This window comes from Bradyrhizobium sp. YR681 (assembly GCF_000282615.1).
Lineage (GTDB): Bacteria > Pseudomonadota > Alphaproteobacteria > Rhizobiales > Xanthobacteraceae > Bradyrhizobium.
Window position 1 is genome coordinate 1 of the sequence record NZ_AKIY01000177.1, and the last position, 40,455, is coordinate 40,455.

Consider the following 40,455-nt stretch of genomic DNA (forward strand, 5'->3'; position numbering starts at 1 on the left):
GGACCAGCCGCTGTCGCTCGCGATGACGCGGCGTCATCGACGATGTCTGAGGTAAAATCCAGCATGGCAAGAGTCCTTGAGGCTCACACAGATGGTGGCCTGGGCCCTGCGGCGCAAGTAGCCTGCCTGAAGGGCAGAGCTGGACTGCCGGATCTTGACTGCCCAGATGGCTAGGGCGCCCGCCGTAGCGTGCCGGCTCTCGCCTTGACCGGATCGAGCAGCGACCAGTCGCCATCCGGCAGCACATAGCCCTTGGGGAACGGCGCACGCAGATCGAGCCCGAGCGAGCGAAGCACGCGGTCGTCGCGGTAGTAGCATTGCAGCACGACCCGAACGAGCGTCGCCCCCGCCGCGCCGCCGTTCTTTCGAAACTCCTGCGCCACCGCATCGCGCTGGGCGGCATCGAGCTCGGCGAGCGGCTTTCCCGCCAGCTTTGCCAGATGATCGAGCGCCGCCGCCATTAACTTGGTGTCGCGACCGAGCGTCGCCAGCATGTCGGCCTGAATCGCAGGATCGTCGGCACCCGGCACCTTGTACGCGTCGCTGGCGGGCACGATCATCGCGGCGACAGTGCGGAGGTCGTCGCGCTGCGTGCGTGTCAATTGATTGTCTGCGGACATGGCGGCCTCAGTCGAACAAATTGGCGAGGCGCTGCTTCATCTGGTCGGCGATGTACAGCGCGAGGGCCTGGATGGTGGAGGTCGGGTTCACGCCGCCCGAGGTGACGAAGATGCTGCCATCGACGATGAAGAGGTTTTTCACGTCGTGTGTACGGCCCCATTCGTTGACGACGGAGCGCGAGGGATCGGTGCCCATCCGCGCGGTGCCGAGCAGATGCCAGCCACCCCACGGGATCGGCGAGTTCACGCAGATGTCGGTCGCACCGGCCGTTTCCAGAACCTCGCGGCCACGGGCGAGCGCGTGCTCCATCATCTTCCGGCTGTTCTCGCTGATCGTGTAATCGATCCTCGGCGCCGGAATGCCGTTGCTGTCCTTCAGGACGGGATCGAGCGTGACGCGATTGTGCTCCTCCGGCAGGTCTTCGCAGATCGCGGAGAATCCCAGCCGGTGGCCGTTGAGCTTGCGGAACACACGGTGATGATCCTCGCCCCAGGGCAGTATGCCCTTCTGCTCACTGACGACGGCCTCGAACACCGGCCCGGCCCCGCGCACGAACTGCACGCCATAGCCGCGCACGAAGCCACGCGACAGATCGGTGTCGTACCACTCCTTGCTCCACAGGCAGGTCGGCGGCGCACGGTTGCTGTCGGTCGGCTCCTTCACATAGCCGTAGATCTGCGCATAGGGATGGAACATCAAATTCTTGCCGACGAGGCCGGACGAATTGGCCAGACCGTTCGGAAAGCGCTCGGATTTCGAGTTGAGCAGCAGCCGCGGCGTGCCCACACCGTTGCAGGCGATGATGACCACATGGGCCGGCTGGAACTGCTCGACGCCGTCCTTGTCGTAATAGACCACGCCCGAGGCCATGCCGTTCTCGTCGGTGGTGATCTCGCGCACCCGGCAATGGGTGCGCAGCTCGACGCCGGCGCGGACCGCCTGCGGCCAATAGGTGATGTCGGTCGAGGATTTTGCGCCCTGCGCGCAGGCCGGCGTGCAATGGCCAAGATTGATGCAACGTGCGCGGCCCTCATAGTCGGTGGTCGCGACCGTCGTGTCCGATGGCCACCAGTGCCAGCCGAGCTTGTTCATAGCCTTGCCGATGATGGCGCCGGACAATCCCATCGGCTGCTGCGGCATCGGCGGATGCGTCAGCGGCGACAGCGGATCGCCCGAGAGCCCCGACGTGCCCATGATCCGGTCGTTCTCCTCGAAGAACGGCGTCAGCGCGTCGTAGTCGATCGGCCAATCGTCTGCGACGCCGTCGAGCGTCTTCACCTTGAAATCGGAGGGATGCAGCCGCGGCCAGTGCGCGGTGTACATCACCGTGGAGCCGCCGACCGCGTTGTAGTTGACGACCTTGATCGGCGAATTGTCGTCGTTGATCGGGTAGTCCTCAGGGCGGCCGCGGACGTTGGGGCTCGACGACCACTCGCCGTAGAACTTCGCCTCCCAGTCCCGGCCTGTGCTCGGATATTCCGCCGGATTCATCCAGCCGCCCTGCTCCAGGCAGAGGATGTGCATCTTGGTCTCGGCCAGCGACCACGCCACCGCGGCGCCTGAAGCGCCGGCGCCGATGATCAGGACGTCCACAGGGTCTTTCAAAGCATCGTCCTCCCGCCCTCGCCGCTTCCCGGGCGATCCGGCCACGCAATCTTTGTCTACAGCGCCGGACGATATGGGCAGAGTGCCCGGCGAGTAAAGGCTCGCGGGCGAATGTCGCACCTCGCAGGGCGCAGACCATTGGTATCGTCCTCTCCGGATGCTAGGAACGAAGCGTCAGAGCCATCGATAGCGAGATCGCATGTCCTTCAGGAATTCATTTGCTGCCGCCCGCGCTTTCGCGCTTGTTTTGTGTCTCGCTCTGTCCGGCTTTCTGGGGACCTCCGGCCCGGCCACCGCGCTGACGGCCGCTGCGACCGTCCGGGATGCCAATTCCATCCAGCTTGGCGACGTCACCTATCGCCTCGATGGCGTCGACGCACCGGAGCTGGACCAGGTCTGCATCGACGATCACGCCGATCCCTGGACCTGCGGCATCGACGCCCGCGACCAGTTGGCCAAGCTGATCAACAAACGCTCCGTGCGCTGTGACGATGTCGGGCCGGAAAAGAGCTTTGGCAAGCGGCACCGCGCGATCTGCACGGCCGAAGGCGACAAGGCCAGCCTGAACGAGCAGCTGGTCAAGCTCGGCTATGCCATCGCCCGCGAGCCGATCAAGGCGAACGTCAAGCCGGCGGCGGCTGAAGCCAAGACGGCCTCGGTCGGCATCTGGAAGGGCTGCTTTGTTGCACCGCAAGAATTCCGCACCGGCAAGAAGGATGGCACCCTGCTCGGCGCCGCCTGCCGCTCGGATCGCGACAAGGAAATCCGCGCCGTGCTGTTCCCCGAGGATCTGACCATGCCGCCGAGCTGTGCCATCAAGGGCAAGCTCGCGGTGCGCGCGCGCGTCACCGGCAATATCGGCATCTATCATCTGCGGGGCTGCCCGAGCTACCCCGCGACCACCAAGCCGGACCGCTGGTTCTGCTCGGAGGACGACGCCCAGGCCGCGGGCTTCCGCAAGGCCTACAATTGCCGCCGGCCAAAGTGAACAGGTGGTTCACGCAGCCGTGAGTGGTGGCCGGAGACAGTATTGATCCGGAATTGAACTTCGCCGGAAGTTGCTTCATTTATGAGCCTACGCAAGCGCCTTGCGCGAGCGTTTCCTTGGCAGCAATCCGGTTTCGGATTGCCTTGCTCGGGCGTTTCCTCCCTAGACTTGGGCCGCTTGTCACAACAAGCGGCTCTTCTTTTTTGTCGGGCCGCAAGCCGGCATGATCGGCCTTCAGTCGCCGCCCGCCCGTGCTATCCTGGTAAAAAAGCCGGGAGAAAACGTCATGCGACTGAACGACAAGATCGCCATCGTGGTCGGCGCCGGCCAGAGTCCCGGCGAAGGCATGGGCAATGGCCGCGCCACCGCGCTCACCTTTGCGCGCGAAGGAGCAAAGGTCTTATGCGTCGACCATCATCTGGAATCGGCGCAGGAAACCGTCGATCTGATCGCAGCGAAACATGGCACCGCCGCGGCTTTCAAGGCCGACGTCACCAACGCTGCCGATATCAGGGCTATGGTGCGGGACGCGCAGACGCGCTGGGGCCGGATCGACGTGTTGCATAACAATGTCGGCGTCAGCCTGTCCGGCGGCGATGCCGAGCTGCTGGAGATCACCGAGGAGGCGTTCGACCGCGTCGTCGCCATCAATCTGAAGAGCTGCATCCTGGCAGCCAAGGAAGTCATCCCGATCATGCGCGCGCAGAAGAGCGGCGCCATCATCAACATCTCCTCGATGGCCGCGATCACGACTTATCCTTATGTTGCTTACAAGGCGACGAAGTCGGCGATGATCGCCTTCACCGAGCAACTCGCCTACCAGAATGCCCAATACGGCATCCGCGCCAACGTGATTTTGCCGGGCCTGATGAATACGCCGATGGCCGTCGACACGCGTGCCCGCGAATGGTCCAAGACCCGCGCCGAAGTCGAAGCCGAGCGCGACAGCAAGGTGCCGCTGCGCAAGAAGATGGGAACGGGATGGGACGTCGCGAATGCCGCGCTGTTCCTGGCGTCGGACGAGGCGAACTTCATCACCGGCGTGACGCTGCCGGTGGATGGCGGGGCCAGTGTGAGGCGGGGATAGAAGCGAGCGTTGTGCCGCACCCTCGCCTCTGGCGAGTGTGCACCTTCACCGCGGCGCGCTGGTCACCCGCCAGATCGTGCCATTGCCATCTTCCGACAGCAGCAGCGATCCATCAATCGCGACCGCAACGCCCACCGGCCTTCCCCACACATCCGTGTCGTTCACCACGAACCCCGTGACGAAATCCTCGTACTCTCCGGTCGGCTTGCCGTCCTTCATCTTGATGCGGATCACCTTGTAGCCGGTGCGCTTCGAGCGGTTCCAGGAGCCGTGCTCGGCGGCAAAGGCATCGCCCTGATACTCCGGTGGAAACTGCGCGCCCTGGTAGAACGTCATGCCGAGCGAGGCCGAGTGCGGCTGGATCAGCACGTCGGGCACCGTCACCTTGTCCTTGATATCCGGCCGCGCACCGGCATGGCGCGGGTCCTCGTTGCCGCCGATGTAGAACCACGGCCAGCCGTAGAAACCGCCCTCTTTCACGGAGGTCACATAATCGGGCACGAGATCGTCGCCGAGACCGTCGCGCTCATTGGTCGAGCACCAGGGCAAACCTGTCTGCGGCTGGATCGCGAGGCCAACGCAATTGCGGATGCCGGTGGCGTAGATCTTCCGGTCCTTGCCATCGGGACCGAAAGCCAGCACAGCGGCGCGCTCGGTCTCGCTCGCCCACGCGGCGCCAAGCGGCTGCGTTTTCGCCCACGCCTCCAGTCCACCCGGCGGCGTGCCCATGCCCTCGGCGACATTGCTGAGCGACCCGACCGAGACCAGCATGCGCTTGTCGTCAGTCGTGACGACGATGTCGCGGGTGGAATGGCCGCCGTCATGCGGCAGGCTCGCCACGATCGTCTCCGCCTTGCCGCGCGCCTTGAGATCACCCGCCTGATAGGGAAAGCGGACCACGCTGTCGGTGTTGGCGACATAGACCCATTGCGGATTGTCGCCGGTCGGAAAGAAGGCGATGCCGAATGGCTGCCGCAGGCCGCTGGCAAACACCTCATTGGTCGCGACCTTGCCGGCCTCGCCAGTACGCAGCACGCGGACGATACCGGCCCGCGTCTCCGCAACAAAGACATCGCCGTTCGGCGCCACGCGTATGATGCGCGGCGCGCGCAGCCCTTCGGCGAACAACTCGATCTTGAAGCCCTGGGGCACCTGAAGCGCGGCCTCCGGCGGACGCGGCACCACCCGCGAGGAGCTCGCGACCGACCGCGTGGCGCCGGGCCTGACCAGATCCTGCGGCCGGATCAGCCTGACCATGCCGGGCTTGTCGGCCTGCCAATCCCCGTAAGCGTCCCTGCCTTGCAACACCGGCTCGGCCTGCGCAGATGTCGCGGCCGCAACCAGCAATCCCGCAGCCATTGCCACGGACCATATCCGGCTTTTCACGTCGTTGTCCTCCCCGGCCTGCACGTTTCGCGCGTCGACGCCAATCGAGCCGTAAACGGTCTGCGACAGGCAAAGCGGCTGCCGCATCCCACATCAGCTCATGCCCGCACGATGTGCATCAGCCGCGATCCATCATACTGGAAAATGCCGCCAATCGATGCGACACATTGTAAGGGCGAGGCCGCCGGTTGCGGTCATCAAAGCTGCGGCATCGCAATTGATGGGGTGATCATGTGGGGATCCATCATATCGGAATGGGCGAGCCTGCTGCTGCGCTGGCTGCACGTGGTGGCGGCGATCGCCTGGATCGGCAGTTCCTTCTATTTCATCGCCCTCGACCTCAGCCTCAAGCCCAAGGGTGATTTGCCTGATGGCGTGCAGGGCGAGGCCTGGCAGGTCCATGGCGGCGGCTTCTACAGGATCATGAAATATCTGGTCGCGCCCGCGCAGATGCCGGACGAGCTCACCTGGTTCAAGTGGGAGGCCTACACCACCTGGCTGTCCGGCTTCGCGCTGATGGTGGTGGTCTACTATCTCGAGGCCGACCTGTTCCTGGTCGACAAGTCGATCCTCGACCTCACGCCCTTCCAGGCCGGCTTGTTCAGCTTCTTTAGCCTCGCACTGGCGTGGTTGCTCTATGAAGCCGCCTGCCGCACTGGCCTTGCCCAGCGCGAGCTGCCCTTCGCCATCGGCGGCTATGTCTTTCTGGTCGCGCTGACCTATGCCTTCACCCATGTGCTGAGCGGCCGCGGCGCCTTCAACCAGATCGGCGCGCTCATCGGCACCATCATGGTCGCCAACGTCTTCGCGGTGATCATCCCGAACCAGAAGAAGATCGTGGCTGCGCTGATCGCGGGACAGGCGCCCGACCCAAAGCTCGGCAAGACCAGCAAGGAGCGCTCGGTCCACAACAACTATTTGACGCTGCCCGTGGTCGTGCTGATGATCAGCAACCACTACCCCCTGCTCTACGCCACCCGCTTCAACTGGATCATCGTCGCGATCATCCTGGCGCTCGGCCCGGTGATCCGCCACTTCTTCAACGAGGGCCATGCCGGGCGCAAATCGCCGTGGTGGGTGTGGGGCGTCGCAGCAGCTGGCGTGATCGCAATTCTCTTCCTCTCCGCGGCCGGACCGCGCGAGGTCAAGACGGGTGCGCTGTCGGCGCCCGTTACGGTCGCCAATGTCGAGGAGATCGTGATGTCCCGCTGCAGCATGTGCCACGCGGCCGAGCCGGTGTGGGCCGGGATCGTCACCGCGCCGAAAGGCATTCTTCTCGATGCGCCCGAACACATCCAGCGCAACATCCGCCTGATCGGCCGCGTCGCCGCCTGGTCCACCGCAATGCCGCCGGGCAACATCACCGAGATGACCAGTGAGGAGCGCGCCGTCCTCGCCGCCTATATCGAGCAGGCTCGCTGACGCCATCGCGCGCCGATGCTGCATTTCGCGGAATGAAATTCCGGCTTCTCCCCCGATTTGAAAATGACTTGACCGCCCATCCGGCGTAGACAGGATGAGCGGCCGCCGGTGCGGTCCAGGTTCAGCGCAAGTCCAGTTTGCATTCGGGGATAAGAACAGTGGCCCTCAAGAACGTCATCGGTATCGACCACGCCGTGGTCATGGTTCAGGACCTCGACAAGGCCGCCGAGAACTACCGGCAACTCGGCTTCACCATCTCGCCGCGCGGCACCCATAGCGCGCATATGGGCACCGGCAACTACACCATCATGTTCGACCCCGACTACATGGAGCTGCTCGGCGTGCTCGTGGCGACCGAGCACAACGCGCCGGCTCGCACCTTCGTCGAGAGGCACGGTGAGGGCATCGAGCGCATCGCCTTCACGGCGATCGACAGCGCCGCAGGCGCAGAGGAGATCCGCGCGCGGGGCCTGGAGCCGATCGGTCCGACCGATTTCGAACGGCCGGTGACGTTGCCAGACGGAACCGTTTCGGCGGCGAAGTTCCGCACCTTCATGTGGCCGACCGCGGAAGCGCCCGGCGGCGTGCGCATCTTCGCCTGCCAGCACAAGACCCGCGAGACGGTGTGGATTCCCGAGCTCATGAAGCACGCCAATGCAGCCAAGCGGATCAAGCAGACGCTGATCGCGACGCCGGAGCCCGCGACGGAAGCCGCGCATCTCGGCCGCCTGATCGACCGCGAACCGAAGGCTGAGGCCGACGGTGCGGTCGCTGTGCCCTCCGGCGGCGATCGCGCCGACTTCGTCTATCTGACGCTGGACCAACTCGGCAAACGCTATCCCGGCGTTCCGCTCGCGGGTCTCTCCGCGCGCGGCGGCGCCGCCCTGGTGCTCGTCAGCGGCGATCTCGCGGCAACCGAGAAGGCACTGGGTTCGGCCGCCGTCCGCAGCGGCCCTGCGATCGTCGTGCCGCCGGCCAAGGCCAACGGCACCCTGCTCGCCTTCGTTGCGGGCTGATTTTAACTAATTCTTTAACGTGTGTTTACCCGGCGGCTCTAGGATTCCCGGCAATCCAAGCCGTCCGGGGTCAAGCGCATGTTCAAAGAGGGATCGCCGATCGCCTATGACGCGCCGGCCGAACTGAAGAAGTGGCCGTCACTGAAGGGCGAGCGACAGAAGCACCGGGGCCCGCCCTATCTCGTCTACAACGGCACGCTCGCAGATTGCGTCCGCGTGCTCATGGACAAGCCGATCAAGGGCATCTCGCTTTACGACATCATGACGAAGCCGCAGCCGGCTTTCGAGCAGACGGTGCTGTCGCCCGGCGACGCCGCCGAGATCGCGATGCGCAAGGATTTTCCCAAGGCGTGACGCGCCTGCTGCGTCGTCGCTTGCAGCATCACCAACCTTCCATCTCGCAGCGGTTCCCGTAGTGCCGCGGGGCTGACTCGCATCTTCGGCTTGCGGGAACACCGTACTAACACCGGCCCTGCCGCGGAATCGCAGCTTCGCCGCAATTACGGTTAATGAAGTCCTCGTCACCGGCGCACACGCTGGTCGTTCCCCCACAGTTCGAGGACTTTGACCGAGATGCGATTTCTCGTCGCGGCTTGCGCTGCGTTCCTGATTCTGATGTGCGACGTCGGCACGCCGCCGTCCTGGCAAGTCTCACATCTCGACCGCGCCACGCCCAAGGCCGATCGCGTGCCCTCACTGGTTCCTGTCGTCGAACTCTTCCTCGCAAGCGTGCAGGCCATCGAGCTTGCCAATGCGCGTGCGTCATATGAAGAGACCATCGAGCCGACGCGCGCGGTCGAAACCACCACGCCGGTCCCGGTTTCGCCGACCGAGAAATTCTGCCATGCGCTCAGGGAGGCGGCTGAGGCCAGCGGCATTCCCGTGCCGTTCTTCGCCCGCCTGCTCTGGCAGGAGAGCCGCTTCCGCTCCGACGAAGTCAGCCCGGCCGGCGCGCAAGGCGTCGCGCAATTCATGCCGGAGACGGCGGCCGAGGTCGGGCTCGATGATCCCTTCGATGCCATGAAGGCGTTGCCCGCATCGGCAAAATTCCTGCGCAAGCTCCGCGACGACTTCGGCAATCTCGGCCTTGCCGCAGCCGCCTACAACGCTGGCCCCGGCCGTATCCAGAAGTGGCTCGCCCGCGAGAGCGAGCTGCCGCGCGAGACGCGCGACTATGTCCGCATCATCACCGGCACCAAGGCCGAGGACTGGACCGAGCGCGCGGAAGCCCTCGCGATCCGTATCGACCTGCCGCGCGAAGCGCCCTGCGAAGGCATCGGCAGCCTGTCCAAGACCAGGGACGTCGCCTGGGTTCCGGTGAATCTGACGCCGTCAGTGGCCACCATCATCCGCAAGGCCGAGCAGTTGGCGGCGCGGCTCTCGACAAACCGCGCCCGCAAGCGGTTCGTATCCTTGCTGCGCAAGAACGTCTCGGCCCAGGGCAAGGCGCGCGGCATGATCGCGGCCCGTGCAGCAAAGGGCGCGAAGGTGCGTGCCATCCGCTTTGCCGCGCGCGAACGTTCCTCAGGCTAGCTCACACCGGCTTATCGTCGTCCGTCACCGGCGAGGTCACCACCAGGAACACGAGATCGGTCAGGCCCGAATTCGAGATCGCATGCTCGACGCCGGGCGGCAGGAAGATCACATCGTGCTTGCGCACGACATGGTTCTTGCCCGCGATCTCCATCAGCCCTTCGCCCTCGAGCACGTGATAGACCTGCTCCTGCACCTTGTGATGATGCCGCGCGACATAGGCCATCGGCTGGTACATCGAGATGCGATAGTCGATCCGGTGCGAGCCCGCTGTCTCCGGCATCACCAGCGGTTTTGACAGCGCGCCGCCAAAATGGTTGGGGAATTCGCGCCAGGGCACCTCGGCGATGTTGCGGATGAAGGCGCCGCCAGTTTCCTCGGCCATATCCGTGCTCCCTAGTTCACCAATGCGCCGCCGTCGATATAGACGATCGATCCCGTGGCAAAACCATTGGTCATGAAGCTCGCGATTTGCTGCGCGATATCGTCGGCCATGCCGACGCGGCCGACCGGCAGCGAAGCCGCCGTCTTCGCCAGCATCTCCTTGCGCGCGGCTTCCGGCATCGCGGCCCGGATCGGCGTGTCGATTACGCCCGGCGACACCGCATTGACACGCACCGGCGCAAGCTCGAGCGCGAGCGCACGGGCGAGCGATTCCAGCGCGCCATTGGCCGCACTGATGATCGCCGAATTCGGTCGTGGCCGGACGCTGAGAAAGCCGGTAACCAGCGTCAGCGAGCCGCCCGGCCTGATCTCGGCCGCGCGCGCGACCCGCCAGGCGCCCCAGAACTTGCCTTCCATCGTGGCACGCACATCCTCCATCGGAACCGTCTTGAACGGCCCGGTGCGAAGCTGCGCCGCGGTCAGCACGACGTGATCGACGGGGCCGGTGCGTCGGAACAGCTCGGCAACGCTCTGGTCGCTGGTGACATCGGCGGAAATGGCCGTCACCTTCAGTCGCTCGGCCACGGGATCGAGCTTCGCGGCGCTACGGGAGGCGATGACGACGTCAGCGCCCTGCCCCTTGGCAAGCTCCGCCGTGGCAAGCCCTATGCCTGAGGAGCCGCCGATCACGACGACCTTCTTGCCTGCGAGCGTCATTCCCATCTCCCCGCTACTTTCTTGATTGATTTGCCGACCGCGATCACCCCGGCTGGAAGCGCGTGCCGATGCCGGCCTTGCTCTGGCCAAGACCCGGCAATTCCCACACGCCCGCGCCGGACGGATTGACGTCGGCAGCGATGTCGACGTCGATCAGATAGGGCCTGTTGGCGGCGATGCCCTTGCGGATCGCCTCGCCGAGGTCTCCGGCGCGATCAACCCGCACGCCCTCGACGCCGCAGGAGCGGGCCATCGCAGCGAAATCCGGATTGTAGCGCTCGCCGGTCTCCGGATGCTTGAAATCGGTCGCAAGCTCACGGCCGCCGAGATAGCCGCGCTGAAGGCCGCGGATCGAAGCGTAGGCGTAATTGTTCCAGACCACCCAGACCACGGGCAGATTGTATTCGACCGCCGTCCCCAGCACGTTCGCATGCATGAAGAAGGCGCCATCGCCGCAGACGGACACGCAGGGCCGATCGGGCGCGGCGAATTTTGCGCCCATCACGCCGGCGACGCCAAAACCCATCGGGCCAAAGCCCATCGAGCCGATCAGCGAATCCGGCCGCTTCGGCTTGCAGAAGCCGAGCAGCCAATTGTGGTGCACGCCGATGTCGGAGACGAGGATCGCGTCCTCCGGCAGCGCCTTGTCGATCTCGGCGGCCGCGCGCTGCGGATTGATCGGCGTGGTGTCGTCGGAAAAGCCGGGCGCGACGAACTTGTCCCATTCCTTGCGATAGCCGTCGATCTGCGCCAGCCATTTCTTGCGGGCATCGGACTTCTTGAAGAGATTGTCACGGCGATCGAGCTCGGCATGCACCTGCCGCAGGAAGGTGCGAACGTCGGCCATCAGCCCGAGCGCGACGGGATAATTGCGGCCGATTTCTTCAGGGTCGATATCGACGTGGATCAGTCGCGTCGGCGGGATCGTGAAGGAATAGCCGGGAAGCCACGAGCTCGACGTGCGATCGTCGAAGCGGACGCCGAGCGCGAGCAGCACGTCAGCCTGACGTGCGGCGTGATTGGCCTGATAATGGCCGGCACGTGCGACAAGGCCGAGCGCCAGCGGATGATTGACGTCGAGCGCGCCGAGACCGCTGGCGGACGCCGCCACCGGGATCTGAAGCCGCTCAGCCAGCTTGCGCAGCTCATCGGCGGCACCGCCATAGCGCACGCCCTGCCCGACCAGCATGACCGGCCGCTCCGCCGAGAGCAGCATGTCGACCGCCTTCTCGACGCCGTCAGGATCGGCACCGCAGCGGCTGGAGATGTTGGCGCTCCAGTCGGCCGCCTTCGGCGCCTCTTCGGCCGCCGCCTCCATGAAGACGTCAAAGGGTACGTCGACCACCACGGGGCCGGGCCGTCCCGTGACCATGGTCTTCCAGGCCTGCCGCACCGCGAGCGGCACCATCTCGCCGCGTGTCGGCTGGAACACTTTCTTGCACATGGTGCGCACGGTCGAGGGGAAGTCGGCCTGATAGTGCCGGTACATCTCCTGGAAGGCGCCGCGGTTGAACTGGCTGGTCGGCACGTTGCCGGTGATCGCCATGAACGGCACGGAATCGAGGAAGGCATTAGCAAGCGAGATCGGCAGGTTTGCCGAACCCGGCCCGCAGGAGGTGAAGGTCGCGGTCGGCCTGCCCGAGACGCGGTAATAGACGTCGGCCATGAAGCCGGCGACGCTCTCGTGGTGCACGGAGATGGTCTTGATCTCGGAGGAGCGCTCGTACAGCGCGTCGATGAACTGGATGTTGCCGTGTCCGCAGAGGCCGAACACCTGCGGCACCTTCTCCTGGATCAGATAATCGACAATGACCTGGGCGCCATTGAGCATGTTCTTCGACATCAACCCGTCTCCTGCCGGCCCTCGACTTCTTATGGACCGATGCAGAGAACACGGCGCGGTCGTCGCTGGGCCGCCGGCACCCTATTTCTCATAATGCTGTACGTCAATTTATATTGTGATAGTCTGCTTTTCCGAGGAAACGCGGGCTGAGCTCCGACGGCCGCCGGGTTGCGTGCTACTGTCGATGCATCGAGTCACGACGGATTTGCCGGAGGGGGCCTTGTCCTTGAAATCGCGTACCAAGCCCACGACCGGCGAGAAGCCTGCAAGCCCGCGCAAGGCCGAGATCGCCAAGCTGGTCCCCGCTCCCAACGCCAATGGCGACGACGAGGCCGATGACAAGCAGCGCGGTGGCGGCGTCCAGTCGCTCGGCCGCGCCTTCTCGATCCTCGAGCAGGTCGCGCGCCATCGCGAGGGAATCGGGCTTGCGGAACTGAGCAAGCTCGTGGCCTTGCACAACTCGACCACCTTTCATCTGGCAAAGACGATGGTCTCGCTCGGCTACCTCCGCCAGGAAAAGGACAACAAGCGCTATCGCATCGGCCGCCCCTTGTTCGCACTCGCGGCAAGCGCGCTCGACGAGATCGAGATGGTCAATGTCGCAACGCCCGTGCTGGAGGAGCTGTCGCGGCAAACGGGCGAAAGCAGCCATTTTGCCGTGCGGATGGGCGATGCCGTGATCGTCATCGCGCGCACCAGCGGCCCCGGCGCGTTCCAGCTCACCGACCGCGTCGGCGTGGTGCGCCCGGCCCACTGCACCGCGCTCGGCAAGATCATTCTGGCCTCGCTCCGCCCCGAGCAGTTCAAGCGCTTCCTCGATCGTGCCGAGCTGAAACCATCGACGCCAAAGTCCATCACGGATGCCGCCGTGCTGATGCGCGAGATCGCGGAGGTGCAGCGCACCGGCGTTGCCTTCGACGACGGCGAGTTCAATCCGGAAGTGCGCTGCGTGGCCGTGCCGGTCACCGATTTCACCGGGCGGGTGATCGGCGCGCTCGGCATTTCCGGGCCGATCTGGCGCCTCTCCAACCAGGCGCTGCACGCCGGCGCCCAAATCGTGCAGGCCGCCGCCGACCAGCTGTCGGTCGAATTCGGCGCCAAGGACCGGGCGCACAAGGCGTTCACGCAGAAAGCCTGACACCAGCTCGCAGGCGACCATTTTGCCGGTTGACACCGGCAATGGCGTTCGGGATTATCCTCCAGCATTAAAAGAACGTCTCTCACAATACCGGATATCCGGTTTGAAGGGAGGCACGCGATGCACCCGGGAGGAGACAGACATGATCCGCTACCCGCGACGGACGTTATTACGGGCGGGCGCCGCCTTCGTCGGCGCATCCGCACTTGGGTTTCCCGCCATCGTGAGGGCGCAAGCCGAGAAGATCCGGATCGGACATCTCACACCGCTGACCGGTTTTCTCGGCGTGATCGGCAGCTATGCGCAATTGGGCGTGAAGCTCGCCGCCGAAGAGATCAACGCATCCGGCGGCATCCTGGGCAGGCCGATCGACCTGCTCTCGGAGGACTCGATCAACCCGGCGACCGCCGCGACCAAGGCGCAGCGCATGCTGGAGCAGGACGGCGCGGTGGTGCTGCTCGGCGAAATCTCGTCGGCCTCCTCGCTCACCATCATGCAGGTGGCCGAGCGCAACAAGAAGGTGTTCTTTTCCACCGGCGCGCGCTCGGACGCGCTGCGCGGCAAGAATTGCAACAAGTACTCGTTCCACTGCGACATCCCGAACACCGTGATGGTCAACGCGGTCGGCACCGCGCTCTCCCAAAAGGGCATGGTGAAGGGCAAGAAGTTCTTCACGCTCACGGCCGACTACATTTTCGGTCATGACCTCCTGAAGGCAGCCAAGACCTTCTTCGGTGCGCATGAGGCGAATCTGATCGGCGACGAGCTGATCGCCACCGACGTCACCGACTTCAGCCCGTATCTGCTGAAAGTGCGGCAGGCAAAACCCGACGTGGTCTGCTGCAACCTCGCCGGCAATCAGGTGACCAATCTCGTCAAGCAATATGCCGAGTTCGGCTTTCCCTATCCGCTGGTCGGCTTCAACCTCAACACCGGCGATGCCTGGGCCGCAGGCGCCGGCAATCTCAGCGGCACCTGGCCGACGGTCTGGTATCACACGCTGAACAATCCGACGTCGCAGGCCTTCGTCGCGGCCTTCACCAAAAAGTACGGCAAGCCGCCGGAGAACCACGCCTGGATCGACTATGTCACGCTGAAGCTGCTGGCAGAAGCGATCAACACCACGAAGTCGACCGACAGCGGCGAGCTGATCGCCTATTTCGAGAAGCAGGTGCAGTTCGACATCGGCAAGGCGCGCAAGGCGTATTTCCGTGCCTGGGATCATCAGCTGGTGCAGGAGGCCTATCCGTTCACGGTGAAGCCAAAGGACCAGATGAAGGACCAGTGGGACATGCTGGTGCTCGGCGAGGCGGTCCCGGCGGCGAACGATCCGCTCGAGACGATCTATCCGACCAAAGAGCAGAATCCCTGCGAGATGAAGGCCTGACGCCGCAGCAAGGCGGACGCAACATGCAGTTCGAGTTCTTGCTGGAACAGGTGGTGAATGGCCTCGTGCTCGGAGGCTATTATCTGCTCATCGCGCTCGGGCTGTCGCTGATCTTCTCGGTCGGCGGCATCGTCAATCTCGCCCATGGCGCCTTCTATGCGCTCGGAGCTTATGTCTGCGTCGAGCTCACGAAGCGCCTCGGCTTCGGCCCGTCCGTGGTGATCTCGCCGTTCGTGGTGGCCCTGCTCGGCATCCTGTTCGAGCGCTTCATCCTGCGCCGCTTCTACAGCGCCGACCCGATCCTCAGCCTGCTCGTGACCTTCGGCCTTGCGATGGTCGCAGAGCAGGCGATCCGCATGATGTGGGGCGCCGCGCCGGTGTCGACCGAGATCCCGCAAAGCTTCCGCGGTTCAGTCATCGTCGGCGATTTCCTGTTCTCGCGCTACCGCCTGCTGATCCTGGCCGTGGTCGCGGCGATCCTGCTCGGGATCTGGCTGCTGCTGCAAAAGACCTCGTTCGGACGCGTGGTGCGCGCCGGCATCCAGCGGCCGGACATGGTCGCAGCGCTCGGTATCCGCCTGCAGCCCTATATGACTGCGATCGTGATGCTCGGCGTCGGCCTCGCCGCGCTTGGCGGCGCCTTCTTCGCGCCGATCACGACGGTGCACCCGGCGATGGGCGCCGAGATCATGACGGTCGCCTTCGTCGTCGTCGTGATAGGCGGCCTCGGGAGCTTCTGGGGTGTCGTCATCGCCGCCCTGCTGGTCGGCGTGGTGCGCGGCATTGCGATTCACTTCGAGCCCGCGGCCGGCGAAGCCTCGATCTACATCCTGATGTTCCTGGTGCTGCTGGTGCGCCCGCGCGGCCTGCTCGGCGAGCGCATCGAGAAGTTCGAATGAGGCGCGCATCGACCATCGACAAGCTGAAGCCGCTGCTGATCGCGGCTCTCGCGGTCATCGCGCTGCCCTTCCTGCTCCGGGCATTCGGCCTGTCGCTCAACACCGGTACCTGGATCGTCGGGCTCGCCATCGCCACGATGGGGCTGAATCTCTGCATCGGCTATACCGGCCTCGTCTCGTTCGGCCACAGCGCCTGGTTCGGCATCGGCGCCTATGCCGCCGGCCTGATCCAGCTTCGCGTCTTCCCCGGCGAGATCTGGCTGCCGCTGCTGGGGTCGATGGTCGTCGTCGCGATCGCCTCAAGCGTGATCGGCATGCTGATCCTGCGCCGGCGCGGCGTCTATTTCTCGCTGCTGACGCTGGCGCTGGCCGCGCTGGTCTACACCACCGCGTTTCGCTGGACGAGCGTCACCGGCGGCGAGGACGGGCTTGGCGGCTTGAAGCGCGGCGGCATCGGCCCCGTCAGCTTCGACGGCGCGCTCAACTACTACATCGTGGTCGCGGCGATCGGGCTCTTCGTGCTCTATGTGCTGATGCGCCTGGTGCGCTCGCCATTCGGGCATGTGCTCGTCGCGATCCGCGAGAACCAGCTGCGCGCGAGTTTTCAGGGCTATCCGGTCGAGCGCTACAAGCTGGCGGTGTTCGTGATCTCCGCCGTCGTCACGGGCCTTGCCGGTGCGCTGATCGCGTTCCTGAACTATCTGGTCTCGGCCGAAGCCGTCTCGGTGCCGTTCGCCGGTGAACTCTTGGCGATGGTCGTGATCGGCGGCATGCGCAGCCTCTTGGGCCCCGCGCTCGGTGCGCTGTTCTTCATCCTGTTCCGGGAGCTGTTCTCGATCTGGACGTCGGACTGGCTGTGCTGGTTCGGCCTTACCTTCGTGGCCTTCGTGATGTATTCGCCCGGTGGCCTCGTCGGCATCGGCGCGCTGGTCATGCGGCACCTCCGTCCGCCCGCTGAAGAATCCGCCGCGATGAGCCGGCGCAAGATCTATGACGGCCTGCCGCTGCCCGACTTCCTGCGGCCGGAATCACTTGAGGGCACCGTGCTGGAGGTCAGCGGCGTGTCGCGAAAATTCGGCGGCATCCGCGCGGTCGAGAACGCGAGCATCAAGGTCGCCGCCGGCCAGATCCATGCGCTGATCGGACCGAACGGTGCCGGCAAGACCACGCTGTTCAACCTGGTCTCCGGCCTCTATGCACCCGACCAGGGCACGATCCGCCTCAACGGCCGCGACATCGCCGGCGTGCCGGCAAGCCTGATCTGCCACCAGGGCCTGGCGCGCTCGTTCCAGATCACCAATCTGTTTCGCGGACTCCCCATCTACGAGAACCTGCGCCTGTCGCTGCAGGCGCGGCGCGGCATGCGCTTCAACATCTGGAACGACATCGACGCATACAAGGACATTCACGCCGAGACCGCAGCCCTGACGAAGTTCCTCGGGCTCGAGGGCATCGAGGAGATCGAGGGCGGCGAGCTCTCCTATGGCGGGCAGCGGCTGGTCGACCTCGGCATCGCGCTCGGCTCCAGGCCGCAGGTGCTGCTGCTCGACGAGCCGCTTGCGGGCCTGGCTGCGGCCGAGCGCGAGCGCGTCTCCAACCTCGTCAGGAACATCGCCGCCAACATTCCCGTGCTGATCGTCGAGCACGACATCGACCGCGTGCTCGGATTCTCGCAAGTCGTCACCGTGATGAACCAGGGCGAGGTGCTGATGTCCGACTGCCCCAAAGCGGTGCGGGCCGATCTGCGGGTGCAGGAGATCTATACCGGCAAGGGCATTCCCGCCGTCGCGCAACGGCGACCTCCCGAAGAGACCGCTGAGCGCGCGACCGTGTTGCGCCTCGATGGCGTCAATACCTTCTACGGCAAGAGCCACATTCTCAACGACGCCGCGCTCGACGTCCGCGACGGCGAGATCGTCGCGCTGCTCGGTCGCAATGGCGCCGGAAAGTCGACGCTGCTCAAATCCATCGCGGGCCTCGTGCCGGCGGCATCGGGCCGCATCGATTATCACGGTAGCGACATCGCGCGCCTTCCCGCGCCCGACATCGCGCGCCGCGGCGTCGGCTATGTGCCGCAGGGCCGCGGCCTGTTCGCCGGCATGACCGTGCGCGAGAACCTCGCGCTCGGACGCCTCGCCCGCAAGACCGACGGCAGCGACGGCGTGGTCTGGGACGAGGAGCGGATCCTGCACACCTTCCCGCGGCTGAAGGAGCGCATGAACGTCGCCGCCGACTATCTCTCCGGCGGCGAGCAGCAGATGGTGGCTGTCGCCCGCGCCATGTCGGGCAATGTCCGCCTGCTGCTGCTCGACGAACCCTTCGAGGGGCTGGCGCCGGCCGTGACGCTGGAGCTGTTCACGGTGTTCGACCAGCTCCGGCGACACATGTCGATCGTCATCGTCGAACATAATCTCGACCTCGTGCTGGCGCTGGCCGACCGCGTCTTCGCGCTGGAGCGCGGCGCCGTGTTCCATCAGGGCCCGGCGGCGCCGCTGCTGAACGACCTCGGTTATCGCAAGCAGATTTTGTGGCTTTAGCGCACCCTACTCCGCCTTGATGTTCGCGGCCGCCACGACCTCGGCAAGCTCCTTCGTCTCCTTTGCGATCTTGGCGGCGTAGTCGGCCGGGCCGAGCACGCTGACCACGCCCTGCGAGCCGAGCTTCTCCTCGACCGCCGGATCCTTCGCGGCCGCGACGATCTCCCGGTGCAGCGTCTCCAGGATCGGCGCGGGGGTTGCCTTCGGCATGAAGAAGCCGACCCAGAACGAAAGATCGAAGCCGGGGTAACCTGCCTCCGCGACGGTCGGCACGTCGGGCAGCGACGGCAGCCGCTCGGCCGATGACACCGCGAGCGCGCGCAGCTTGCCGGCCTTCACCAGCGGCACCGCGGACAAGGGATCGAACACCGCCAGCACCTCCTGCGCGAGGATGCCGACCTCGGAGGCCGCGCCGCCGCGATAGGGCACGTGGATCAGCTTGATGCCGGCCTTCTGGCTGAGCAGCTCCATGGCGAGATGGGCAAGGTTGCCGTTGCCGCCGGAGCCGTAAGCAAGCTCGCCCGGCTTCGCTTTCGCGGCCGCCACCAGATCGGCCACCGTGTTGATGTTCGCCGTCTTGGGATTCTCGGGATTGACCACCAGCACCAGCGGCGCGGAGACCACGGTGGTCAGCGGCGCGAAGTCGGCTTGCGGGTCGTAGCGGATGTCCTTGAACAGGGTCTTGTTGAGCGTGATCGTGGACGAGTTGCAGGCCAGGACCGTGTAGCCGTCGGCGTCCGCACGCGCCACGCCTTCGGCGGCGATCATGCCGTTGGCGCCGGCGCGGTTCTCGACCACGAAGGGCTGCCCGAGCTTGTTGCTCAAGCGATCGCCGATGATGCGCGCGACGACATCGACCGGTCCGCCCGCGCTGAAGCCCACCATGATCTTGACCGGCCGCGTCGGATATTTTTGCGCGGCGGCTTCCCTCGACAGCGCGCAGGCGCACAATCCGGCGATGACTGCCAGCAGGCGAGCCGTTCGTTGCATTCGTTCTCTCCCCAGACCTCGACGCGCCGCTTGTGACTGTTTCTTGGTGCGGCGCATGCGGGCCGCATGATGTGCGGCCGCGCTGGATTTCGCAATCGCGTTTGCGCGCTTGCTGCGCCCGGCATTCCGCCGCGCGGCAAGTGAACACTGCTTCCCAACAAGAAAATGCGAAAACAACCCCATGCACAGTAGGGCGCTGGAACGAAATCAAGCACTTACGGATTTTACGAAATCTGCTTGACCCGTCGGGCAAAACAGGAGCATGATGGCATCATCGCAACAATCGCAAGCGTGACCGCCGTCCTGACCGGGGCCGACCGACGTTGTTGCGTGTAAACCCTTCATCGACATTCCGAAATTCGCATCCGCGCGCAACGGCGAACGGTCGCGCGCGCCTGCGCCAGTCAAAGGACACAGCACATGACGACAGCCCCGAGCCTCCGCGTCACATCAAACCTTGCGACAAACGATCGCAGCGCTCCCGCCGCGCCCCCGCGGGTCAGGCTCTACAAGCGCCGCATTGCGATCAACTATCCCGACCCGCAAGCCGGCGAGCAGTTGCTGGCCGAAGCGCTCGGCGCCGTCGACCGCGATGCGCTACACGGCTTGCTGCGACAATTGGCCAAGGCGAGCGCGATCGGACAGAGGCCCGACGAAGAAAATCTCGCCTTCATGATCTCGATGATCAGGAGCATCGCGCCGAGGGATTCCATCGAGGCCATGCTGCTGTCGCAGATGGCCTCCGTTCACGTCGCGGCCATGCGCTGCGCCTGCCGCCTCGCCTGCACCGACAACCTTCCGCAGCAGGAGGGCGTCACGCGCGCATTGACCCGGCTCACCCGCACCTTCGCCGCCCAGGTCGAGGCCCTGAGCCGCCACCGCAACAGCGACGAGCGCGCGATCACGGTGCAGAATTTGTCCGTGCAGGACGGAGGACGGGCGATCGTGGGGAATGTGACGCAGCATGCAGGCGTGCTTGTCGCGGAGGCGGGCCCGAGCGACGCGAGGCACGGGGCGGGCCTATGAGCGGCCGGCACGCCCGCAACACGGCGCCGATGGCGGCGAGCCCGCGGTGCGGCGCAAGAACCCGCGATGGCGACGCGTGTCGAGCGCCGGCGTTGAGGGGCAAAACCCGCTGCCGCATGCACGGTGGGGCACGGCGATCGGGGGCGCCAAGAGGGAACCGGAATGCGCGGACACATGGGCTGTTCACGGCGGACGCGATGATCGAGCAAGATCAGGTTCAGGTCCTGCTGGATGACGCGCACAGAACATTACAAGAGTTGAGATGCTCGCCCGAAGATCTTGGTCCGTCATGATCGGAAATCATCGCCTGCGCCGCTTCCACCTCACCGACAAAGATGGCCCAGAGATTTCAACAGCCAAACTACAAAGTTGATCTTTACAGTTTACCTTCACATCTGCTATCCACTCCGCATGAGCACTTCATCCGGTACCGCGGCGGGGCGCGCATCCGCGCTTGCCGAAGACCTTCGCCTGCTGATGGGAACCCTGAAGCGGCGGCTGCGCGCGCAGGGTCAGCGCGAGGATCTTCCCCCTTCGCAGGTCGCCGTTCTGCTTCGTCTTGAAAAGGACGGGCCTGCGACCGTATCGGGCCTCGCCCGATCAGAGGGGATGCGTCCGCAGTCGATGAGCGCGGCGGTCGCGGCGCTGGAGGCTGTGGGCCTCGTCCGCGGCGCACCAGACCCCGACGACGGCCGGCAGACCATCATGTCCCTCACCGACATGTGCCGCGAGCGGCTGCGCACCGGGCGCGCCGCGCGGCAGGATTGGCTGTCGCGCACCATCGCAACGAAGCTGTCTGCGCGCGAGCAGCAGGACCTTGCCGCTTCGGTCAGGCTGTTGAAGCGGCTCGTCGAAGATTGACGCCGGCCGCTCCGCAGAGGTCACGGCCATTACCACTGAAAGGACGATCATGGCCCTTACGATGCTCGATCCGGTCACGGCCCTCATCATCGTCGATCTGCAAAGCGGGCTCGTCGGCTCAAGCTTCATCCATCCGATCGATGATGTCGTGACGCACGCCTGCGGCCTCATCGCCGCGTTTCGGCGACACGGACTTCCGGTCGTGCTGGTCAATGTCGACGGCGTCGCACCGGGGCGAACCGAGCGGCCACGCCACACCGGGCCGCTTCCTGACGGCTGGACCAGTTTTCTTCCGGAGCTCGGCCGGCAGCCCGGTGACATCGTGGTGACGAAGCGGACATGGGGCGCGTTCGCGAGCACCGATCTCGAACACCAGCTCAGGAGCCGCGGCGTCACGCAGGTCGTCATCGCCGGCGTTGCGACCGGCACCGGGGTCGAGTCGACCGCGCGGCAGGCCTATGAGGCGGGCTTCCACGTCACGCTCGCCATCGACGCCATGACGGACGCGCGACCAGACGCGCATGACTACAGCATCGCCAACGTGTTCCCGCGGCTCGGCGAAACCGGATCGGCGCACGCCATCATCGATCTGCTCGAAAGGACCCACGCCCATGAACTGGCTTGACCTTGCCGCCTACTTTTTCGGCGGCGCTTTTCTCACCAATGCCATCCCCCATGTCGTCGCCGGCGCGATGGGAGAGCCATTCCAGTCCCCCTTCGCGAAGCCGAGGGGCGAGGGCCTGTCGACGTCGACCGTCAATATCCTCTGGGGCTTCGTCAATCTCCTCATTGGATATCTCCTGATCGGCCGCGTCGGAGATTTCGGCCTCAGGAACACCGGCGATGTCGCTGCAGCCGGTCTCGGAGGGCTTCTGATCGGCCTGTTTCTGGCGCGGCATTTCGGACGCTTCCACGGCGGGAATGAACCGCCGCGATCATGAGGCGTACATTTCGATCGTTGCGCAACTTCAACTACCGGGTCTGGGCCGCGGGCGCGCTGGTGTCCAATGTCGGAACCTGGATGCAGCGGGCCGCGCAGGACTGGCTCGTCCTCACAGAGCTGACCGATCACAGCGCCTCCGCCGTCGGCATCGTGATGGCGCTGCAGTTCGGACCGCAGCTGCTGCTGATGCCCTGGTCCGGATTTGCCGCCGACCATTTGAACCAGCGTCGGCTGCTGATGGCAACCCAGGCCGCGATGGGCGCGCTGGCGCTGATCCTCGGACTTCTCACCGTCACCGGCCTCGTGCAGCTCTGGCACGTCTATCTGTTCGCCTTCCTGTTCGGCTGCAGCGCGGCGCTCGATGCGCCGGTGCGGCAGACCTTCGTGGCCGAACTGGTGGGCGATGCCGATCTGTCGAACGCGATCGCGCTGAACTCAACCACGTTCAACGCTGCGCGCATGATCGGGCCCGCGGTCGCTGGCCTCGTCATCGCGTCCGTCGGCACCGGCTGGGCCTTCCTCTGCAACGGCGCCTCGTTCATGGCCGTGCTGGCCTCGCTGTCGCTGCTGCGGACATCGGAGCTTCGGCCCAATGCCCGCGCTCACCCCGCCAAGGGCAGTGTCCTGCAGGGATTTCACTATGTCTGGTCCCGCCCCGACCTCCGGACGACCCTGATCATGCTGTTCCTGATCGGCACGTTCGGGCTCAACTTTCCGATCTTCATCTCGACGATGGCCGTCGGTGTCTTCCACACCGATGCACGCGGCTTCGGCCTGTTGTCCTCGATGATGGCAATCGGAACGATGTCGGGCGCGCTATTGGCCGCGAGCCGCGAGCGGCCGCGCTTCAACGCGCTGCTGCCCGGTGCCGCGATCTTCGGCCTCGGCTGCACGCTCGCTGCCCTGGCGCCGGGCTACTGGCTGTTCGCCGCCGCGCTGGTCGTCATCGGCGTCGCGGCGCTGACTGTCACGAATACGTCGAACGCATTGATGCAGTTGTCGACCGAGCCGGCGATGCGCGGGCGGGTGATGGCGCTTCGGCTCGGCGTCGCGCTGGGCGGCACGCCCATCGGCGCCCCGATCGTCGGATGGGTTGCCGATCATTACGGCCCACGGTGGGCACTCGGCATCGGCGCGGCTGCGGGCTTCGCGGCTGCGATCGTCGCTCTCTCTGCGCTGTTTCGACATGCGCCGGAGAACGAGCTCGATCTGCCGCAACAGCGGTGACCTCTCGGCACCAGCGCACATTCATGTGAGCGGAACCCATCGCTCCATGCCGGGAACGGATTCAACCCCTCGCGCTTGACAAATGACAGCAACAGCGAGGTGCCCCATGGGCCAGTCGAAGCCCCTCCGCCCGACGGCGATCGTCGTCGAGGACGACGACATCCAGCGCGAAATGCTCGCGCTGCTGCTCGAACAACGAAATTTCGACGTGCTGCAATGCGAGGACGCGGAGACCGCGACCCTGGCGCTGAAAATGAAACACCCGTCCCTGATCATCACCGACATCAACCTGGTCGGGAAGATGGACGGTGTTGATCTCGCTCATTATGCGCAGCAGCATGATTCCGATGTCCGGATCATCGTGATCTCAGGCAACCCTCTTCCGCGGCCTCTGCCCGCAGGCGCGAAGTTCTTCACCAAGCCGGTTTACCCGTCGATGCTCCTTGCGGAGGCGGCGCGGTAGCCAAGGACGTGACGGAGCCCGCGGTTCATCCTTCGAGACGCCCGCCTGCGGCGGGCCCTCAGGATGAGGGCACGCTTTGCGGCGATATCTCTCAGCGATAGTGCGCGAGGTAGTACGCAAGCTCCCCGATCTGATCCTTGCCGACGGTCTGCATGACGTCCGCCATGGTGGCATCATAGCCGTGGCGACTGTTGTCCTTGTATTCGGCGAGCGTCTTGGCGAGATAGTCCTCGCGCTGGTTGGCGATGCGCGGGACGTTCTCCTTTCCGGAGTAGTCGGTGTTGTGGCAGGTGTTGCAGCGGTTCTGCTTTGCCAGTGTTTCGCCGCGGGCCATGCGTGCGCTGTCTGCGGCGTCGGCGGGCGGTGCCGGCTTCGGCAGCGCGGCGATGAAGTCGGAGAAGGTGCGCAGATCGTCGTCTGTCAGCGATTTCGCCATCTCGTTCATCGGCTCGAACACGCGCAGCTTCTCGCGGAACATGAAGAGCTGGATCAGCGCGTAGGGCGCCTGCTGGCCGCCGAGCGAGGGCGTGTTCTCGGTCGCGGAGGTGCCGCGCTCGCCGTGGCAGGCCAGGCACGGAGCGACGCGGTCCGAGATGGATTCAGCGGATGCGGGGAAGACAAGTGAGACGAACGCCAGAGCGGCGATGAGTGTTTTGTTCATTACCGCTTCCCGCATACTCCGTCATTGCGAGCGAAGCGAAGCAATCCAGAAATGCATCCGCGGAGGCAGTCTGGATTGCTTCGTCGCTTCGCTCCTCGCAATGACGATCGTGGTTACCAGCTTACTTCGCCGCGACCTTCTGCTTGCCGTAGGTGATGCGGTAGACCGCGCCGTTCCAGTCGTCGGAGACCAGCAGCGAGCCGTCCTTCAGCTGCATCACGTCGACGGGGCGGCCGACATATTTGTTGTCCTCGAGGAAGCCGGTGAGGAACGGCTCCATCGACTTCACGGTGCCGTCCTTGTTCAGCTTGACGAGGACGACGTCGCCGCCCTGTTTCTGCGACTTGTTCCAGGAGCCGTGGCGCGCGACGAAGATCGCGTTCTTGTATGGCTTCGGGAACATGCTGCCGGTGTAGAAGCGCATGCCGAGCGCGGCGGTGTGCGGGCCCATCAGGCCGACCGGGGCGGTGTAGTTCTTGCAGTCCTTGCCCCAGCCGAGCTCCTGGTCGATGATGTTGCCCTGGTAGCAGAACGGCGCGCCGAAATCCTCGCCCGCCTTGGTGACGCGGTTGAGCTCGTCTTCCGGCACCGTTTCCGACAGCCAGTCGCGGCCGTTGTCGGTGAAATAGAGCTGCTTGGTCTCCGGATTCCAGTCGAAGCCGACCGTGTTGCGCACGCCGACCGCGTAGACCTCGGCGCCGGAGCCGTCGAGATTGATGCGGCGGATCTGGCCGTGATCGGCATCGTGCAGCACATTGTTGCCGGGCTGGCCGACCGGGACATAAAGCTTGTTGTCGGGGCCGATGGCGATGAACTTCCAGCCATGCGCCTCGTCCTTGGGCAGCTTGTCGTAGATCAGCGTCGGCTTCGGCGGGTTGTCGAGGACGTCGTCGATCTTCTCGATCTTGGAGATCTTCGACAGCTCGGCGATGTAGAGCGTGCCGTCCTTGAAGGCGACGCCGTTCGGACGATAAAGGCCGGACGCGATCACCTTGACCGACTTCTTGCCGTCCTTGTCGGCGATGGCATAGACCTTGTCGACGAGCCGGCTGCCGACGAACACGGTGCCCTTGTCGCTCTGCGCGAGCGAGCGCGCGTTCGCCATGCCGGAGGCATAGACCTCGATGTTGAAGCCGGCGGGCACCTTCAGTTTGGCGAGCGGCAGCTTGTCTGCGGCTGCCGGAATCGGCGGCGGCGCGACGGGTGCGAGTTTTGCGGCGGCCTCGTTGTCCGGGCGCCCGATCATGGGGGAACCCGGCGGAAGCGGTTGGGCGGCGGGTGCGGCCGGCGGACTGGCCGGCTGCTGCGCCACGGCAGACAGTGTGAACGCACCGAAGACAGCGCCGGCCAGCAGCAGGCGGCGCGACGCGAATGAAATAGCCGGCATGGTGTTTCTCCCAGAAGCGGAAGCCGTCTTCAGACGCTGGCGCGTCCGCGGCTTTTCCGTACCCATAGTCTGAGAATTTGCGCCGGCAAATGCAATCGGAAACATTTTTGGACGACGGATGCGCCGCCGGCTTTCGCGCCTGTTCACGGCGGGCAGCGGCGCCGCCGGAACACATTTCCATGCTTTTTCGAAAGACGGCCTGTGTTCGCGGCGAGCGATGCGCCGCCAGCGCCGACGTCAATCAGTCACTGCGCTGCAAGAACCCTGGACTTCTTCGGGGCGATCTTCTCGACCACGCCCGGATCGTCGTCGCCGGCAACGTCGTCGTCCTGGTGATCCTGTCCTGCGTGTTGCGTCGGACTGAACCATTGCGAGACGCGATCGAGATAAAGATACACCACGGGCGTCGTGAACAGCGTCAGGACCTGACTGACCAGCAAGCCGCCGACCATGGCGTAGCCGAGCGGCTGACGGAGCTCCGAGCCGGTGCCGTGGCCCAGCATCAGCGGCACGCCGCCCAGCACGGCTGCCATCGTCGTCATCAGGATCGGGCGGAAGCGCAGCAGGCAGGCCCGCCTGATAGCCTCGACCGGCGACAGGCCATGGTCCCGCTCCGCCACGATCGCGAAGTCGACCAGCATGATGCCGTTTTTCTTGACGATACCGATCAGCAGGACGAGGCCGATCAGCCCGATCAGGCTGAAGTCGAAATGGAACAGGAGAAGCGTCGCCAGCGCGCCGACGCCGGCCGACGGCAGGGTCGACAGGATCGTCAGCGGGTGAATGTAGCTCTCATAGAGCACGCCGAGAATGAGATAGACCACGATCAGCGCCGCCACGATCAGCAAGGGCACGGAGGAGAGCGACTCCTGGAACGCTTTCGCCGTTCCCTGGAACGTGGAGGTGATGGCGGCCGGCACGTTCATCTGCCGTTCCATCGCGTCGATCGCCTGCGTCGCCTGTCCGAGCGCGACGTTGGGCGCGAGGTTGAAGGAGATCGTCACCGCCGGGAACTGGCCCTGGTGATTGATGGCCAGCGGCCGAACCGGGGCCGTGGTCCACTTCGTGAACGCAGAGAGCGGCACCTCGCCGCCGGTCGTCGGGGAATGCAGATAGATCTGCTCCAACGTGGACGGATTTTTCTGGAGCGAAGGCAGCACCTCGAGCACGACATAGTAGGTGGACAATTGGGTGAAATAGGTCGCGATCTCGCGCTGCCCGAATGCGTCATACAAGGTCGCGTCGATCACGTCGGGGGTGATCCCGAAGCGCGCGGCCTGATTGCGGTCGATCGACAGCGTCAGCGTGGTGCCCGACGTCTGCTGGTCGGAGGCGACGTCGCGCAGCTCGGGCATGTCCTTCATCCTGGCGAGCAGTTTTGGCGCCCAGGTGTTGAGCTGGTCCATGTCGGTCGACTGCAGGGTGAACTGAAACTGCGTCCGCGACGCCCGGCCGCCCACCCGCACGTCCTGCGCCGACTGGAGGTAGAGACGCGCGCCCTGCACCTTCGCCGTCTGGACCTGGAGGCGGCGGATCACCTGGTCGGCCGAGGCGGTGCGCTCGTCGCGCGGCTTGAGCGTGATGTACATGGTGCCGTCGTTGAGCGTATTGCCGCTGCCGCCCATCCGCATCGCCATGTGATCGATCGCCGGATCCTTCAGCACGATGGCGCCGATCGCCTGCATGTGCCTGGCCATGTCGGCGATCGACACGTCCTGCGAGGTCTCGACGATGCCGGTGATCAGGCCGGTGTCCTGCTGCGGGAAGAACCCTTTCGGGATGATCACGAACAGATAGACCGTCAGCGCGATGGTCGCGAAGAACACCATCAAAGTGGCGAAGCGGAAGCGTAGCACGAGGTCGAGGCCGCGCGCGTAGCCGTCCACGAGGCCCTGGAACATCCGCTCGCTGAGCATATAGAGCCGGCCATGGTGCTCTTCGTCGTGGGATTTGAGGAAGCGCGAGGCCATCATCGGCGTCAGCGTCAGCGACACGAAGGCGGAGACGGCGATCGTCATCGCCAGCGTCACCGAGAATTCGCGGAACAGGCGGCCGATGATGCCGCCCATCAGCAGCAGCGGGATCAGCACGGCGATCAGCGAAACCGAGATCGAGAGGATCGTGAAGCCGATCTCGCCGGCGCCCTTGATCGCGGCGGACATCGGGCTCTCGCCCTCCTCGATATAGCGGGTGATGTTCTCCAGCATCACGATGGCGTCGTCGACCACGAAGCCGACAGCGATGGTGAGGGCCATCAGCGACAGATTGTCCAGGCTGTAGCCGGCCATCCACATCAGCGCGCAGGCGCCCAGCAGGGCCAGCGGCACCGTGATCGACGGGATGATGGTGGCCCAGACGCTGCGCAGGAACACGAAGATCACCATCACGACGAGGCCGATCGTCAGCGCAAGCGTGAACTGCACGTCCTTCACCGCCGCGCGGATCGTCTGCGTGCGGTCCGACAGCACCGAGACCTTGATCGCGGGCGAGATGCCCGCCTGCAGATGCGGCAGCTGCTTCATGACGCTGTCGACGGTGTCGATGACGTTGGCGCCGGGCTGCTTGAAGATGACCAGGAAGACGCCGGGCTTGCCGTCGACCCAGCCGTACTGGGTATTGTCCAGCGGCCCGCTGACGGCATGGCCGATGTCGCCGACCTTGACGGGACTGCCGTTGCGATAGGCGATGACGATGTCGTTCCAGGCCTCGGCCCTGGTGAACTGGTCGTTGGCATAGACCGTGTAGGTGCGGGTGTCGCCGTTGAGCGTTCCTTTGGGATTGTTGACCGTGATCACCGACAGCGGGGTGCGCACGTCCTCCAGCGACAGGCCCTTGGCGACAAGCTTGGCGGGATCGATCTGGACGCGGATCGACGGCGCCTGCTGCCCGCCGACGCTGACCTGGCCGACGCCGCTGATATGGCTGATCGCCTGCGCGAGCTTGGTGTAGGTCTCGTCGGACACCTGCGTCAACGGCAGCGTGGTCGACGTCGCGCCGAGCGTGAGAATGGGCGAGTCGGCCGGATTGACCTTTCTGTAGGTCGGCGGGGTCGGCATGTTCTTGGGCAGTTGCCCGCTCGCGGCGTTGATGGCGGCGAGCACGTCGGACCCGGCGCCGTCGATGTTGCGCGACAGATCGAACTGGAGAACGATCTGGGTCGAAGAGGTCTGGCTCTGCGACGTCATCTCGGAGACGCCGGGAATCAGCGCGAATTGCGATTCGAGCGGCTGCGCCACCGAGGACGCCATCGTTTCAGGGTCCGCACCCGGCAGATTGGCGGAGACCTGGATGGTGGGGAAGTCCACCTCCGGCAGCGGCGCCACCGGCAATTGCGGATAGGCGATGATCCCGACGAAGACGATGCCGACCATCAGCAGCGACGTCGCGATGGGGAGGCGAATGAAGGGAGCCGAGATACCGCCAGCCATGTCAGTCAGCCGATCCGGTCTTGAGTTCGGCTTTGCCTTGAGCAGCGCCTTCGCTCGCATCCGCCGTCGGCGTGCCCTGCGGCTTGTCGTCGACCAGTGCGCCATCGAACAGGCGCGACTGCCCGGCCACCACGATCCTGTCGCCGACGTTCAGGCCTTCGGAGACCACGGCATTGGCGTCGCCGCTCTGACCGACCTTGATCGGCCGGGCGCTGACCTTGCCATTGTCGCCGATCACATAGGCGAACAGACCCGCCGGCCCGTGCTGCACGCCATCCTGCGGCACGACGACGACGTCCCTGCGCGTGTCGACCAGCATCCGCGTGGTGACTGAAAGCCCCGGCCACAGCGCGTTGTCCTTGTTGTCGAACCGCGCTTTCAGGCTGATGGTCCCGGTGGCCTGGTTCACCGAATTGTCGATGATCACGAGCCTGCCTTGCGACAGCGTCCGCGTTCCGTCCGAGGTCAGTGCTTCCACCGGCACCTCGCCGGAATCATGGGCCCTGTCGATGGCCTGCAACTGCTCTTCGGGCTCGGTGAACTGCACCGCGATCGGCTGCAGCTGGGCGATGGTGACGATCCCGGTCGTGTCGGCGGCATGCACGATGTTGCCGGGGTCGACCAGCCGGAAACCCGTTCGTCCGCTGATCGGCGCCTTGATCGAGGTGTAACCGAGATTGGTCTGCGCATTGTCGATGGCGGCCTGGTCGCCCTTCACCTGCGCGGTCATCTGATCGACCAGCGCCTGCTGGGTATCGAGATTCTGCTGGGTCTCGAATTGCTGTTTCGCAAGCTTCTGAAACCGCTCCAGGTTCAACTGGTCGTTCTTCAGGCTGGCCTCGTCCTGCGCCTTCTTCGCCACCGCCTGCTCCAGAGCCGCGGTAAAGGGGCGTTGATCGATCTCCAGCAGCGGATCGCCCTCCTTCACCATCTGCCCCTGCCTGAAGAACACCTTGGTGATCTGACCGTCGACACGGCTCCTGACCGTGACCGTCTTGAACGGCGAGACGACGCCGAGGCCGTAGGTGTGCACGGGAAAGTCGGTCTTCTTCACGGTGAACGAGGTGACGGGAATTTTTGCCGCGACCTGACCGGTAGCGCTTTGCGCGGCCGCGGCGACCGGCTTGAGGCCGCCGACGAACTCATACCACAGGCCGCCGGCGATCGCGGCCGTTGCGAGGATTCCAAACAGCGCAACGCTGAGCTTCGGTCGCCTTGTCATGTCCATCGCCATCTGGTTGCTTGCGCCTGCCGTCAGGTGACTCTGCTGCTTGCATGTCACCGCACCGGTCGGAGTTGAAGTATCGCGGACAGGTTCGCGACGTCAAAATAACGATTGCGTGCAACTTTCTGTACAATTCGTCATGTTCGCGCGCCGCGAAACGCAATCGCGCAGACAGATCGAAGGCGATCAACGCGAACAGAAACGACATGGACAGGCGTTAAGGATCACCGCGGCATCACGCCGAATTGCGCCGGCGATCAGGAATTTGACGAACGCTCATCACGAGCCGGGTCTTATCATCGGACTTCAGCAGCGCTGCTTGATGGGACGAGGCGCGAGATGAAGGCCGATCAACCGAGCCCCCGGCGAAACGTCGTACCGTTTCGAACGCGATCAGGAGACGACAGAGATCCGGTTGACGACGTGCGCTCCGGCGACATCCTGCGCCTGCTTGACCTCTCGAAGTTCGAACAGCATCGCCGCGTCGCCGGCACCGGCGCCAGCATGCGCGCGAACATCGCGGCGATGGTTCTGCTCGGGCTGCTCGTCTTCGTCGCAACCGAGGACTTTTCCAAGCTCGAGCAATCGAACCTGTGCCTGCAAAATTCGGAGTGCAGGAATTAGGTAGCGCGCGTTATCGACCGGCGTCGCGATGACGCATCGCGATTGCGGCGACACCGATGCGGGGCCGGCACGAAGCTCCTGACAGCGCGGCCATCGCGCACCGGATCCGCCCTCCCGCCATTGGCATCCTCCCCCCAATCGTGTAACCCGGCCAAAACCCTTGCCGGGACGAAACGCTGATGACCACTGCCGCCGCGGACGACGCGGGCGATGCCACCCCCGCACTGATCCTCGCGCTGGTCGCATTGGCCTGCGGGCACATGCTCTCGACCTTGCTGCGCACGATCCCGGCGATCAGCCTCGACCTGATGGCGGCGGATTTCCGCATCGAGCCGCAGGCGCTGGCGAGCCTCACCTCGGTCTATCATTTCTCTTTTGCCGCCTCGCAGATTCCGGTGGGCGCGGCGATGGACCGGTTTGGCGTGCGGCCGGTGTCCCTGAGCCTGCTCGTGGGAACCGTGGTCGGCGCGCTGGCGTCCGGCTTTGCGACGGGACCCGAGAGTTTTGCGTTCGGGCAGTTCATGCTCGGCGTCGCCACCTCGGGCATGCTGATGTGCCCGATGACGCTGGCGGCCAAGCAATTGTCGGCGGCGCGCTTCGGGCTGTGGTCGGGCGCGATCCTCTCGATCGGCAATATCGGCATGCTGCTGTCGTCGAGCCCGCTCGCCTTCGTGGTCGACACTTACGGCTGGCGCGCCGGGTTCTGGATCGCCGCGCTCGGCGGCATCGCGGTGGCGCTCGCGGTGTTCGCGCTGGTGCCGAGCCAGCCGGCCGAACACAAGGACGAATCCTCTCCCGTGTCGCAGATGATCGAGGTGCTCAGGCTCGGCCTGTCGCGCCCCCTGCGCGGCCTCATCGCGCTGGCGCTGGTGTCGCTGGCAAGCTCGCTGGTGCTGCGCGGCCTGTGGGGCGGGCCGTGGCTGATGCAGGTCAAGGGTCTGACGCGGGTCGAGGCCGGCAACCAGCTCGGCGCGTTCACGCTGGCGATGATCGCAGGTCCCCTGCTGGTCGGCATGATCGATCGCAGGCTCGGCCGCCGCCGCGCGCTGGTGGCGAGCACGCACGCCTTCGCGGCGCTGCTGATCACGCTGATGGCGCTCGGCGCGCCGCACCTGCCCGTCGCATGGCTGTTCGGCGTGACGATCATGCCGCCGAACTATGATCTGGCATTGTTCGTGCTGATCGGGCTCTTAACCTCGGCGCAGCCGCTGCTGTTCGGCATGTCCAGGCAGCTGGTCGACGCGCAGGTCGCGGGCAAGGCGCTCGCGGCGGTGAACCTCGCGTTCTTCCTCGGCACCGCGCTGATGCAATCCGTCACGGGCGCGGTGGCGGCTTTTGCGGGGCTGCCGGCGGTGCTGCTGTTCATGGCGGCGGCGCTCGCCGTCGGCGTATTGATCTTTTTGACTTATACGACACCGAGTTCACAGGATGGGTAGAGCGAAGCGAAATCCATCCTACGCCTGCGGACTGAACGCATCAGTTGCGCCTGAATCAGGACAGAACAACGCTCCCTGACGACGATGGGTTCCTGCGACCAAGCCGTACCGCCGATGACACCGCGTCAGCCAGGCACCGCCTATGAATGCGTCGAGTTGTGGGGCTTTCTGAGCTCGCGATCAATCCGGTCTTCAACCCTGCGGGCAGCCAGGCCCATGAGACTCGTTTGAGTTTTGCCGGTCGAGACCGTCGCACCGATCTGGAATCGCCATTGCCAAACGCGCGGCTCGATCTGCACGAGCGTGAATTCGACGCCCCGGCGGTTCATCGCTTGGGTCGCGATCGCAACAATTTCGCCTCCTCCGCCAGCAGTTTCAAAATTACCCCCCGCTCCTGATCGTTGTGCGGCTCCGCAAGCTTCTTCCGGAAAAGTGCAATGTTTTCCTGGTGAGCGTAATCATCCACTGAACCCTCCATCAGGAACGGCCACTGCGCTTTCCCACACCGATCGATCATCGTGGCCTCCGAACGGCACCGGTGTCCGTACGGAGCCCCGCATTGAAGGGACGGTAGCAAGACCGATCCGACCAATTCATCCAACGGCGCCCAATCCGGTTTTGCTCTCCAACGCCAAACGAAGCATTCGGGCCAGGTCTGCCCGCCGATAGGGCTTGGAGAGCAGCAACACGCCCGGATCAATCCGGCCCTGATGGCTCAACGCGTTTTGCGGATAGCCCGATGTGAACAGCACCTTGACCTTCGGCCGGCGCCCGGCGACCTCCAGAGCCAATTGGGTTCCGTTCATTGGTCCGGGCATGATCACGTCCGTGAACAAGAGCTCGAAGGCCGCGCCCCCGTCCACGATCGCCAGGGCCTCCGCCGCATTGGCAGCGACCAGGGTGTCGTAACCGAGCAGTTGAAGTTGGGAGATCACCGACGTGCGGACGGCGACATTGTCCTCCACGACGAGAATCGTTTCGGTGCCGCCCTCGAATGACTCATGCATCCGCTCCGACGTTCGATCCGCCGCCCGGTTTGCCTTCGGCAGAAAAATCTTGAATGTAGTGCCGGAGCCTTCTTCGCTATAGATCCGGATTTGACCACCGGATTGCTTCACGAAGCCGTAAACCATGCTCAATCCCAAGCCCGTTCCCGCTCCGGCTTCCTTCGTCGTGAAAAACGGCTCGAACACCCTGTTCAGGAGCGCCGCCGGAATACCGTTGCCCGTGTCGCTCACGGCGATCAGCACGTAACTGCCCGGCGGCACGTCGTCGTCCGATTTGACGTCGCCAGGGTCAAATTCGATGCAGCTGGTCTGGATCTCAAGCTTGCCCCCTTGCGGCATGGCATCGCGGCCATTGATGGCAAGATTCACGATGGCTGCACTGAGCTGGCTTGGATCGACCAGCGCCGCGCACGCCTCCACCGTCGATGTCACGCTGATGTCGATATCCTCGCCCAAAGTCGGGTGCAAAAGCCTCGCAACTTCCGCCACCAGCTCGTTGACGTCCACCGCACGCGGTTGCAAGGGCTGCCGACGGGAAAAAGCCAGCAGCCGCGAGGTCAGCTCTGACCCGCGGTCCGCGGCATCGCTAATCAGTTGCGCGATCCCCGCAAGCTCGGGACGATCTGCGACCCCCGTGGCCAATATTTCGATGGTCCCGGTGATGATCGTCAGCATATTGTTGAAGTCGTGGGCGATACCGCCGGTCAACTGGCCGACCGAATCCATCTTCTGGGCCTGTGTGAGTTGCGCCTGCGCGGCGCGGCTTTCGGTGATATCTCTCAAGAACCCATTGATGATGTAGTCCTGATCACGACGAAGCGCGGTCAACGAAAACTCCGTCAGGATTTCGGTGCCGTCACGCCGCAACGATTGAGCCTCGTAGCGCCAGCCAGGCAGCCCCTTTTCGAAATCCTGAAGAAACGTCGTCAATCCTTGCAGGCTCGCAGCTCGCCGTTGCTCCGGGATGATCAGATCGCGCAGAGTGCGACCGACCGCTTCGTCCCGAGACCAGCCCAACATGGCCTCGGCGTTCGGACTCCAGCGCAGGATCGTACCGGTCTGGTCGAACTGGACGAACGCATCGAGTGATGATTCGATGATGGCTTGCGCCAACTGCTCACTCTCAAGCAGGGCCTTGTGCTCGCGCAATTTCGCCGTGTTGTCGCGGGCGACCTTGGCGGCTCCGATGATGGCGCCTGAACGGGATTTCACGGCCGAAACGCTGAGAGAGACGCCGATCCGTCGCCCGTCCTTTGTTAGCCGGACCGTATCGTGATGACTGACTTTATCGCCGTTCCTGATCTTTGCCAGTATGGCTCGAACTTCGGGGCGCAACTCTTCCGGCACGATGATGTCGATGCTCTGGCCAATGGCTTCCAGCGGAGCAAACCCGAACAAGATCTGTGCAGCATGATTCCATCCGGTGATGATCCCATCAAGACTCTTGGTGATGATCGCATCATCTGAAGACTCGACCGCTGCGACGAAAAGCTGATCGCGACTTTCTTCCGATGGACCACGCTCCGAGGCAAAACTCGGGCGGGTGCGAACAACTTCATCAATCGCATGCGTCAATTCGTTCGGACGGAACGGTTTCGCCAGAAATTTTACATCGTTCAGTTCGGGATGCATGTCGCACTCCAGCGCCGTCACTCCCGATATCGCGATGATTGAAATGATCGGCGCGCATTCGCGCAACGCGCGTATTGCAGTGATGCCGGTCATGACGCCATGAAAGAACATGTCGACAATCGCCAGATCGAAGTTCGAACTGTTAAGTTCGCGAAGACCCGCAGCCAGACTTTCAACTGCAACCGCCTCAAATCCCTTGAAGCGCAGAGCCATCGAAATGGTGGCACGAACAGCCAACTCGTCGTCAATAACGAGAATGCGCATGAATTCCTTCGGACTGCATTTGAGTCCTTTCGTTCCTGACGATGCGAGCGGGGCAACAGCCGGCTCCGGCGATCAGAGCAATGATGCTCCCGACATATCCGTTCTGGCGCGCATGACGGGCTTTGCGCATCTCAGATTGCCGGAGCCAAGAGTTCAGGCACGATGTTCGTCTTCAGGCACTCGCCGACAATGTACAGCAGCGCGCTGGTGGTAAAAGGCTTCTTCAGGCAGTGAGATGCGCCGAGCTTGAGGGCCATATTCAGGAAATCCGGCGCCTGCGTTCGCGGCTCGGCAAATTTATAGCCGGATATCGCGACGAGCGGGAGGCGCGGGGCGCTCTTGTGAAACAGGCTTATGGACTCAAGACCGCGCATGTGCGGCATGAAAATATCGACAATCATCAGGCTGAAACTGACGTCCTCGAGCGCCTTCAGTCCCGCCGCGGCGCCATCGGCGATCACGACCTTATGGCCTGCTGTTTCAAGCACGGCCTTGAGCGCCGAACACACCAGCCAGTCGTCGTCCACCACGAGAATGCGTGACATCGACATTTCCCTGTCCTCAATGTCCGGCGGGCATTACTGAGGCCTTCTGCAACCGAATCGCTTCGACGAGACTGAGACAAAGGCAATTTTGCGTCTGCACTAGACCGTGCATGGAACTGCCCGCACAACCAACCGTCCCGATCAGGGCCAGGAATATGGCCTCTCTGCACGTAAGGGTGCATAGGACGCTGTATCGAAAGCAAGCCTTGCGAACATCGGGGCTTGCGACCGCGAGGACCGGTACCCATGTTGTGTGTATTGTTGACCGAAAATACAGGGCATCGACAACAGAGAGACGAGTTGCGCTCCCGCCTTAAGGCCGGAGGTCGCGATGGATTCGCAGCAACGTTCGCCCAATCGATTGCTGGCCCGTTTGAGCCAGGCGAATTTTGATCTGGTCGGCGGCCATCTCAGAACCACCCAACTCGTTCAATCAGCAGAGCTTGTGGCCGCCGGGGACGACCTGGTCGACGCCTATTTTCCCCACGGCGGAATCCTTTCGCTGATCGTTCGACTGACCGGGGGCGAGGCCACCGAGGTCGCGATGGTCGGCAGGGATAGCGTATTTGGGGCGTCAGCCGCGCTTGTCGGCCCAAGGGCGCTGACCACAGCCGTCGTACAGTTACCCGGCGCCTGCTCCGCATTGCCGGTACGACGGTTGAAGGAGGCCGCGGACCAAAGCACCTCGTTGCGTGAGATCCTCATGAGACATGAGCAGGCAATATTCGTGCAGGCGCAACAGTCTGCCGGATGCATTGCGTCCCATCCCGCCATGGCCCGGCTCGCGCGGTGGCTGCTTCGCGCCAGAGACACCAGCGGTATCGACGAGCTGGATTTTACCCAGGAGTTTCTCGGACAAATGCTTGGCGTGAGACGAAACGCCGTTTCTTACGTGGCCACCGAACTTCAGAACAGAGGCACGATACGGTTCAACCGCGGTCGTATCCTGATCACGGATGCCACAAGGCTGAAGGCGATAGCTTGCGAGTGTTATGCCACGGTGCAGAATGAGCTTAGCCAACTGAAACGCGGTCCGCTCAAATGAAGACCGTATCATCGCAGGCCGGTTTAGCTGTTCGCGAAACCCATCATGTCGCCAACAAACTGATGGGTACTTCGCTCTACGCACCCGATATTTGGGAGCTTCAGCCAGCCTTTGTTGCAACGAGGACGGTGCTGACACCATGCACGGACAGCAACGCACCGGCCTTGTTCATGCGTTGAGCCGGCTTGCGAAACAGGCCGCTCCAAAGGATGCTAGGCGGTCAGCATCCCAAGGAAAGACCTCATGCCTGTCGACACCAAAGCCGCCACCGATCGTCTCATGCGCTTCCTCGCCATCGAGGGCGTCACCGGACAGGAGGCGGCGATCGGGCGTGAGCTCAGCGCCGCACTGAAGGAGGTCGGCGTGCCGGCCAAAGCGATCCGGCTCGACGACGCCAACACGCGCATTCCGGTGCCGACCGAGACCGGCAACCTCATCGTCGACCTGCCCGGCCGCGGCGCGCTGCACAACCAGCCGCGCATCATGTTCATGACCCACATGGACACCGTGCCGCTCTGCGCCGGCGCCAAGCCGAAGAAGTCCGGCCGCAAGATCGTCAACGAAGCCAAGACCGCGCTCGGCGGCGACAACCGCTGCGGCTGCGGCGTGCTGGTGACGCTGGCCGCCGAGCTCGAAAAGCAGAAGCTCGACCATCCGCCGATCACGCTGCTGTTCTGCGTGCGCGAGGAGAGCGGGCTCTATGGCGCCCGCCACGTCAAGCTGGACGAGCTCGGCTCGCCGGTGATGGCGTTCAACTATGACGGCGGCTCGGCCTCGAACGTCGTGATCGGCGCGGTCGGTGCCGACCGCTGGACCGTCGAGATCTTCGGCCGCGCCTCCCATGCCGGCGTCGCGCCCGAGCGCGGCATCTCCTCGACCATGATCATGTCGCTGGCGCTTGCCGACGTGCAGGCCGGCGGCTGGTTCGGCAAGGTGGTGAAGGGCAAGGGCGCAAGCGCGCGGCAGGGCACCAGCAATGTCGGCCCCGTCACCGGCGGCGAAGGCCGTCCCGCGGGCGATGCCACCAATGTCGTCACCGACTACGTCCATGTGCGCGGCGAAAGCCGCAGCCATGACGGAAAGTTCTTCAAGGAGATCACCAAGGCCTACAAGGCCGCGTTCGAGAAGGCGGCCAAGAAGGTCACCAACGCGCAAGGCAAGTCCGGCAAGGTCAAGTTCAAGGCCGAGACCGACTATTTTCCGTTCCGCATGAAGGACAGCCAGCCCGTCATCAAGCGCGCGGTCGAGGCCGTGTCGGCGGTCGGCGGCACCCCGAACGTCCGCACCGCCAATGGCGGTCTCGATGCCAACTGGATGGTCCGCCACGGCATTCCCACGGTGACCTTCGGGGCCGGCCAGAACGAGGCGCACACGATCGACGAATGGATCAATCTCGACGAATACGATCGGGCATGTGCGCTGGCGGTGCAGCTCGCGACGATGCGGTGAGATAAGCCAGTAGGGTGGGTTAGCCCTGCAGATGCGCAAAGCGCATCTGCTCGGCGTAACCCACCCCTTTACTTGCCGCGGCGACAGAAGAGGTGGGTTACGCTACGCTAACCCACGCTACGAAAGCCTACAAAAAAATAAAAATCGGGAGGCCTTATGCCACGCATCGCGACAATCGAGTCCGCCCTCTACCGGATCCCCCTCCCCGTCACGCTGTCGGACTCCACGCATGGCGAGATCGCGGCGTTCGAGCTGATCACCTGCCGCATCCGCGATGCCGATGGCGCCGAAGGCGTCGGCTACACCTACACGGTCGGGCGCAATGGCGGCGCTGTCGCCGACATCCTCAAGCGCGAGATCCCGCCGCTGGTCGAGGGGCGCGAGGCCGACGACACCGAGGCGGTGTGGCACCACGTCTGGTGGGGCCTGCATTATGGCGGCCGCGGGGGACCTGCGGTGCTGGCGCTGTCCGCGCTCGACATCGCGCTGTGGGATTTGAAGGCACGGCGCGCCAGGCTGCCGCTGTACCAGTTGCTCGGCGGCTTCGATGCGCACGTGCCGTGCTATGCCGGCGGCATCGACCTCGATCTCTCCGTCGAGGCGCTGCTCGCGCAGACCGACGGCAATCTCGCCAAGGGTTTTCGCGCCATCAAGATGAAGGTCGGCCGGCCTGATCTCAAATCCGACGTCGCGCGGGTGGCCGCGATGCGCAAACATCTCGGCGACGGCTTTCCGCTGATGGCGGATGCCAACATGAAGTGGACGGTGGAGGAAGCAATCCGCGCCGCACGTGCGTTCGTGCCCTACGACCTCACCTGGCTTGAGGAGCCTGTGATCCCCGACGATATTGCCGGCCACACCCGCATCATGCAGGCCGGCGGCGTGCCGATCGCGGCGGGCGAGAACCTGCGCTCGCTGTGGGAGTTCAAGAACTACATCGTCGCCGGCGCGGTGTCCTATCCCGAGCCCGACGTCACCAATTGCGGCGGCGTCACTGCCTTCATGAAGATCGCGCGGCTGGCGGAGGCGTTCAACCTGCCCGTCACCAGCCACGGCGCGCACGACATCACCGTGCATCTGCTCGCGGCCTGCCCGAACCGGTCGTATCTGGAAGCCCACGGTTTCGGGCTGGACAAGTATATCGAGCACCCGCTGGTGCTGGAAGACGGCAAGGCGCTGGCGCCGGACCGCCCGGGCCACGGCATCGGCTTCGACTGGAAGGGCTTGGGGAAGCTGGCGCCATAGGGCGGAGGTGCGCTCCCTGTCCCGCTTGCGGGAGGGTTGGGGAGAGGGTGTCTCCACAGAGAGATCCCCAATGACGATCGAGCCCTCTCCCGGCCTCTCCCGCAAGCGGGAGAGGTGAAGAGGAGCATGCGGCGCTGTTGGTCAACCCCAACAATCACCGACCTCATTGCTGCACACAAGGCATTCGCTGGCGCTTGATGTGGCGGCCCGATATTCGGCTATGCTGGCTGCAAGCCGGCCCTCCCCAGCGAAAGTCCCCCCATCTTGCCCCCCGACCTGCACCAGAAACTGACCGCGTGGCGCCGTCACCTGCATGCCCATCCGGAACTGGGCCTCCACGAGAAGCAAACCTCTGCCTTCGTGCAGGAGAAGCTCACCGAGCTCGGCATTCCCTTCGTGCCCGAGATCGGCGGCCACGGCGTCGTCGCCACCTT

At 64.4% G+C, this 40,455-nt stretch carries 36 protein-coding genes and 1 pseudogene; 24 read left to right on the forward strand and 13 right to left on the reverse strand.

Features of this window, described 5'->3' with window-relative positions; genetic code table 11:
- Nucleotides 1-170: 170 nt before the first annotated feature.
- Together PMI42_RS13190 and PMI42_RS13195 are read right to left on the reverse strand one after the other, a co-directional pair.
- A complete protein-coding gene (locus PMI42_RS13190; protein ID WP_008134799.1) occupies nucleotides 171-620 on the reverse strand; it encodes a gluconate 2-dehydrogenase subunit 3 family protein in 450 nt (149 codons plus the stop codon).
- 7 nt (nucleotides 621-627) lie between these two features.
- A complete protein-coding gene (locus tag PMI42_RS13195) occupies nucleotides 628-2,226 on the reverse strand; it encodes a GMC family oxidoreductase (protein ID WP_008134800.1) in 1,599 nt (532 codons plus the stop codon).
- Between the two features lie 199 nt (nucleotides 2,227-2,425).
- On the opposite strand from PMI42_RS13195, the gene PMI42_RS13200 reads away from it, so the two are divergent.
- Together PMI42_RS13200 and PMI42_RS13205 are read left to right on the forward strand one after the other, a co-directional pair.
- Nucleotides 2,426-3,214 (forward strand): thermonuclease family protein, encoded by a 789-nt coding sequence (locus tag PMI42_RS13200; RefSeq protein WP_008134801.1) that lies wholly within the window; start codon nucleotides 2,426-2,428, stop codon nucleotides 3,212-3,214.
- Nucleotides 3,215-3,500: 286 nt separating this feature from the next.
- Nucleotides 3,501-4,301, forward strand: coding sequence for an SDR family NAD(P)-dependent oxidoreductase (locus tag PMI42_RS13205; protein ID WP_008134802.1), 801 nt, complete (start codon nucleotides 3,501-3,503; stop codon nucleotides 4,299-4,301).
- 45 nt (nucleotides 4,302-4,346) lie between these two features.
- On the opposite strand, the gene PMI42_RS13210 is transcribed toward PMI42_RS13205, so the two are convergent.
- A complete protein-coding gene (locus PMI42_RS13210) occupies nucleotides 4,347-5,660 on the reverse strand; it encodes a PQQ-dependent sugar dehydrogenase (protein ID WP_502692651.1) in 1,314 nt (437 codons plus the stop codon).
- Between the two features lie 258 nt (nucleotides 5,661-5,918).
- On the opposite strand from PMI42_RS13210, the gene PMI42_RS13215 reads away from it, so the two are divergent.
- The 4 genes from PMI42_RS13215 to PMI42_RS13230 all read left to right on the forward strand — a co-directional run bounded on the left by PMI42_RS13215 (nucleotide 5,919) and on the right by PMI42_RS13230 (nucleotide 9,658).
- Nucleotides 5,919-7,109 (forward strand): urate hydroxylase PuuD, encoded by a 1,191-nt coding sequence (locus PMI42_RS13215; RefSeq protein ID WP_008134804.1) that lies wholly within the window; start codon nucleotides 5,919-5,921, stop codon nucleotides 7,107-7,109.
- A 158-nt stretch (nucleotides 7,110-7,267) separates the two neighbouring features.
- Nucleotides 7,268-8,125 (forward strand): VOC family protein, encoded by an 858-nt coding sequence (locus tag PMI42_RS13220; RefSeq protein ID WP_008134805.1) that lies wholly within the window; start codon nucleotides 7,268-7,270, stop codon nucleotides 8,123-8,125.
- Between the two features lie 78 nt (nucleotides 8,126-8,203).
- Nucleotides 8,204-8,479: a hypothetical protein gene (locus PMI42_RS13225; RefSeq protein WP_008134806.1), complete on the forward strand. Its 276-nt coding sequence runs from the start codon at nucleotides 8,204-8,206 to the stop codon at nucleotides 8,477-8,479.
- Nucleotides 8,480-8,698: 219 nt separating this feature from the next.
- The gene (locus PMI42_RS13230) at nucleotides 8,699-9,658 is read left to right on the forward strand and encodes a lytic transglycosylase domain-containing protein (protein WP_008134807.1); all 960 of its coding nucleotides are present in this window, start codon (nucleotides 8,699-8,701) and stop codon (nucleotides 9,656-9,658) included.
- A gap of 1 nt (nucleotide 9,659) precedes the next feature.
- Here PMI42_RS13230 and PMI42_RS13235 read toward each other — a convergent pair whose 3' ends face one another.
- Genes PMI42_RS13235 through PMI42_RS13245 form a run of 3 tightly spaced genes read right to left on the reverse strand, consistent with a single transcriptional unit; the run spans nucleotide 9,660 to nucleotide 12,602 of the window.
- Entirely contained in the window at nucleotides 9,660-10,043 is a 384-nt protein-coding gene (locus PMI42_RS13235) for a cupin domain-containing protein (protein ID WP_008134808.1), read from the reverse strand.
- 11 nt (nucleotides 10,044-10,054) lie between these two features.
- The gene (locus PMI42_RS13240; protein ID WP_008134809.1) at nucleotides 10,055-10,759 is read right to left on the reverse strand and encodes an SDR family oxidoreductase; all 705 of its coding nucleotides are present in this window, start codon (nucleotides 10,757-10,759) and stop codon (nucleotides 10,055-10,057) included.
- A gap of 43 nt (nucleotides 10,760-10,802) precedes the next feature.
- On the reverse strand, nucleotides 10,803-12,602 hold the full coding sequence (locus tag PMI42_RS13245; RefSeq protein WP_008134810.1) for a thiamine pyrophosphate-binding protein: 1,800 nt from the start codon (nucleotides 12,600-12,602) through the stop codon (nucleotides 10,803-10,805).
- A 220-nt stretch (nucleotides 12,603-12,822) separates the two neighbouring features.
- Here PMI42_RS13245 and PMI42_RS13250 point away from each other — a divergent pair, with 220 nt between their 5' ends.
- From PMI42_RS13250 to PMI42_RS13265, 4 genes are all read left to right on the forward strand, one after another.
- On the forward strand, nucleotides 12,823-13,740 hold the full coding sequence (locus tag PMI42_RS13250; RefSeq protein ID WP_008134811.1) for an IclR family transcriptional regulator: 918 nt from the start codon (nucleotides 12,823-12,825) through the stop codon (nucleotides 13,738-13,740).
- 142 nt (nucleotides 13,741-13,882) lie between these two features.
- Nucleotides 13,883-15,127 (forward strand): ABC transporter substrate-binding protein, encoded by a 1,245-nt coding sequence (locus tag PMI42_RS13255; protein ID WP_008134822.1) that lies wholly within the window; start codon nucleotides 13,883-13,885, stop codon nucleotides 15,125-15,127.
- A gap of 23 nt (nucleotides 15,128-15,150) precedes the next feature.
- The gene (locus PMI42_RS13260) at nucleotides 15,151-16,026 is read left to right on the forward strand and encodes a branched-chain amino acid ABC transporter permease (RefSeq protein WP_008134824.1); all 876 of its coding nucleotides are present in this window, start codon (nucleotides 15,151-15,153) and stop codon (nucleotides 16,024-16,026) included.
- Entirely contained in the window at nucleotides 16,023-18,563 is a 2,541-nt protein-coding gene (locus PMI42_RS13265; RefSeq protein WP_008134825.1) for a branched-chain amino acid ABC transporter ATP-binding protein/permease, read from the forward strand. The genes PMI42_RS13260 and PMI42_RS13265 overlap by 4 nt, the downstream gene beginning before the upstream one ends.
- A gap of 6 nt (nucleotides 18,564-18,569) precedes the next feature.
- On the opposite strand, the gene PMI42_RS13270 is transcribed toward PMI42_RS13265, so the two are convergent.
- On the reverse strand, nucleotides 18,570-19,553 hold the full coding sequence (locus tag PMI42_RS13270) for a Bug family tripartite tricarboxylate transporter substrate binding protein (RefSeq protein ID WP_008134827.1): 984 nt from the start codon (nucleotides 19,551-19,553) through the stop codon (nucleotides 18,570-18,572).
- Between the two features lie 420 nt (nucleotides 19,554-19,973).
- Here PMI42_RS13270 and PMI42_RS13275 point away from each other — a divergent pair, with 420 nt between their 5' ends.
- The 7 genes from PMI42_RS13275 (at nucleotide 19,974) to PMI42_RS13300 (ending at nucleotide 24,073) form a co-directional block, all read left to right on the forward strand.
- Nucleotides 19,974-20,579, forward strand: a complete 606-nt coding sequence (locus tag PMI42_RS13275) for a hypothetical protein (protein ID WP_008134829.1) — start codon at nucleotides 19,974-19,976, stop codon at nucleotides 20,577-20,579.
- 29 nt (nucleotides 20,580-20,608) lie between these two features.
- A complete protein-coding gene (locus PMI42_RS40650) occupies nucleotides 20,609-20,872 on the forward strand; it encodes an HGGxSTG domain-containing protein (RefSeq protein WP_283805799.1) in 264 nt (87 codons plus the stop codon).
- Between the two features lie 118 nt (nucleotides 20,873-20,990).
- Nucleotides 20,991-21,440, forward strand: a complete 450-nt coding sequence (locus PMI42_RS13280) for a MarR family winged helix-turn-helix transcriptional regulator (protein ID WP_008134830.1) — start codon at nucleotides 20,991-20,993, stop codon at nucleotides 21,438-21,440.
- A gap of 49 nt (nucleotides 21,441-21,489) precedes the next feature.
- Nucleotides 21,490-22,065 (forward strand): isochorismatase family protein, encoded by a 576-nt coding sequence (locus PMI42_RS13285; RefSeq protein WP_008134832.1) that lies wholly within the window; start codon nucleotides 21,490-21,492, stop codon nucleotides 22,063-22,065.
- Nucleotides 22,052-22,381, forward strand: coding sequence for a hypothetical protein (locus PMI42_RS13290; RefSeq protein WP_008134834.1), 330 nt, complete (start codon nucleotides 22,052-22,054; stop codon nucleotides 22,379-22,381). Before PMI42_RS13285 ends, PMI42_RS13290 begins: the two co-directional genes overlap by 14 nt.
- On the forward strand, nucleotides 22,378-23,610 hold the full coding sequence (locus PMI42_RS13295) for an MFS transporter (RefSeq protein WP_008134835.1): 1,233 nt from the start codon (nucleotides 22,378-22,380) through the stop codon (nucleotides 23,608-23,610). Before PMI42_RS13290 ends, PMI42_RS13295 begins: the two co-directional genes overlap by 4 nt.
- A gap of 106 nt (nucleotides 23,611-23,716) precedes the next feature.
- Complete coding sequence (locus tag PMI42_RS13300; protein ID WP_008134838.1) at nucleotides 23,717-24,073, forward strand: response regulator; 357 nt, start codon at nucleotides 23,717-23,719, stop codon at nucleotides 24,071-24,073.
- A gap of 91 nt (nucleotides 24,074-24,164) precedes the next feature.
- Here PMI42_RS13300 and PMI42_RS13305 read toward each other — a convergent pair whose 3' ends face one another.
- The 4 genes from PMI42_RS13305 to PMI42_RS13320 form a co-directional block, all read right to left on the reverse strand.
- Nucleotides 24,165-24,734 carry a c-type cytochrome gene (locus PMI42_RS13305; RefSeq protein WP_008134840.1) on the reverse strand — a complete coding sequence of 190 codons (570 nt, stop codon included), beginning with the start codon at nucleotides 24,732-24,734 and terminating at the stop codon, nucleotides 24,165-24,167.
- A 121-nt stretch (nucleotides 24,735-24,855) separates the two neighbouring features.
- Entirely contained in the window at nucleotides 24,856-26,121 is a 1,266-nt protein-coding gene (locus PMI42_RS13310) for a PQQ-dependent sugar dehydrogenase (RefSeq protein ID WP_008134841.1), read from the reverse strand.
- A 245-nt stretch (nucleotides 26,122-26,366) separates the two neighbouring features.
- Entirely contained in the window at nucleotides 26,367-29,549 is a 3,183-nt protein-coding gene (locus PMI42_RS13315) for an efflux RND transporter permease subunit (protein WP_008134842.1), read from the reverse strand.
- A 1-nt stretch (nucleotide 29,550) separates the two neighbouring features.
- Complete coding sequence (locus PMI42_RS13320; protein ID WP_081502909.1) at nucleotides 29,551-30,771, reverse strand: efflux RND transporter periplasmic adaptor subunit; 1,221 nt, start codon at nucleotides 30,769-30,771, stop codon at nucleotides 29,551-29,553.
- A gap of 426 nt (nucleotides 30,772-31,197) precedes the next feature.
- Here PMI42_RS13320 and PMI42_RS13325 point away from each other — a divergent pair, with 426 nt between their 5' ends.
- From PMI42_RS13325 to PMI42_RS40700, 3 genes are all read left to right on the forward strand, one after another.
- Nucleotides 31,198-31,398, forward strand: coding sequence for a hypothetical protein (locus PMI42_RS13325; RefSeq protein ID WP_035965544.1), 201 nt, complete (start codon nucleotides 31,198-31,200; stop codon nucleotides 31,396-31,398).
- 179 nt (nucleotides 31,399-31,577) lie between these two features.
- Nucleotides 31,578-32,834: an MFS transporter gene (locus PMI42_RS13330; RefSeq protein ID WP_008134847.1), complete on the forward strand. Its 1,257-nt coding sequence runs from the start codon at nucleotides 31,578-31,580 to the stop codon at nucleotides 32,832-32,834.
- 146 nt (nucleotides 32,835-32,980) lie between these two features.
- Nucleotides 32,981-33,232, forward strand: coding sequence for a hypothetical protein (locus PMI42_RS40700; protein WP_157195743.1), 252 nt, complete (start codon nucleotides 32,981-32,983; stop codon nucleotides 33,230-33,232).
- Nucleotides 33,233-33,427: 195 nt separating this feature from the next.
- Here PMI42_RS40700 and PMI42_RS13345 read toward each other — a convergent pair whose 3' ends face one another.
- Both PMI42_RS13345 and PMI42_RS13350 read right to left on the reverse strand, forming a co-directional pair.
- Nucleotides 33,428-35,737, reverse strand: a complete 2,310-nt coding sequence (locus PMI42_RS13345) for a hybrid sensor histidine kinase/response regulator (RefSeq protein WP_008134852.1) — start codon at nucleotides 35,735-35,737, stop codon at nucleotides 33,428-33,430.
- Between the two features lie 131 nt (nucleotides 35,738-35,868).
- Entirely contained in the window at nucleotides 35,869-36,282 is a 414-nt protein-coding gene (locus tag PMI42_RS13350; RefSeq protein ID WP_035965559.1) for a response regulator, read from the reverse strand.
- 331 nt (nucleotides 36,283-36,613) lie between these two features.
- On the opposite strand from PMI42_RS13350, the gene PMI42_RS13355 reads away from it, so the two are divergent.
- The 4 genes and pseudogenes from PMI42_RS13355 to PMI42_RS40445 form a co-directional block, all read left to right on the forward strand.
- The gene (locus PMI42_RS13355; protein WP_008134857.1) at nucleotides 36,614-37,327 is read left to right on the forward strand and encodes a Crp/Fnr family transcriptional regulator; all 714 of its coding nucleotides are present in this window, start codon (nucleotides 36,614-36,616) and stop codon (nucleotides 37,325-37,327) included.
- A 243-nt stretch (nucleotides 37,328-37,570) separates the two neighbouring features.
- A complete protein-coding gene (locus PMI42_RS13360) occupies nucleotides 37,571-38,776 on the forward strand; it encodes a M20/M25/M40 family metallo-hydrolase (protein WP_008134860.1) in 1,206 nt (401 codons plus the stop codon).
- A 156-nt stretch (nucleotides 38,777-38,932) separates the two neighbouring features.
- Nucleotides 38,933-40,021: a mandelate racemase/muconate lactonizing enzyme family protein gene (locus PMI42_RS13365; RefSeq protein ID WP_008134862.1), complete on the forward strand. Its 1,089-nt coding sequence runs from the start codon at nucleotides 38,933-38,935 to the stop codon at nucleotides 40,019-40,021.
- 264 nt (nucleotides 40,022-40,285) lie between these two features.
- A pseudogene (locus tag PMI42_RS40445) lies at nucleotides 40,286-40,455 on the forward strand (amidohydrolase); the annotation flags it as partial.

What these genes read in the sequence shown, in the direction of transcription:
- PMI42_RS40650 (WP_283805799.1), top strand. Translation starts at nt 20,609, where the DNA reads ATGGCGGCGAGCCCGCGGTGCGGCGCAAGAACCCGCGATGGCGACGCG.
- PMI42_RS13190 (WP_008134799.1), bottom strand. Translation starts at nt 620, where the DNA reads ATGTCCGCAGACAATCAATTGACACGCACGCAGCGCGACGACCTCCGC.
- PMI42_RS13205 (WP_008134802.1), top strand. Translation starts at nt 3,501, where the DNA reads ATGCGACTGAACGACAAGATCGCCATCGTGGTCGGCGCCGGCCAGAGT.
- PMI42_RS13365 (WP_008134862.1), top strand. Translation starts at nt 38,933, where the DNA reads ATGCCACGCATCGCGACAATCGAGTCCGCCCTCTACCGGATCCCCCTC.
- PMI42_RS13230 (WP_008134807.1), top strand. Translation starts at nt 8,699, where the DNA reads ATGCGATTTCTCGTCGCGGCTTGCGCTGCGTTCCTGATTCTGATGTGC.
- PMI42_RS13245 (WP_008134810.1), bottom strand. Translation starts at nt 12,602, where the DNA reads ATGTCGAAGAACATGCTCAATGGCGCCCAGGTCATTGTCGATTATCTG.
- PMI42_RS13290 (WP_008134834.1), top strand. Translation starts at nt 22,052, where the DNA reads ATGAACTGGCTTGACCTTGCCGCCTACTTTTTCGGCGGCGCTTTTCTC.
- PMI42_RS13235 (WP_008134808.1), bottom strand. Translation starts at nt 10,043, where the DNA reads ATGGCCGAGGAAACTGGCGGCGCCTTCATCCGCAACATCGCCGAGGTG.
- PMI42_RS13345 (WP_008134852.1), bottom strand. Translation starts at nt 35,737, where the DNA reads ATGCGCATTCTCGTTATTGACGACGAGTTGGCTGTTCGTGCCACCATT.
- PMI42_RS13225 (WP_008134806.1), top strand. Translation starts at nt 8,204, where the DNA reads ATGTTCAAAGAGGGATCGCCGATCGCCTATGACGCGCCGGCCGAACTG.
- PMI42_RS13260 (WP_008134824.1), top strand. Translation starts at nt 15,151, where the DNA reads ATGCAGTTCGAGTTCTTGCTGGAACAGGTGGTGAATGGCCTCGTGCTC.
- PMI42_RS13280 (WP_008134830.1), top strand. Translation starts at nt 20,991, where the DNA reads ATGAGCACTTCATCCGGTACCGCGGCGGGGCGCGCATCCGCGCTTGCC.
- PMI42_RS13355 (WP_008134857.1), top strand. Translation starts at nt 36,614, where the DNA reads ATGGATTCGCAGCAACGTTCGCCCAATCGATTGCTGGCCCGTTTGAGC.
- PMI42_RS13350 (WP_035965559.1), bottom strand. Translation starts at nt 36,282, where the DNA reads ATGTCACGCATTCTCGTGGTGGACGACGACTGGCTGGTGTGTTCGGCG.
- PMI42_RS13270 (WP_008134827.1), bottom strand. Translation starts at nt 19,553, where the DNA reads ATGCAACGAACGGCTCGCCTGCTGGCAGTCATCGCCGGATTGTGCGCC.
- PMI42_RS13275 (WP_008134829.1), top strand. Translation starts at nt 19,974, where the DNA reads ATGACGACAGCCCCGAGCCTCCGCGTCACATCAAACCTTGCGACAAAC.
- PMI42_RS13215 (WP_008134804.1), top strand. Translation starts at nt 5,919, where the DNA reads ATGTGGGGATCCATCATATCGGAATGGGCGAGCCTGCTGCTGCGCTGG.
- PMI42_RS13320 (WP_081502909.1), bottom strand. Translation starts at nt 30,771, where the DNA reads ATGACAAGGCGACCGAAGCTCAGCGTTGCGCTGTTTGGAATCCTCGCA.
- PMI42_RS13210 (WP_502692651.1), bottom strand. Translation starts at nt 5,660, where the DNA reads ATGGCTGCGGGATTGCTGGTTGCGGCCGCGACATCTGCGCAGGCCGAG.
- PMI42_RS13300 (WP_008134838.1), top strand. Translation starts at nt 23,717, where the DNA reads ATGGGCCAGTCGAAGCCCCTCCGCCCGACGGCGATCGTCGTCGAGGAC.
- PMI42_RS13285 (WP_008134832.1), top strand. Translation starts at nt 21,490, where the DNA reads ATGGCCCTTACGATGCTCGATCCGGTCACGGCCCTCATCATCGTCGAT.
- PMI42_RS13305 (WP_008134840.1), bottom strand. Translation starts at nt 24,734, where the DNA reads ATGAACAAAACACTCATCGCCGCTCTGGCGTTCGTCTCACTTGTCTTC.
- PMI42_RS13330 (WP_008134847.1), top strand. Translation starts at nt 31,578, where the DNA reads ATGACCACTGCCGCCGCGGACGACGCGGGCGATGCCACCCCCGCACTG.
- PMI42_RS13265 (WP_008134825.1), top strand. Translation starts at nt 16,023, where the DNA reads ATGAGGCGCGCATCGACCATCGACAAGCTGAAGCCGCTGCTGATCGCG.
- PMI42_RS13360 (WP_008134860.1), top strand. Translation starts at nt 37,571, where the DNA reads ATGCCTGTCGACACCAAAGCCGCCACCGATCGTCTCATGCGCTTCCTC.
- PMI42_RS13310 (WP_008134841.1), bottom strand. Translation starts at nt 26,121, where the DNA reads ATGCCGGCTATTTCATTCGCGTCGCGCCGCCTGCTGCTGGCCGGCGCT.
- PMI42_RS13315 (WP_008134842.1), bottom strand. Translation starts at nt 29,549, where the DNA reads ATGGCTGGCGGTATCTCGGCTCCCTTCATTCGCCTCCCCATCGCGACG.
- PMI42_RS13295 (WP_008134835.1), top strand. Translation starts at nt 22,378, where the DNA reads ATGAGGCGTACATTTCGATCGTTGCGCAACTTCAACTACCGGGTCTGG.
- PMI42_RS13200 (WP_008134801.1), top strand. Translation starts at nt 2,426, where the DNA reads ATGTCCTTCAGGAATTCATTTGCTGCCGCCCGCGCTTTCGCGCTTGTT.
- PMI42_RS40700 (WP_157195743.1), top strand. Translation starts at nt 32,981, where the DNA reads ATGCGTCGAGTTGTGGGGCTTTCTGAGCTCGCGATCAATCCGGTCTTC.
- PMI42_RS13240 (WP_008134809.1), bottom strand. Translation starts at nt 10,759, where the DNA reads ATGACGCTCGCAGGCAAGAAGGTCGTCGTGATCGGCGGCTCCTCAGGC.
- PMI42_RS13255 (WP_008134822.1), top strand. Translation starts at nt 13,883, where the DNA reads ATGATCCGCTACCCGCGACGGACGTTATTACGGGCGGGCGCCGCCTTC.